This is a genomic window from Nonomuraea sp. NPDC050663 (assembly GCF_044456985.1).
Classification (GTDB): domain Bacteria; phylum Actinomycetota; class Actinomycetes; order Streptosporangiales; family Streptosporangiaceae; genus Nonomuraea.
Map to the genome: position 1 here is coordinate 112912 of NZ_JBITGL010000017.1, position 42187 is coordinate 155098.

Sequence of the window (42187 nt, forward strand, 5' to 3'; positions counted from 1 at the left end):
AGGTAGGCGACGCCGGCCCAGCGCAGGATGGCGAAGGCGGTCGGCGAGGCGGCCAGGAGGGCCGAGAGCCCCGCTGTCGCGGCGGCGGCGTGGACGGTCAGGCCGATCAGTCCGCCGAGCATCGTGCGGAGTCCCGCGGCGCGGCCGTGGCTGATGGAGGTGCGCATGATGAGCGCGGCGTCCGGTCCCGGAATCATGATCATGATCAGTCCGGTCACCGTGAAGGTGAGCAGCATGGCGGGGATCTCCCGGAGAGCTGGGGGCGCGCTCCGAGGAACCCGCGGGTGTGCAGGCCGCACGGAACGCGGGCAAACAACAACAAAAGTGCCTTGTGGGCATCAAGATGCTATCGGAACAGTTAGCACGCTCTGACCCGTCACACCGGACATGATGATTCTGCTGCTGGCCCTGCCCCTGCTCCACGCCGACTGGACCGTGACCGAGGCCCCGCGCGAGACCCACTGGGTCAACCCCTGCGGCGACGCCCGGCTCGGCGCCGCGGGCCGCGTCGAGGTGCTCAACGCCCAGAAGCACGCCCCGGCCTCCTCACGGCTGGAGGAGATCGCCCGCTACCGCAACGTGAAGGCCGCCAAGCAGGCCATGGCCGACCTGCGCGGCGCCCTGGTGCGGTGCGCGCGCACCGACGACGGCAGCGGCCTGGGCCGCGACCAGGTGTGGACGAGCGCCTCGGTCAAGGCCGGCGACGAGGCGCTCAGGGTGGCCATGCAGAGCCACCACGGCTCACGGCCGACGCTGCACGGCCAGCGCGCCGTCGTGGCCAGGCAGGGCCGCTACGTGATGGTCTACGCCCACGCCGACGAGGGCTCGGCCCTGCCGCGCGCCTCCGACTTCCGCCGTCACCTCAAGGACGCTCAGGTGACCGCCAGACGGTTGCGGTAGACCGGGTCACGCCACAACTCCTTCTCCAGGACCTCGCCGATGATCGTCGCGGCGTCGAAGACGTCGACGAAGCGGGTGTAGAGCGGGGCGAACCCGAACCTCAGGATGTCGGGCGCGCGGAAGTCGCCGTGCACGCCGCGGTCGATCAGCGCCCGCATCACCGGGTAGCCGTCGTCGTGGAGGAAGCTCACCTGGCTGCCCCGCCGCTCGGCCTCGCGCGGCGAGGCCAGCTCCAGCCGGTCGCCCACCAGGTCGATGAAGAGGTCGGTGAGCCTCGTGCTCTTGGACCTCACATCGGCCAGGTCGACCTGGTCCCACAGGTCGAGCGAGGCCTCCAGGGCGGCGAACGACAACACGTGCGGGGTGCTCACGGCGAAGCGCCTGATGCCCTCGGCCGGGCGGTGGCGCGGCTCGAAGGCGAACGGCTCCGCATGGCTGTACCAGCCCGGCAGCACGTTCTGAGCGGCCTCGTGGTGGCGCGGATTGACGTAGAGGAAGGCAGGCGAGCCCGGGCCGCCGTTCAGGTACTTGTAGGTGCAGCCCACCGCGAAGTCCGCCTCGGAGACGTCGACCTCCAGCGCGCCGACGCTGTGGCAGACGTCCCAGATCATCAGCGCGCCCGCCTCGTGGACCCGGCGGGTGACCTCGGGCACGTCGTAGCGGGCGCCGGTGCGGTAGTCGACCTCCGCCAGCAGCACCACCGCGGCGCCCTCGAAGCCCTCCGAGACGTCCCGCGTCGGACCGAGCCGTTCGATGATGTAGTTGTCGGTCGGGAAGTTGGCACGGTCCACCACGATCGTGCCCGACCGCAATCCCAGGGCCGCGGAAACCGCCTGGTAGACGGCGATCGAGGTGGTGTTGCCGACCACGACCGTGCCGGGGGCGGCGCCGATCAGCGGAGCCAGCCGGTCGCCGGTGGTCAGGGGCTGGGCGAACCAGCCCGCGCTGTTCCAGCCGCCGACCAGCTCGCGTCCCCACTCCTCGGTGACCGTGCGGGCCACCCGCTCCGCCGTACGGCGTGGCATGGCGCCCAGCGAGTTGCCCACGAGGTAGACGACCCCCTCGGGCAGCACGAACTCGTCCCTGAAGCCGCCCAGCGGATCGGCCTCGTCCAGCGCGGCGCAGGCCTCACGATCCAACACCCAGATACTCCTTCGCAGCAGCCGGGTCCCTGCGGAACTCGGCGGTCGTGGCCTGGTAGACGAAACTGCCCTTCACCATGCACCGCACCTCGTCGGCGACGGCCACGGCCAGATGCAGATTCTGCTCGACCAGAATGATCGACATGCCTTCCAGGCTCGAAAGGGCCCGGCCCAGCTCCTCGACGACGAGGGGCGCCAGACCTTCCGACGGCTCGTCGAGCAGCAGCAGCCGGGGGTTGCCCAGCAGGGCCCTGCCGATGGCGAGCATCTCCTGCTCGCCGCCGGACAGCTGGTCGCCCCGGTGGCCGCGGCGGGCGGCCAGTGAGGGGAAGAGCTCGTAGACCCGCTCGGCCGTCCACTCCCCCGGACCGGAGGAGATGGCGAGGGTCTCCTCGACGGTCAGCGAGCGGTAGACGCGCCGCCCCTGCGGCACGATCCGTACGCCGTGCCGGGCGATCTGCCGGGTGTCGAGCCCGGCCAGCTCGTCGTCGCCGAGCCTGATCGAGCCGCTCCACGGCTTCACCAGGCCCATGAGGGTGTGCACGAACGTCGTCTTGCCGACGCCGTTGCGCCCGAGGACGGCCACGGCCTTGCCGGGCGCGAGCTCCATGGCGGCTTCGTGCAGCACCTGGGCCTGGCCGTACCCGGAGGCGAGCGCTTCGACGGTCAGCACCAGATCTCCTTGGCCGTGCCCAGGTAGACCCGCTCGACCTCGGCGCTGGCCTTGATCTCGGCGGGTGAACCGTCGGCGATGACCTTGCCGGAGGCCAGCACGGTCACGTGGGAGGCGACGGCGAACACGACGTCGAGGTCGTGCTCCACGATCAGCAGCGTGGTGTCCAGGTTCTGGATGAGCTCGGCGAAGCGGGCGCTCTCGGCCGACGACATGCCCGCCGCGGGCTCGTCGAGCAGCAGCAGCCTGGGCTGCTGGGCCAGGGCCATGGCCACCTCCAGCCTTCGTGCCTCGCCGTGGGACAGGGCGCCGGCCGGTCTCTCGTCGCTGAGCTCCATGAGCTCCAGGTAGCCGGTCACCTCCCGTTTTATATCCATATTTCGCCCCCTACCCAGCCACGCCCGCATCCCGAGCCCCCGCCGGCCCCGCACGGCGAGCGCCACGTTCTCCGCGCAGCTCAGCCCCGCGAACAGGCTGCTGTGCTGGAAGGTCCTGGCGATGCCGCGCCGCGCGCGCCGGTGCTCGGGCAGCCCGGTCACGTCCTGGCCGTCGAACTCGATCGTGCCGCCCGACGGTTTCAGCGCACCCGCGATCATGGCGAACAGCGTGGACTTGCCCGCGCCGTTCGGCCCGATCAGCGCCCGCCGCTCCCCCTCGCCCACCGACAGGCTCACCCCGTCGACGGCGTTGAGCGCGCCGAAGCGCATGGTCAGCTCATGCAGCCTGAGCACGTCGCCTCCCCAGCAGTCCGTTGGGCAGGAGGTAGACGCAGATCACGAACAGCGCGCCCTCCACCAGCAGCCACAGCTCGCCGAGCGCGGTCGAGGTGACCGAGCGCAGCACGATCAGCCCCACACCCGCGATCAGCGGCCCGACGAGCGTCTGGCGCCCGCCGAGCAACACCATGATCAGCAGCAGCACCGAGACGCCGATCTCCAGGTGGGTGGGGGCGACGAAGGTGTCCTTCTGCTCCACCAGCGCTCCGCCGGCCGCGCACACCGCCCCGGCGATCACCACGGCCGCCAGCCGTACGCCGGTCACGTGGTAGCCGAGCGCGGCCATGCGCGCCTCGTTCTCGCGCGTGCCCGCGATGGAGCGGCCCAGCGGGCCGTCGCGCAGCAGGACCAGCACGCCGAAGCCGACCGCGACGACCGCCAGCGCCCACCAGTAGAACGTCACCACGTCCAGGCCCGTCGGCGGGATGTCGGCCAGGCCGTTGTCGCCGCCGGTCACGCGCGTGGAGCGGGTCGCCGCCTGCACCGCGATCTCGCCGATGGCCAGGGTGAACATCAGGAAGAAGAAACCCCTGGTGCGCACCGCGAACCACCCGGTCAGCAGGGCGAACAGCACGCCCGCCGCGATCGCGACCAGCAGCTGGAGCGCCACGTTGGGCGTGACGTGCTTGGCGGTCAGCCCGGCGGCGTAGGCGCCGACGCCCAGGAAGGCCGCGTGTCCTAGCGAGGGCAGCCCGCCGTGTCCCACCAGGAAGGCCAGGCTCGCGGCCATCAGCCCGTAGGCCAGCCCACCGGCCAGCAGGTCGAGGCGATAGGCGTCGAGCATGTACGGCATGGCAGCCAGCAGGACCATGACCGCCACGACGGCGATCTTCCTCGTCAGGTCCTTCCTCATCACGTCGCCCTCCCGAACAGCCCGGCCGGGCGCCACAACAACACGGCGGCCATCACCGCGAACAGCAGGTAGGCGGCCAGCTCCGGCACCAGGGCCACGCCGAGCGTCTGCACCTGGCCGATGAGCAGGGCTCCCAGCGCCGCGCCGCGGATCGAGGCCAGCCCGCCGACCACGATGACGATCAGCGCCAGGACCAGCACCTCGGTGTCGAGCCCCGCGCGCAGGTTGAGCAGCGGGCCGCCGAGCACTCCCGCGAGCGTCGCCAGCGCGCAGCCCGCGAGCACCACCGACAGGCGGATACGCCTGACGTTGACGCCCGTGGCGGCCAGCATCTCGGGATCGTCGACGGCCGCGCGGACCAGAGCGCCCGCCCTGGTCCGCTCGAAGACCCAGAAAGTCGCCCCGGCGATCGCCAGGCCGGCCACGATGACCGCCACCCGGTAGGCCGGGTAGCTGCCCGCGATGCTGCCGTCGAGCCCGCGCGGCGCGGCCAGACTGTGGAAACCCCGGTCGGCCACCTGCAGCAGGAACTCCGACAGCAGGATGGCCAGGCCCATGGTCAGCAACGCCTGGTCCAGGTGGCCGCGCCTGGTCAGCGGCCTGATCGCCACCGACAGGCCGCCGCCGAGCACCAGACCGGCGACCACGGCCAGCAGGGCGACGCCGATGAAGACCGCCAGCGAGGTGGGCGCCTCGCCGATGACCAGGAACGCCAGGTAGCCGCCTGCCATGTAGAGCGCGCCGTGGGCCAGGTTGAGCACGTCCAGGAGGCCGAAGATCATGGTGAGTCCGACGGCCAGGACGAAGAGCAGGCATCCGAAGGCGATGCCGTCGAACGCGGTGACGAGCAAGGTCACGATGCGGGATCCGGGGCGATGGTGGCCACGACCTTGTTCACGCCGCCCTCGTAGGTGCGGGCGTACCAGTTCTGCACCGGGTTGTGCTTGTCGGCGTCGAGCGTGAAGGTGCCGCGGGGGCTCTTGATCTCGCCGACCTTGGCCAGCGCGTCGGACAGGCTGCCTTGAAGAGCCGCCGCCTTGTCGATGAGCTGCATGGCGTCCCAGCTCTGCAGCGCGACCGCCGACGGGTTCTTGCCGGTCTTGGCCTTCCACATGCTGACGAAGGCGGCGTTCTCGGGGTTGTCGAGCGCCGGGGAGTACAGGCCGACGCTGGTGATGCCCTCCGCGTCGGCGCCGATGGCCTGCAGCACGTCCTCGTCGGTGATGTTCTGGCAGGTCAGCAGCTTGATCTTGGAGTCGTAGCCGAACTGCTTGAAGTTCTTGGCGAAGGTGATCGCCTCGCCGCCGGCGTAGAAGGTGTAGAGGAACTTGGCCTCGGAGGGGATCTGGCTCAGGTACGGCTGGAAGTTCTGCGTCTTGCCGAAGGGGGTGAGGATCTGCTTGATCGGCTTGGCGCCGCCCGCCTTGGTGTAGCCGTCCTCGAAGCCCTTGAGCGTCTCGGTGCCCGCGGAGTAGTCGGCGCCCATGAGCACCGCGCCCTCCTTGCCGTAGGCCTCGACCGCGTACTTGCCCGCCGCGTAGCCGTGCATGTAGTTGGTGTAGGAGACGCGGAAGACGCCGGGGCCGCCCAGCGCGTCGGCGCCGGCGTTGGCGATCACCACGGGCGTCTTCTGGGCGCCCGCCTCCTTGGCCACCGCGACCGCGACGGGCGAGGCGATCAGGCCGGTGATCACGTCGACCTTGTTCTCGAGCGTGAGCTGCTTGGCCTTCTGCTGGCCAGCCTCCGGGTTGCCCGCGTCGTCGGCGACGATGAGCTCGGCCTGCTTGCCGCCCAGCTTGTTGCCGTGCCCTTCGAGGTAGAGCTTCATGGCGGTTTCCATGTCGTCGCCGAGGGCGGAGTAGACGCCCGTCTGCGAGACGATCGCGCCGACCTTGATCGTCGAGTCGTCGGCCGCGCTCTGGGTCGCCGCGCCACCACAGGCGCTGACCGACAGCACCAGCAGGGCCAGCACCGCATATCTCATGAGAACTCCCCGAGGAAGGTTCTAGCGTTGTTGCCGAGGATCTTTGCGCGTGCGGTGCCGGAAAGGAACCCCGCGTTGCGGACAAGTTGACCGACCGGCGACTCGCCCAGCGGGTAGGGGAAGTCGGAGCCGAGCATCACGCCGTCCTCGGTGAAGACGTCGACCAGCAGCCGCAGGGCACGCTCGTCGAAGACGACCGAGTCGACGCTGAAGCGGTCGACGTAGTGGCTCGGCGGGTGCTCGGAGGTGCCGATCACGTCGTGACGGCGGTGCCAGGCGTTCTCCAGGCGGCCCAGCCAGAAGGCGAACGAGCCGCCCCCGTGGGCGAAGCAGATGCGCAGGTCGCGCGAGACACGGTCGAAGACGCCGCCGAGGATCATGGCGATGATCGACAGGTGGGTCTCGGCGGGCATGCCGACGATCCACTGGGCCATCCACCGCTCGATGCGCGGCCCGCCCGGCAGGTCCCACGGGTGCACGAAGACCGGCATGCCGATGTCGGCGCAGTGCTGGAGGAAGTCCACGAAGTGGTCGAGGTCGAGGTCGCCCACGTGGTTGCCGATCTCGACGCCCCTGTGGCCCTGGCGTTTGCAGCGGTCGAGCTCCTCCACGGCCAGCTCGACGTCCTGCAGCGGCACCTGGCAGAAGGGGATCAGCCGCTCGTCGGAGCAGATGTCGAGCGCCAGGTCGTTGAAGATCTTCGAGATCCGTACGGCATCCGCGGGCGGTCTGTCGTAGCCGAAGAAGACGGGTGTGGGCGAGACGACCTGCTTGTCGACGCCGTCTTCCCGCATGGCTTCGAGACGCTTCTCGGCGTCCCAGCACTCATGACCGACCTTGCGGAAGTCCTGGTCGTTGACCAGGATCATGGCCTCGCGCTCGGAGTCGACGCGCAGCCGGGGCGCCCCCGGCCAGCCCAGATCGGGCCAGCCCTGGGGCACGTAGTGTGTATGGACGTCGATGATCATTTGCCGGGGTGAACCGTTCCGCAGTTGTCGCAGGTGCGCGCCTTCTCGTCGGCGTAGAAGGCGTTGAAGACCGGCGGCAGGTCCTGGACGATGTCGCGCACCTGCAGCTCCACCTCGTGCACCGGCTGGTCGCAGCTCGGGCAGAACCACAGGAACTTCTCCAGTGTGCCCTCCTCGCGGATGCGCTCGATCACCAGGCCGACCGAGTCCGCCTCACGCTGCGGCGAGTGCGGCAGGTTGCCGGGCAGCAGCCACATCTGGCCCTCACGGATGTCGATCCGCTGCGGCCCCTCAGGGGTCATCACGTTCAGGTGCATGTTCCCCTTGATCTGGTAGAACAGCTCCTCGTACGGGTCGATGTGGAAGTCGCTGCGCTGGTTGGGGCCGCCGACCACCATCACGATGAAGTCGTCGGCCTGATCGAAGACGACCTTGTTGGCCACCGGCGGCTTGAGCAGGTGCGCGTTGTCTTCGATCCACCTGGTGAAGTCGATGGGGGGAATCATCGGCGCTCCTTGTAAGCGATGGCCTGGATCTCGATCAGCAGATGCGGGTGCGGCAGCTGGTGCACCGCCACGGTGGTGCGCGCGGGGCCGGTCTCGTCGAAGTACTCCGCCCAGACCTCGTTGTAGCCCTTGAAGTCGTTCATGCTGACCAGGTACGTGGTGACCTGGACCAGGTCCTCCAGCGACGCGTCCTCGGTCTTGAGTATCCGGCCGATGTTCTCGATCACCGCCCTGGTCTGCTCCCTGATGTCCAGGTCGGTGGTGCCGAACTCGTCCGTCGTGGCTCCGGCGATGCTGTTGTCGGGGCGGCGCGAGCTCGTGCCCGAGACGAACAGGTGGTCGCCCGCCCGCCTGACGTGCGGGAACCTGCCGCGCGGTGTCGCCAGGGCCATCACGTGCTCCTCAGTGATACCGAGCCGAGATGCTGGATCTCGGCCCTGACGTGCATGCCGGGCCCCAGCGGCTCGGCCGCGGTGGCCGCGCCGGCCAGCACCACCCAGCCCTCCTCCAGCGGCCCGCCGGCCAGCCTCGCCGCCTCGGCCACCGCCCGGCGCGGGTCGCCGAGTATCGCCCCCGTCGAGCCGTACTGCAGGGCGCCGCCCGCCCGGAAGAGCACACCGAGGTTCCACCGGGCCGGGTCGTACGGTTGCCACGGGCCGAGCACGTAGGCGGCGCCCGAGGTGTTGTCGGCGATCACCGATTCGAGCGAGAAGCGGAAGTTCTCGTAGCGGGAGTCGATCACCTCGATGGCGGGGGCGACCGCGGCGACCGTGCCGCCCTCGCCGACCAGGTAGGCGACCTCCGGCTCGACCCTGGGGTGGATGAAGCGGGCGGTGTCGAGCGTGCCGCCCTCCTGGACGGCCATGGCGTCGGTCAGGCGGCCCAGGATGAGGTCGTGCACGCCCATCTGGACCCGCTTGGCCTCGCTGGTGAAGCCGAGCTTCACACCGGTGAGGCGCTCGCCTCGCTTGAGCCTGAGGTCGATGAGCTCGCGCTGCACCTCGTAGGGGTCGAAGCTCTCGGCGGGCTGGGCGATCGCCTTGGCCGTACGGCAGGCCTCGTCGAGCCGCTCCGCCAGGCTCATCGCCCGGCTCCCGGGCTCATCGGCCGGCCGGCCGTGGTCGCTGGGGCTCATCGGCCGGCTCCCAGGTCGAGGGCGATGTCGACGATCATGTCCTCCTGGCCGCCGACCATGTTGCGGCGTCCGGCCTCGGCCAGGATCGCCCGGGTGTCGACGCCGTAGCGTGCCGAGGCCGCCTCCGCGTGACGCAGGAAGCTGGAGTACACCCCCGCGTAGCCGAGCGTCAGCGTCTCCCTGTCGACCCGGACCGGCCGGTCCTGCAGCGGCCTGATCAGGTCGTCGGCGGCGTCCATCAGCGCGTAGAGGTCGCAGCCGTGCTCCCACCCCATCAGGTCGGCCACGGCCACGAAGGCCTCGATCGGGCAGTTGCCCGCCCCCGCGCCCATGCCCGCCAGCGAGGCGTCGACCCGCGTGCAGCCGTTCTCGACCGCCACCACGGAGTTGGCCACGCCGAGCGCGAGGTTGTGGTGGGCGTGGATGCCGATCTCGGTCTCCGGGCGCAGCCTGTCGCGATATCTCAGGATGCGTTCCTTGACCCCGTCCATGGTCAGCCGCCCGCCGGAGTCGGTGACGTAGACGCAGTGCGCGCCGTACGACTCCATGAGCGCCGCCTGCGCGGCCAGCTCCCCGGCCGGGGCCATGTGCGACATCATCAGGAACCCGGCCACGTCCATGCCCAGGTCGCGGGCGGTGGCGATGTGCTGGGCGGAGATGTCGGCCTCGGTGCAGTGCGTGGCGATGCGCACCGACGTGACCCCCAGGCCGTGCGCCCGCTTGAGGTCCTCGATCGTGCCGATGCCCGGCAGCAGCAGCGTCGTGAGCCTGGCCGTGGTGATCGCTCCGGCGACCGCCTCGATCCACTCGTCGTCGGTCTGGGCGCCTGGCCCGTAGTTGAAGCTGCCGCCCGCCAGTCCGTCGCCGTGCGCGATCTCGATCGCCGCCACGCCCGCGCGGTCGAGCGCGCGGGCGATCTCGGCGGCCTGGTCGACCGTGTAGCGGTGGCGGATGGCGTGCATGCCGTCCCGCAGGGTCACGTCCTGCACGTAGACGCGGGTCATGGGGCCAGCCTCTCGGCGGTGCGGAGCGCGGCGGAGGTCATGATGTCGAGGTTGCCGGCGTAGGCCGGAAGGTAGTGGGCCGCGCCCTCCACCTCCAGGAAGACGCTGACCTTGACGCCGCCCTTCGCGCCGGGCACCAGCGTCCAGACCGGCTCGTCGTCGCCGACCGCGGAGAACTGCACCTCCTGCTTCAGCCGGTATCCGGGCACGTACTCCTGGACCCCGGCCACCATCGCCTCCACGGCGTCGGTCACGGCCCGCTCGTCACACTCCTCGACCAGGCAGTAGACCGTGTCGCGCATGATCAGCGGCGGCTCGGCCGGGTTGAGGACGATGATCGCCTTGCCGCGCTCCGCGCCGCCAATCTTCTCGATCGCCCGCGCGGTCGTCTCGGTGAACTCGTCGATGTTGGCCCGGGTGCCCGGCCCCGCCGACCTCGAGGCGATCGAGGCGACGATCTCGGCGTACCTGACCCTCGTGGTCGAGGCGACCGCGGCGACGATCGGGATCGTCGCCTGGCCGCCGCAGGTGACCATGTTCAGGTTCTGGGCGTCCAGGTGCTGGTCGAGGTTGACCGGCGGCACCACGTACGGTCCGATCGCGGCGGGCGTCAGGTCGATGACCCGCTTGCCGTACGGCTGGAGCACCGCGTAGTTACGGTGGTGCGCGGCGGCCGAGGTGGCGTCGAAGACCACGTCGACATCGGCGAACTCCTCCAGCCCGACGAGCCCTTCGACACCTTCCGCCGTGACCGCCAGCCCGCGCCGCCCGGCCCTGGCCAGGCCGTCGGAGCCGGGGTCGATGCCGGCCATCGCGACGCACTCCAGCTTGTCGGACAGCAGGCACTTCAGCATGAGGTCGGTGCCGATGTTGCCGGAGCCGATGATGGCGGCTCTCATGACGAGAACACCGCCCTGACCGAGCCCAGCCCCTCGATGTGGGCCTCGAAGACGTCGCCGGCCTCGACGGGGATCACCGGGCCCAGCGCGCCGGTGAGCACGATGTCGCCCTTCCTCAGCGGCCGGTCGGTACGGCTCAGCGTGTCGGCGAGCCACACGGCGGCGTTGAGCGGGTGGTCCAGGCAGGCCGCGCCCACGCCGGTGGAGACCTCCTGGCCGCCCTTCGTCATGGTCATCCCGGCCAGCCGCAGGTCGACGCTCCGCAGGTCCACGGGCGTGGCTCCGAGCACGAACGCGCCGCTGGAGGCGTTGTCGGCGATCGTGTCGGCCAGGGTGATGTCCCAGCCGTCGATGCGCGAGTCGACGATCTCGATCGCGGGCAGCACGAAGTCGACCGCCCTGATCACGTCGACCACGGTGAACGGCCCGCCCTCCAGGTCGTCCTTCATGACCAGCGCGATCTCGGCCTCCGCCTTCGGCTGCAGGAACCTGCCGGCCGGGATCGGGCGGCCGTCGAGGTAGGCCATGTCCGCGAAGAGCATGCCGAAGTCGGGCTCGCTGACGCCGAGCTGCTCCTGCACCTTGAGGTTGGTCAGGCCGATCTTCCTGCCGACCAGGCGGCGGCCCTCCGCCAGGGCCCGCCTGGTGTTGATCGCCTGCACCGCGTAGCCGTCGGCGGCCGTGCCGACGATGTCACGCACCGGGGGGCACGGCTTGCCGGATCGCTGCGCCTCCAGCAGACGGTCTGCGGCCACCTGGTAGGTGTCGACGGCTTCTGACCACGTGTCGCTCATCGCATCTCCCTCGTCTTTCCGGCGTTCTTCCGGAACATCAGCGGATCTCCATCGTGATCGTCGTCGGCTCGGAGTAGAAGTCGAGCGAGTGGGTTCCGCCCTCGCGGCCGATGCCGGAGAGCTTCACGCCGCCGAACGGGGTGCGCAGATCGCGCAGGTACCAGGTGTTCACCCACACCAGTCCCGCCTCCAGGCGCCTGGCGACCCGGTGGGCCCGGTCCAGGTCGCTCGTCCACACGGTCGCGGCCAGGCCGTACTCGCTGTCGTTGGCCCTTTCGACCGCCTCGTCCTCGGTGTCGAAGGGGGCGACGTGGCAGACCGGGCCGAAGATCTCCTCGGTGTTGAACCTGGAGCGCTCGCTCAGCCCGGTCACGATCGTGGGCTCCACGAAGTATCCGGACTTCGACAACACGGAACCGCCGCCGGCGTGGAACTTGCCGCCCTCCTCGCGGGCGAGGTCGTAGTACGACTGCACCTTCTCCCGGTGCTCCTTGGAGATCATCGGCTGGCGGTGGATCTCGTCGAGACCGCTGACCAGGGCGGCGACGAAGTCGTCGAAGATCGGGCGCTCGACGTACAGCCGCTCCGTGCACAGGCACACCTGGCCGCCGTTGAGGAACACCGAGCGCAGCGTGCCCGCCACCGCCCTGTCGAAGTCGCAGTCGGCGAACACGACGCCGGCGTTCTTGCCGCCCAGCTCGAACGAGATCGGCTTGACCCGGTCGGCCACCGACCGCATGATGCTCCGGCCCGTCTGCGTCGATCCGGTGAAGGTCACCCCGTCGACGCCCTGGTGCTCCACCAGGAGCCGTCCGGTCTCGCCGTACCCGTGGACGACGTTGACCACGCCGGGCGGCAGGCCCGCCTGCTCGCAGATCTCGGCGAACAGCGCCGCGCTCGCCGGGGTGTTCTCCGACGGCTTGACCACCACCGTGTTGCCCGCGACCAGGGCGGGAGCCAGCTTCCACGTCATCAGCAGGAACGGCAGGTTCCACGGGACGATCACCGCCACGACGCCCAGCGGCCTGCGCACCGTGTAGCTCAGGACCCCGTCGAGGTGGAAGGCCTCCTCGGGCCGCTGCGCGGCGATCTCGGCGAAGGCCCTGAAGTTGGCCGCGCCACGCGGGATGTCCAGGCTCCTGGTCTGCTCGACCGGCTTGCCGGTGTCCGCGATCTCCACCGCGACCAGGTCGTCGAACCTGCGCTCGATGCCGTCGGCGAGCTTGCGCATCCACCCGGCCCGCTCGGCCACCGGCAACGCGGCCCACGCCGGCGCCGCCCGCCTGGCCGCCGCGACCGCCCTGTCGACGATCGTCGGGTCCGCCTCGTGGACCTCGCGGATCCGCTGACCGGACACCGGGTCGTAGGCCGGGAACGTGCTTCCCTCAGGCAGGAACTCGCCCCCGACAAAGTGCGCTATCTGCTCAAACACCACAACTCCTCACATCATCGGGTATAGAGCTTCGCCCCTCCCTGGACAACAATGAGTTCCATGTCACGGAACCTGTCGATGCTCGAGAAGTCGTGGCTCATCCTCGACGCGTTCCGCCCCACCGGCGGCCCCCTCCGCCTCCTGGACGTCGCCGACAGATGCCACCTTCCCAAGACCACCACCTTCAGACTGCTCACCGAACTGACCGAGATCGGCGCCATCGCCCGCCGACCCGACGGCTACTACCTCGGCCGGCGACTGTTCGAACTCGGCAGCATCGTCCCTCTCGAACGAGACCTGCGCCACGCCGCGCTGCCCTTCATGCACGACCTCTACGAAGCCACCCACGAAACCATCCACCTCGGGGTGAGAGACGGGCTCGACGTCGTCTACGTGGAGAAGATCCGCGGACGGGAGTCGTTCTCCCTCCCGTCACGGGTCGGGGGCAGGCTGCCGCTGACCTGCACGGGGATCGGCAAGGCGCTGCTGGCGTACTCGGGGCCGGCGCTGATCGAGGAGGTGCTCGCCCGGCCCCTCCGTGCCATGACCGCGCACTCGATCGTGGACGCACAACGGCTGGAGGAGGCGCTGGGCCAGATCCAGGCGGCCGGGGTGGCATTCGAGCGGGAGGAGGCCCAGGTGGGCGGCGCCTGCATCGCCGCGCCGGTGTTCAGCGAGGGGGAGGTGGTGGCGGCGCTGTCGGTGTCGGTACCGCTGGGGCGCTTCCACCCGACCCGCCTCGCACCGGCGGTAAAGACGGCGGCCCTGGGGGTGTCCAGGGCACTGGGGAGACGGTCGCTCTAGGGGGTCGGGCCTCAGGCGGCGGAGTCAGCCATCTCGCTCGGCCAGCCCCAGACCAGCCACCGGCCGGCCGCCACGCCCATCGGCCCAAGCCGCCTGGCCACCTTCCCCGGCCCGACCCGGCCGCTGGCTGTGCTCGCTCCCCGCAGCCACCTCACCCCGATGCCACCTCCCGCCAACCACGCCTCCCCGGCGTCGGCAGGCAGCGGGACGGCGAAGTCCGGCGCCCAGCCACCACACCCCACGACTGATGGCAACTGCCGGAAGCCCCCGGCCCGAGCAGGACCGGGGGCGGGCGGGTGGGTGGGGGGTGGGCGAACGGGGGCGAGGTGAGTAAGGGAGGAGGGCGAGACAGAAGGCAGGATCAGACGCCTCAGACGAGGAAGAGCAGTGCCGAGCTGATCAGCACCGTCACCGCCGTAGCGAAGTGCACCCCGAACGCCACCGCCCTGCTCCCCCCGTTCCGCAGAACGATCACCGTGTCGGCCAGCGGGTTGAGTGCCACCACGAGCATCATCCAGGCCCCCGCCTGTGCCCCCGCGAAGGCGAGCAGCGCCAGCCCGAGGATCCCGTAGCTCAGGTCGCGGATCCCCTTGATGTGCAGGTAGGCGACGTCGGTCGTGGCCGCCACGCCGTACCCCGCGGCGGAGGGGATGGGCTGCAGCAGGAACCTGGCCCCGATGAAGACCACGAAGAGGTTGAGCACGATCGCCAGGCCGTACGCGACAACAGTGAACATGAGTCACTCCCAAAGAAGATCTAGCACCGCTAGGAACAAGGTCGACGCTAACATATCTCTGACAGATGCGCTAGCGGTGCTAGCATTGCGGTCATGAGCATCCAGGCGCGCAAGGAACGAGAGCGGGCGGAACGGGAGCGGCGCATCATCACGACGGCGCGCGACCTGGCCGAGGCCGAGGGCTGGGACGCGGTGACGACGCGAAGGCTCGCCGCCGAGATCGAGTACAGCCAGCCCGTCCTCTACAGCCACTTCAAGGGCATGGACGCGATCATGGCCGTCGTCGCCGTCGAAGGGTTCGCGGAGCTCGCGCAGTTGCTCCGCGAGGCCAGGGTCAGCTCGACGACCTCCCAGCAGGCCGTCGAGCGGGTGGGCAGGGCGTACGCCGACTTCGCCGACGCGCATCCCGCGCTCTACGAGGCGATGTTCGTCCGGGCCGTCGACCTGCCCTTCGCCACGCCCCGGGCCCCCGAGGCCCTGCAGGCGGGGTACGGCGAGCTGCGCGAGGTGATGCGCCCGCTCGCCGGCGACGACGACGTGGAGGTGCTCACGGAGACCTTCTGGGGTGGTCTGCATGGAATGGTCACCCTCCAGCGCAGCCGCAGGCTGCACCCCTCCACCTACCGCGCCTGCATCGAGCTGCTGATCAAGCGATTCGTCGGCTGACCTGGGCGGCGGCCGGGCGTACATTCGGGGTCATGCTGTTCGAGAAACGCCTGCGCGAGGGGGTGCGCGACGGCTCGATCACCCTGGCCTTCCGCCGATGGCGCCGCAGCCAGGTCAGGCCGGGAGGCCGCTACCGCATGGGCGAGGGCCTGATCGCCGAGGTCACCGCCGTCGGCGTGGCCGGCGAGGTCGATGACGACGACGCGAGAAGGGCCGGGTACGGCACGCGCGACGAACTCCTGGCCGACCTGCGCAACGGTGAGGGTGCGCGGGCCAGGCGAGGCGGGCGTCGCCCGACGCAGGACGAGGGCGATCTGTATCGCATCGAGCTGCGCCTGGCCGCCGAGCGCGACCCGAGGGACGACCTGGCCGCCGACACCGCGATCGACCTGCCCGCCCTCGCCGCGCGCCTGGAACGTATGGGCCCGTGGACGGTGCCCGCGCTGGAGCTGATCGCCGCCAACCCCGGGGTGCGCGCGGCCGACCTGGCTCCGCGGCTCGGCCAGGACACCGCGGTGTTCAAGCTCAACGTCCGCAAGCTCAAGAACCTCGGTCTGACCATCAGCCTGGAGACGGGTTACCGCATCTCGCCGCGGGGTTCCGCATTCCTGGCCGCGAGGAGGACATAGGGGAACCCATGGAAACGCGCACAGACCGGATCGAGACCAGCGACGGCAGCTTCGACGTGCACCTGTGGATCCCCGACGCGGGCCACGGGCCGGGCGTCGTCCTGCCCCACGAGATCTTCGGAGTCGGCCAGTACATCAGGGACGTCGCGGCCGACCTGGCGGGGCGCGGTTACGTGGTCGCCGCGCCTGACCTGTTCTGGCGGCTGCACCCGAACTGGGAGGCGCTGCCGGGCGAGGAGAGCCTCAGGGCGTCGCTCGACCTGGCCTCGCGGCTGGACTTCCCGCAGGCGGTGGCCGACTGCGCGCTGACCGCCGATCATCTGGCCAAGCTGCCCGAGGTCACGGAGGGTGTGGGCACGGTGGGTTTCTGCCTGGGCGGGTCGATCGCCTACACGCTGGCCGCCAGCGTGCCGCTGCGGGTGGTGTTGTCGTTTTACGGCTCAGCCGTACCGGATCATCTGGGTCTGCTCGACCGGATCGACTGCCCGGTGTTCTTCGTGTTCGGCGGCAGTGATCAGTACATCTCGCGCGACCGGGTCGCCGCCGTCGAGAAGGCCGCCGAGGGCCGGGAGAACGTCACGGTCTACGTGGACGAGTCGGCCGGGCACGCCTTCCACAACCACCAGGATCCGGCCTTCCACCATCCGGAGGCGGCCGCGCGGGTCTGGCCGGCCGCGGTCGAGTTCCTCGCCCGCGCTCTGCCCGTACGGTGAACGGCGCGTAAACGGCTGCACGGAAGCTGCACACAGCCCCCACAGACCCTGTCTGTCGGGCTACCTTCCCGTACCTCAGGATGAACGGGTGACGCGCGCTTGGGACCTGTGGGGAAATGTCATCATTGCTGCCCTTTTGGGGCTTCCGGTGGCCCTCCTCGCAGCCCTGATCCTCACCCGGCTCCGTAAGCGCGCCAACCACCCCGCACCCCTGCGCACCGCCCTCGCTGACGTGGGCATAGTCGCCGGAACGGCCCCCTGGGTGTGGATGATCCTCACCCCGCTGCATCGCGGCGTGCGCGTCACGCTCGTGCCCTTCCATGAGCTCGGCTGGTTCTTCACCCAGCCGTTCGGGACCGTGTTCGTGCAGGTCGTGGGCAACTTACTGGTCTTCGCGGCGCTTGGTGCGCTGCTGCCTGTCCGCTCCAGGCGCTTCGCCTCGCTCCCCCGCGTCGCGCTCGTGGCGGCCCTCGCGTCCACGACCGTGGAGGTCCTCCAGTACGGCTTCCGCCTCGGACGGCATTCCACCGTGGACGACGTGTTGATCAACACCGCGGGCGCCGTACTGTTCGCCCTGGTTACACGCCGCTGGTGGGCTGATCGAATAGCGGCCAGGACCGTTCCAAGGTAACGGACCGCAAAAACGACCTCTGATCGCCACACGGGCACGATCCACTCAAAAGAAGCACGCGACCAACCTGCGTATCTGTGCGATCGTGGACAAGACGGGGCAAGTTCTCTGGAGACGCCAAACCCGGTTGGTGACAGAGGGTGATCGAACGTGTCTGAATCCCCGGTACCTCACGAGCCCCCCATCTATCGCCGCATCGCCGACCAGCTCCGTGCCCGGATCGCGGCCGGCGAGCTGCGCGATGGGGACAAGTTGCCGGGGGAGAACGCGCTCATGTCCGAGTACGGGATTGCGCGCGCTACTGCCCGGCAAGCGCTATCCGTCCTAATCAACGAAGGGCTGGCAGTACCGAAACGAGGCTCGGGGGTCTATGTGCGACTGTTCAAACCCATCCGAAGACACGGCTCCCGCCGTCTGTCCCGCGAGCAGTGGGGACAGGGCAGGTCCATCTGGGACGCGGACACCAGAGGACGCCCGTTCACCGTGGACGAGGTGGAGATCGTTCGTGAACCCGCTTCCTTCGAGGCGGGGAGCGTGCTCGACACACGCGACGTGTGGGTCAGGCGGCGGCGCTACTCCGTGGATGCGCGCCCTGTCCAACTGGCCACTTCTTACTTCCCTGCCGATCTGGTCGAGGGAAGCGCGATCACCCTGAACGACACCGGCCCCGGCGGTGTCTACGCTCGCCTCGGCGATCTGGGAGTCGGCCCCGCGCACTTCACCGAGGAAGTGCGCGCCCGCATGCCCACCCCGCGCGAGGCACATCTGCTGGATCTACCTGGCGGCACGCCGGTCATCGTCGTCCTGCGCACCGCGTACACCGCTCGAGGCATCCCGGTCGAGTTGAACGAGATGGTGCTGGATGCGGCCGCATATGTACTTCAGTATGACTTCGACGCATAGATCAAGTTGGTCTGTCAAGCGGTAGGTTGACCTAGCCTTGGCGGATCTTGTCCTCTCTAGAGATGTGAAGTCTCCTGGGAGGAGCACGGAAAGTCGCAAAGCGGGCCCGGGAAGGGTTGAGCGATGTCCTTTGATCGGCATCTTGCCGAGATCGCCCGGGAGTACCCGCATTGGACCATCTGGCGGAGCGACGCGGGCCGCTGGTGGGCCACCAGGCACCACCCGCTCAGCGCAGCGCAGCGCGAGGCGGGATGCGCCATGACCATCGATGCCGATGATCCTGACGGGCTGCGCGAGCAGCTGCGAGACCAAGAGAGGCGGGCGCGTCTGCCCGGAGCGACGGATGCGCCCGATCCCTGATCCTGGACCGGTCCACTAGGTCCAGGCCATAGTCGCCCGGTGCCGGGTCCAGCGTCTCGGCGGCTCCGGCACCGGGCTCCCACGCGGAAGTCCTTGACCCTATCGGGGGCGGGGGCTTCCGCTCATTTCTGCCATGATCGCACCTGGTGGGGATGAGATCCATGGGGTGTCCGATGCTTGCCACCGACCAGATACCGACTATTTACGGATAAATCCGGCACAGCCCCGAACCAATCCTTCTTCGGTGTCGTCCAAAAAAGATCACCGCGCATCTGAAGGGGTCCACGTGATCAGCTGGTCGAACACCGTGAGCGCGCCGCGAGCATGAAGTTTCGCAAACGCACCCCGAGCTCCGCGGAACGCCTCGACGTCACCCGCCTCCCCGACGATGTCGTGGCCCTCATCGACGCCCTCGGACCCGACGAGCACGTGATCGTCACCCGTGACGGCGCGTCGATCGCGAAGATCTCCAGCACCGTCGCCGTGGTCCAGGGAGCCGTCGTCGGCCGTGACGCGCCGAATGAGGTGAAGCAGGAGGCGCCGAAGGACTACGACAGCGTGACGGTCGTGGCCACCGCGATGAAACTGTCCGCCAAGGCCCGCGTGGCGCTGGCGAAGCAGCTCGGGCCCGACTACGTGGTGCTCGACATGCTCGCGGCCCCCAAGACGACCGACGTGCTGCTGGTGCCGGCGGGGAGCCCGCAGCTGATCGGGGCGCTCAAGAACTCCTTCCCCAAGGCCAGAATCGTGATCACCGAGATCGAGGACGACGAGCTCGGGGTGCAGTATCACGGGCCGGTGCGGCGGCTGCTCGACGCGGGGGCGGACGCGTACCTGCCGCCGGCGAACCTTCCCGGGCTCGCCAGGCAACTGGAGTTCACGCTGTACCACGGGCGCGAGCTCAGCGGAGGGACCGCGGCGCCGTTGCAGCTCGAATCAGGGGGCCCGGACGACGCGTGATGCCCGGGACGGCACCGTAGTGTCGCCGCCCCGGCCTCGCCCGCCTGCAAGACGGCCCTCCCCCAGCACTACTGCGGCGAAGGCAGCCTGTTCAACGTGATCTCGTCGTCCACTTCCTCCTCCGGAGCGGGCTCCGGGCCGATCTCCTCCACCACGACCAGCTCGCCGCGCGGCGACTCGCTGGGCAGGGGGGCGGGCGGGGCGGTCGGGATGAGCTCGCCCGCCATCGCCTCCTTGTCCATGAGGTCGGCCAGCACGACGCTGATCTCGCTCAGGCGGCGCACGACCTCGCCGTGGGTGTCGGTCAGGTAGGAGACACGGCGGCCCGTGTGCTCGTCGAGGGAGTTGGCGCGCTGCTGGGCCGAGGTGAGGGTCGTCTCGGCCTCGCCGCGTGCCGTACGCAACGTGGCGTCGGCTTCCGCACGGGCGCTTCCGAGGGTCGACTCGGCCTCCGCGCGGGCGCTCTCGACCAGCTGCTCGGACTCCACACGCGCGGCCGTCAGCATGCGGTCGGCCTCGCCACGCGCCTCGCGCAGGCCCTCTTCCGCCTCGGCGCGGGCGGTGGTGAGGGTCTCCTCGGCGTCGGCGCCGGCCTGGGCGAGCATGCGCTCGGCTGCCTCGGTGGCCTCGGCGACGCGCCGTTCGGCCTCGGCCTGCGCCGAGGTGAGGATCTTGTCGGACGTCTCCCGCGCGGACGTCACGAGCCGGTCGGCCTCGGCCTGCGCGCCCTCCACCCGACGGACGGCGTCCGCCTCGGCGTCGGAACGCTTGGAGGCGGCTTCCTCCTCACCGAGCTTGAGGATCTGGGCCAGTCGCGGGCTCAGGTCGTCGTAGCTCTGCGGCGCCTCCACCATGCGGCGGCGGGCCTCGGCCAGCTCGATGCGGGACTGCTCGGCTTGGTCTATGGCCCTGGCCAGGCGTTCTTCCAGGTCTCTGATCTGGTTGCGGGTGCGCAGCATGTGGTCGTGCACCTGACGCCGGTTGTAGCCGCGGATGGCGACTTCGAAGACGTCTTCTTGCATGAGTTCGGGAAGGATGTCGTGCTGGTTCGTCATGGGGGTTACCTGTTTGCGTGAGGCGGGAGAATCACTGCGAGTTGTGGCTGCGTGACTTCAGGAAACGACTTTGCTTCCTTCTGACCCAAGTCGCAACCGGAACGGCATAGGTGGGGCAGGAAATACGATGTGGCGGGTGTACATAGCAGCATTGGACGGCGGGGCGGTGCCCGACATTCACCCGGAGGCGTATATAGCGCCCGGAGCGACGGTAGTCGGGAATGTCAGGATCGGGGCCCGGGCGAGCATCTGGTACGGCTCCGTTCTTCGGGGAGACGACGAGCGGATCGAGATCGGTGAGGAGTGCAACGTCCAGGACCTGTGCTGCCTGCACGCCGACGCCGGCGAGCCGGCCGTCCTCGAGCCCCGGGTCAGCCTGGGCCACAAGGCCATGGTGCACGGAGCGCATGTGGAAACCGGTGCCCTGATCGGGATCGGTGCAATCGTGCTCGGTGGCGCGCGCATCGGCGCAGGCACTCTCGTCGCAGCTGGAGCCCTGGTCGGGCCGGGAAAGAAAATCCCCGCGGGCGTGCTCGTCGCGGGCACGCCCGGCAAGATCGTGCGCGAGCTCACCGACTCCGACCGTGCGACCTTCGCTCGCACACCGGACAACTATCACGCCAAGGCACTCAGGCACCGGCGGGCGTCAGCAATCTGATCAGCACCTCGTCGCTCACCGAGGCCGGGTTCATGGGGTCGACGCCGTCGGGCATGTGAGGGCGCAGGAAGCGGACGAAGTCGACGCTGAGCTTCAGGTCCGGCTTGCCCTTGATGTCGGTGAGGTTCGCCTTGGCCGGGTCCTGCTTGAGGGTGCCGAAGCTGTTCCAGTCGGTGTAGCCGGTCATGCCCCACTGGAGCACCTGCGTCTCGGCCAGGTCGGGACGGGCCCAGCGTCTGCCGACCTTCCAGGCGCCGCCCTCCTCCTTGTAGAAGGCGACCACCAGGCTGCCCGTCCTGGCCAGGACCAGCTCCACCCAGCCGGCCTTCACCGGGTGCTCCTCCGGCTTGGAGCTGCCGTCGAGGGTCTCCTTGACCTCGACGCGGTTGGCGACGTCGCCGGTGCCGGTCGTCACGGAGAGCCAGTTGGGCTTGGTGTCGGAGTCGGGGACCCTGACCATCGCGCCGCCGAGCGAGAAGATCTGCTTGGGCGAGCCGCCCTTGAGGCCCTCCGACTTGACCCGCATGTGCATCACGATGTCGCCCGCGAGCTCCTGGTAGACGAACGGGCCGCGGAAGCCGTCGAACCAGGCCGAGGGCTTGGGTTCCAGGGTGAGGTGGCCGCCGGCGATCTCCAGCCTGGTGAGGCGGTTGAGGTCGCCTTCGGTGTCGCTGAGCTTCAGCCATACGGGCAGCTCCGCCGTACTGGTGAATTCGCTCGACGCCGAGCCGACCTCGCCGCCGGGGACGGGCGGGTCGGCTTCTCCCAGTGGGAGGGCGGCGCCGCCGGACTGAGCCACTGGTGGAGGGGTTGGTGGCCCGCCCGTCGTGCAGCCGCTTACCCCGCAAACGACCACAAGAGCCGCAATTACCCTCGCCCGCATATCGGACATTCTGCCGTCTTTAATGGCCGGGGCGGCACCTGACTGGCATGTTCATGATCCCGCCGCAGCGCTGGAGTGCTGTCTGCGGTACCTCCCGGGCGACATCCCGAACTCCCGCTTGAACGCCTTGGCGAAGGCGAACTCCGAGGAGTAGCCGCCTCCTTCGGCGACCACGCGCAGCGGAACGTCGCTGGTGGCCAGCAGCCGCCCGGCCACGGTCATGCGCCACCACGTCAGGTAGGTGAGGGGCGGCTGGCCCACCACCGCGGTGAAGCGGCGCGCGAAGGCCGCCCGCGACAGGCCCGCCCGCGCGCCCAGTTCCTCCACGGTCCACGGGTGGGCGGGGTCGTGGTGGAGGGCGTGCAGGGCGTCGGCCATCGCCGGATCGGCCAGCGCCGCGGCCCAGCCGGTGGCGGCCTGGTCGGCGTGCCCGTGCAGCCAGGCGCGCAGGATGTAGAGCAGCAGCGAGTCGAGCAGCGCGGGCACCAGCGCGTCGGAACCGGGTCCCGGCTGCTCCAGCTCGGCCCCCAGCAGATCGACGGCGGCGCGGAGCGCGGGGTGCACGCCCATCCTGGCGGGCAGGTGGACGACGTCGGGAAGCCCGGTGAGCAGCGGGTGCGCCCGCGTCCGGCTGAGCCGGTAGGCGCCGCACAACATCAGCGTGGCCGGTCCCGTGGCGGCAGGCGGCTCCTCGGTCATCACCCAGTTCCCGTCGTGGTCCTGGACGACGTCGACCAGCGGCGTAGCGGGATCGTCGGCGATGGCGTGCCCGCGTCCGTGGGCGAGGAAGACCACGTCGCCTGGCGCGAGCGGCACGGGTTCACGGCCGGGCGGGAGCAGCCAGCAGGAGCCGCGGAGGATGACGTGGCAGCCCGCGCCGTCGGAGGGGGCGAACCGCATGCCCCACGGCGCGGCCATGAGGGTGCGCGAGGAGTGCGGGACGCCGGTGCGCATCGCGGTGATCGCGTCGCTGAGCACATCCATGGCATCGATCATCCACGAGACGAGACGATCGGACAAGAACCAGAGACTCTGTGGCATGGAGAGTCTCCCCAGCGGATTTGTAGCGTCTTCCCCATGACGAACCACGCACGCACGGTGCTCTTCCACGAACTCGGCGGTCCCGACGTCCTGAAGGTCGAGGAGGTACGGCTCGGCGCGCCGGGCCGGGGTGAGGCGCGTGTCCGCATCGACGCCATCGGGGTCAACCGCGCCGAGGCGCTCTTCCGCGCCGGCACCTACTACTACCAGCCCACCCTTCCCGCCTCCCGCCTGGGCTTCGAGGCCGCGGGCACGGTCGAGGAGGTCGGTGCCGACGTCACGGACTTCGTGCCGGGCGACCTGGTCAGCGTCGTCGGCGATCAGGAGATGTCACGCCACGGCGTCTACGCGGACCGCGTCAACGTCCCGGCCCGCGCCCTGCTGCCCAGGCCCGCCACGATGGACGCCATCACCGGCGCCGCGTTGTGGACCACCTACCTGACCGCTTACGGCGCCCTGGTGGAGGTGGGCCGTACGGATCCCGGCGATGCCGTCGTCATCACCGCGGCCTCCAGCGCCGTCGGGCTCGCGGCCATCCAGATCGCCAACCATCTCGGCGCCGTGCCCGTCGCCGTCACCCGGACCGCCGCCAAGGCCGCGCGGCTGCTCCAGGCGGGAGCCGCCCACGTCGTCGCGGCCGACGAGGGCGACGTCGCCGGCCGGGTGCGTGCCCTCACCGGCGGCAAGGGCGCCAGGACCGTCTTCGACGCCGTCGGCGGGTCCGGCCTGGCCGAGCTCGCCCAGACCGTGGCGGACGGCGGGCTGCTGATCGTGTACGGCTGGCTCGACGCCCGGCCCGCGCCCCTGCCCATGAACTGGCCGCTCAACATCCACGGCTTCGCCGTCGACAGCGTCACCGCGGATCCCGCCCGCATGGCCCGCGCCCGCGCCTTCGTCGAGGCCGGCCTGCGGGCAGGCACGCTGAATCCCGCCATCGACCGGACCTTCGACCTGGCCGACATCGCCGAGGCGCATCGCCACATGGAGTCGAACGACCAGCTGGGCAAGATCGTCGTCACCGTCCGGCACTGAGCCGGCCGCCGGGATCACAGCAGGAGCCTGCAGCAACCGCTCTCGCAGTCCCGCAGGGTCTCCAGGGCCGCCCTCCTGGCCCTTCCCAACTCGGCGATCCTGGCGTCGATCCGGGTCACCACCGCCTCCAGCCGCCACCGCTCGCTCTCGCACGTAGCCTCTCCCTGATCGTGGGCGGCCAGGGCATCGACGACCTCGTCGAGGGTGAACCCCAGCTCCTGCAGGCTCTTGGCCATCCGGATGCGCTCCACGGCGGCAGGGGTGAAGGCGCGGTAGCCCGACGGCCTGCGTTCGGCGGCGGGCAGGACGCCCCGGCGCTCGTAGAAGCGGACCGTGTCGACGCTGACCCCGGCTTCCCGCGCCACCTGACCGATCTTCACCTGGCTCACCTCTTGACTCTGGACTTAGGTCCAGAGTCTACGGTTCGAGAAACAGCGTCAGAAGGAGATGCGCGATGAACATCCCTCCAGCGTCCACCCCGGTCGCGTGCGACATGAGCACCGCCCAGGACACCGTCGAGGAGCGGCTGCGGGAGTATCGGCGGTTGTTCGACCGGCATCTGGCGGGCCGGGAGCGGACCGGCCAGGGCATCCGGTTCCTGCTGCGCGCCGAGGCCGGCGTCGAGGAATGGGTGCGGGATCTGGCCGTCAGAGAGAAGGCCTGCTGCGCGTTCTTCGCCTTCGAGGTGTCGGTCGAGGGCGAGCACGTGGTGTGGGAGTGCGCCGTCAGCGACGACGACAACGCTCGTGCCGTCCTGGAGGAGTTCTACCGGCTTCCGGAGGATGCGATCTACTAGCGGCATGACGATCGCGCGTTCCCTGCTGTTGTTCGCCCTGGCCGCGGTTGCCGAGATCGGCGGCGCCTGGCTGGTGTGGCAGGGGGTGCGCGAGCAGCGGGGGCTGGTGTGGATCGGTGCCGGGGTCGTCGCGCTGGGCGTGTACGGGTTCGTCGCGACATTGCAGCCGGATGCGAACTTCGGGCGGATCCTGGCCGCTTACGGCGGGGTGTTCGTGGCCGGGTCGCTGGCGTGGGGGATGGTCGTGGACGGGTTCCGGCCTGACAGATGGGACGTGGTGGGGGCTTCCATCTGCTTGGTCGGGGTTTTGGTGATCATGTACGCTCCGCGCGGTTGAGCCCGTCGCGGCGCGTACTATTGCCGCCATGCCCGACCGCTGGGACGCGTTCGACGAAGCCGAGGCGGAGGCGAGGGCCATGATCCTCGACCCCCGCTGGTCAGGCCTGGCCGTACCCGTCAGAGCTCAGGCCATCGCCGCCCGCATCCTCGTCACCTCCGACGGCAGCAGATGGCTGTTCGGCGCCCACGGCCGGTGGCACGTGCAGGATCCGGTCGACGGACGCTGGCATCTGGCCGCCCCGCCCGCCCGCTGCCCGGCGACGAGGGTGTCCCACCCGGCCGCCGTGGTGCTCACGCACCTGATTCCGACCGGCCCCGACTGCGCGCCCGACTCGGGATCCGTGCAGGGGTTCATCGGGCCCGACGTGCCGAAGGAGCTCACGGAGCGCATCCGGGTGCTGCTGCGGCCCGCGGGCCGGCGGCCGGTCGCCGAATACCCGCTCACCGCCTTCACCGAGATCTTCGCCGCCGACGTGCCGAGCACCGTCGCCGCGATCTGGGGCACGATCATGTGGTGCGCCTACGCTCCGGCCTTCGACGGCAACGAGCGGCTGATCACGGTCTTCGGCGAGTATCTGGGCAGGCCGCTACCCGGCGACGAGTGGGTGCGGTGGATCCCGTCACCCGGGCTCATCGACCTGGCCACGCTGTTCGCCGAGCGGGTGCGGGGCGGGGAGCATCGCGCGGCGCTGCGGCTCGTGGCGCTGATGGCGGACACCGCGCACGCCCTGGCCGACGACGCCCGGTTCCGGCCGCGGGCGACGGCGCTGCTGGCGATGGTGGAGCCGCTGTTGCGCCAGCCGGATCTTGACGACCGCGCCGCCGCTCACGGCGACGAGGCCGTACGGCACGCGTGGCTGGCTCGCTGCCCCCGCGACCTCGACCGGGCGCTGCTGGCCGAGCGCTCCCCCGGCGAGGCGTTCAGGCATGCCGTGTACGACCTGGTGGGCAGCCTGGCCTTCGCGACCGAGCCCCTGGTGTGGGCGGGTGCCTTTCTTTCCGAGCTGCCCGATCCCGAAGGACGCATGGAGGCGTGGCTGGATCATCGGCTGCGCGCCGCGGTGCGACGTCAGGACCCGCCGGAGGCCACGCCCTTCCGGCGGGAGGCGGCGACGGGCTCCAGGGAGGGCGGCACCGCGTCCACCGGCTCCTGGGAGCTGCCCACGGGCGAGTGGGCGCCCGACGTCAGCGACTGGTCCGCCTCCGCCTCCAGGCCCAGGCCGGAGCCGCCGATGCCCACGCTGCCCAGCCCCGCCGTACAGAAGCTGATCGACCGTGAGCCGCCTGACCGGTCGACGGCCGCCGCGGTCCTGGGCGCGGCCTACGCGGCGGCGCACGCCTGGTCGAGGCTGACGGGCGTCGAGCTCACGCAGCATCCGGGTCCCAAGGCCGTCGCGGAGCGGATCGCGCACGAGCGGGACGACCCTCATGTAAACCACTAATCCCGCTATTTCACCCTTACTCCGCCTATATCGTTCTAACACTCAACCCATCCTGCAATTTCCCGAATTGTGATCTTAGAAACCGGGAAATGATCCTGTTGGGGGTAGCGCGGCGCAGAAAGGAATGACTCCGATGGGCCATGTCGCCGCAAGGCCCCCCGCCGTAACCTCGAAGAGGGTGTGGGCTGCGGAAGGAAGGACGACGCGGTGGGGCACGAAGACTTGGACCTCCGGGTCCATGACCGTGTCGCGTTGGACGAGATTGCGCTCTACGCCGAGGTACTCTCCGCCGTGGCGATCAGCCCGCGGCGACTGACCTTGGACGAGCTCGACGACGCGCTCGGGTTGCGGACTTCGGCAAGTCACTGAGAGAAGTCACGAGAGCAAGTCAGCACAGGACCATCACAAAGACCTAGTCCCGGACTCCCATGGGGTCCGGGACGGTGGTTTACGGGCCCGGGAAGGGGCCCCAGGGTGACTAGTCCCCCGAAAGCTACGAACGCACCAGCCGGGCGATGGCCGCCGAGGCCTCCTTCACCTTCGCGTCCGCCTCAGGGCCCCCGCTGTTGATCGCGTCGGCGACGCAGTGGGAGATGTGATCCTCGAGCAGCCCGAGCGCTACGGCCTGCAGCGCCCGCGTGGCGGCGGAGATCTGGGTGAGCACGTCGATGCAGTAGGAGTCGTCCTCCACCATGCGCTGCAGACCCCGGATCTGACCCTCGATACGCCTGAGGCGGGTCAGATACGCCTGCTTGTCTCCGCTGTACCCATGCATGACTACAAGGTACCGGCTCCGTCAGCGCAGATCGCTGACCAGTTTCTCCCATTGTTCGCACACCTCTCCGGCGGAGTGGCGCACGACGGTCTCCATCGCCCCCGCGGCCAGGGAACGCCGGCGCCGCTCGTCGTCGATCACCGCGAGCAGGGCCAAGGCGAACCGCTCCGACTCGTTGTCGCCCTCGGGCACGAGCACCCCGTTGTATCCGGTGGCGATGAACTCGGAGGGCCCCCGCGCGCCGTCGAAGGCGACGACGGGCACGCCGCAGCCCATCGCCTCCAGCACCGTCATGCCCAGGTCCTCCGAGCGCGAGGTGGTGGCCACGATCGAGGCCTTGGCGAACTCCCCGGCCAGATCGGAGGTGGTGCCCATGAAGTAGACGTGGTTGTGCAGGTTGAGCTCGCCCACGAGTTGCCTCAGGCGCGACTCCTCCGGGCCGGAGCCGTACAGCCTGAGCCGCCAGTCGGGCCGCTTGTCGGCGACGACGGCGAAGGCCCGCACGAGCCTGTCGTAGGCCTTGACCGGCACCCACCTGCCGCCGGCGGCGACGATGCGGTTGTCCATGCGCGAGCGCGGGAACGGCCCGGGCGGCAGCGCGTCGGGCACGACGTGCACGCCGGGGCCCTGCTCCAGGAGGCGGTCCCACTCGTCCTTGGCCGACTCGGTGCCGGTGACGACCGCGTCGAGCCGCGGGTAGTACTTCTTCACGGGCCCTGGTACGGCGGGGCGGCCCCATTCGCGGGCCACCCGGAAGATCTCGCGCGGCGCGTATCTAGCCGCCTGGACAGACAGCCCGGGTCGGGTGGTCAGCAAAATGTCACTCTTGAGACCGCGCAACATGCGCCACAGCGCCACCTCCGTGCGCACCTGTCCCCGTGGCAGCAGATGGCGCACGCCGGGCCTGGCGTCGATGAGCGACCGCATCCGCACGTTCGGGCCGGCCGGGAAGAAGGGTTTCTCCTTGTGTCTCCTGATGCTCACGACCTCGACGTCGTGGCGCAGCGACAGGGCGTCGGCGAGGTTCAGGGTGGCCCGCACGTCCCCGCGCATGCCGTACGCGGAGGGCAGCACCAGCGTGATCCTCACCCGCCCACCTCGATCCGCAACTCGTCGTCGGCGGTGTAGCTGGGCCGTACGGGCACGCCGTCGACGCGGGCGGCGGGATAGTGCACGCGGCGGCGTTTGCCGTCGACGTCGTCGAGGCGGGAGCTGAGACGAAGCGGCGTCGGCACGCCCTCGACCTCCAGCGCGGGCTCCCAGCTGCCGGGATCGTCGGTGATCACGTCGACCAGGGAGACCGCCGCGTGGAAGCGGATGCCCTGCACGGTGGCCGGGGTGCGGATGGTGGCCTGGGGCCGGTGGAGGGTCAGCCTGGCCTCGTGACGTGCGTCGTCGTCGTCGAGGCCGGTGTAGGCGAGCACGCCCGTGACCTCGAAGCGGCCCTCGCGGAACCACACCGCCTTGACCTCGGCCGCGGGCGCCGCGTCTGCGACCTTCAGCGCCAGGAAGCCGTTGCGGGTGCGGTAGGAGCGGTAGGCCAGGGTGCGCTTGCACAGCGCGTAGGTGTCGAGGTGGTCGAGGGAGAAGCCGGGATCGATGGACTTGAGCCGGGTCTTCTTGCCGTCGTGGCGCAGGTAGGCGTCCCAGCGCCCGGCGCTCAGGTCGAGCGGGGCCAGGGAGACCGCCAGCGAGGCGGTCTCCAGCGGACCCAGCGGAATCTCCCGCTGCACCCCGCTCACCCGATGTTTCAGCACCAGGTCGGTGCCGTCGGGGAGGGGGTGCTCCAAGGCGAGGCGGAGGGAGAGCACATCAGCCAAGGTGACCTCGGCGTCCGTGACGACCACGCGTATCACCGGCCCCCTCCCCGTCGATTGAAGCCATGCGACGTTGAGGTTACCGTGATTTTCCCGTTATGTGGATGCCGGGTTTCGTACCTGACATCCGGATGTTTCAGGATTTGACGGATCGGATCAGAAGCTGTGCGACGTCCACGACTTCCAGCGACTCCTTGGCCTGGCCGCCGTTCTTCTTCTCGTTGATGGCGTCACCGAGCATCACGAGACAGAAGGGGCAGGCGGTGGAGACGGTGTCGGGATCGGTCGTCAGCGCCTCGTCGACCCGCTCGGTGTTGATGCGCTTGCCGATCCGCTCCTCCATCCACATGCGCGCACCTCCGGCGCCGCAGCAGAAGCCGCGGTCCTTGTGGCGGTGCATCTCCTGGGTCTGCACGCCGGGCACCTTCGACATGATGTCGCGGGGCTGGCTGTAGACCTTGTTGTGGCGGCCGAGGAAGCACGGGTCGTGGTAGGTGATCTTCTCTTCGATCGGGTTGATCGGGACCAGCTTGCCCTCGTCGACCAGCTTGGCCAGCAGCTGCGTGTGGTGCACGACCTCGAACCGGCCGCCCAGCTGGGGGTATTCGTTGGCCAGGGTGTTGAAGCAGTGCGGGCAGGTCGCGACGATCTTCTTCGCGCCGACCTCGTTCAGCGTCTCGATGTTCTGCTTGGCCAGCATGTTGAAGATGAACTCCATGCCCAGGCGGCGGGCCGGGTCACCGGTGCAGGCCTCCATCGGGCCGAGCACGGCGAACTTGACGCCCGCGATGTGCAGCAGCTCGGCGACGGCCTTGGTCGTCTTCTTGGCCCGGTCCTCCAGGGCTCCGGCGCAGCCGACCCAGAAGAGGTACTCCGTGTCCTCGGAGAGCTTCTCGTCGACGACCTCGACCTCGAAGTCGAGCTCCTCGATCCAGTCCGCCCGCTTCATCTCGGACATGCCCCACGGGTTGGCCTTGTTCTCCAGGTTCTTGATCATCACGCCCGCCTCGGACGGGAACGACGATTCGACCATGACCTGGTAGCGGCGCATGTCGAGGATGTGGTCGATGTGCTCGATGTCGACGGGGCACTGCTCGACGCAGGCGCCGCAGTTGGTGCACGACCACAGCACGTCGGGGTGGATGACGCCGTCCTCGCCGACGAGCGGCTTTTCGAGCAGCGCCAGCACGTCCTGGCCGGCGTGCGAGGTGTCGGCGCCGGGCAGGAGGTACGGCGCGACCTTGAAGGCGTGGTCACGCTGGTCGAGGATGAGCATCTTCGGTGACAGCGGCTTGTCGGTGTTCCACGCCGGGCACTGCGACTGGCAACGCCCGCACTCGGTGCAGGAGTAGAAGTCGAGGAAGCCCTTCCAGGTGGTGTCGGCGATCTTGCCGCGGCCCAGCTTCTCGGGGTCGAGGTCCTCGTCCTCGAAGTCGACGGGCTTGCCGTCGATGCGCATCTCGGGCGCCTCGCCCAGCCCGTCGGGCCGGCGCGAGAACAGCACGTTGAGCGGCGCGGTGAAGATGTGCAGGTGCTTGGAGTTCACCACGATGACCAGGAACACCAGCATGAAGCCGATGTGCAGCAGCAGGGCGATCTCTTCGAGCAGGTCGCTGGCGGGCAGGATGTCGCCCAGCCAGATGCTGACGAACGCTCCGCTGGAGTAGGGCAGGTTGCCGTTGGCGCTGGCCGCGCCGCGGGCGAGGAACAACGTCCAGATGATGTTGAAGATCATGAACAGGACGAGCCAGGCGCCGCCCAGGTGGGAGCCGAAGAAGCGCGACTTGCGGCCCTCGGTCTTGGGGGAGTTCTTGATCCGGATGACCGCGAAGGCGACGAGGCCGAGCAGACAGGCCACCGCGATGAAGTCCTGCAGGAAGCCGAGCACCGCCCACTGCCCGATGATCGGGATGTGGAAGTCGGGCTCACCGGTGATCGCGCCCTGGATGATCGCGCCGTAGGCCTCGATGTAGACCGTCAGCAGGATGAAGAAGGCCCACATGACGAAGAAGTGCGCGACGCCAGAAGGGGTCCACTTGAGCAGCTTCTTCTGGCCGAAGACCTCGACGATCTGCGCCTTCAGCTCCTCGGGCACATGGGTCTTGGCATATTCGATCCGCTCGGGAGCGGGCGGGCCTGAGGTGGCCAGCTTGAAGAGGAACAACGCCCGCCGTCCGGCCACGGCCACCGCCGCGACGGTCATGACGAGCGCGAGGATCGCTACCCAGAGCACCGGGTCCCTCCCACAGAGTTGCGTTGCCAATCAGCCTACGTCGGCTGGTCAGCCACGTTCTCCCCAGCCTTGCTACTGGCGAGTAACGTTACCATCTAGAACAATGCTCTATGGGTCAAGGTAGCGCTGGAGCGTCGGCCCCACCAGTTCGACGATCTCTTCCAGGTCAGCGGAGGCGATCGGTTCCAGCCGGAGGACATACCTCGCCATGATGATCCCAAACATCTGCGCGAATGCCGCCTCGATGCGGATGTGGGGCACCTCCAGCGCGTCGGCCACGCGGAACAACATCGCGCTCGACATGAACTCGCGCAGCGTCTCCCTCGCCTGGTCGTTGGTCATCGCCGAGCGCATCAGCGCGATGACCGGCTCCCTGGCCTGCGGGTCCGAGGTGACGGTGAGCAGCAGCCTGACCAGCCGCTCGCCCAGCTCCTGCCGCGGCGCGCCGAGGAGCTCGGGCAGGATCACGTCGGGCGTGACGGGAAGCTGCAACGCCTCGGCGAAGACACCCTCCTTGTTGGCGAAGTAGTGGTGCACCAGGGCCGGGTCGACGCCCGCCTCCCTGGCGATGCCGCGCATGGTGGCCTTGTCGTAACCCTTCTCGGAGAAGACCTTCCGTGCGGCGACGAGGATCTCTCCCCTGGTGTCCGCCGTGCCCGGGCGGCGTCCAGGCCTGCGAGCCGTACTCAACGGCCCACCGCCAGGTAGACGCGCATCGGCACGGTCAGCACGCCTTCCCGGGCGTCGCCGTCGAGCCGCCTGCGCAGCCCGCCCACCAGCTGGTCGGCCTGCCCCGGGTCGAGGGCGGCCATGTAGGAGTGCGACCTGAGGTCGAGCAGGAAGTCGTCGACCGTCACCAGCCGGGTCCAGTGGACCCAGCGTTCCTCGACGTCGAGCACGGCCGCGATCGACGGCACGCGCCACTGGGGATGCGCCGGGCCCCAGTATTCGGGGACGAGCTCGGCCAGCTCGGCCTCGTAACCGGCCAGCCAGTCGGCGTTGGCCGTGTCATGCGTGTTCCACCACGCCGCGATCGTGCCCGTACGGCGGAGCACGCGCCGGGCCTCGCTCACCGAGACGACCGGGTCGAGCCAGTGCCACGACTGGGCGTAGCACACCAGGTCGGCCACCCCGTCGTGGAGCGGCAGCTGGTTGCCGTCGGCCCGCACCGCCGTACACGCGCTTCGCGACACCAGCCGCGACAACATCTCGGCACCCGGATCGACGGCCACCACGCGCGCGCCCCTGGCCTGCAGGGCCCTGGTCGAGATGCCCGTGCCGGCGCCGACGTCGACCACCAGGGCGCCGTCGAGCGAGGCCCCGGTCAGCTCGGCCAGCGCCGCGAACAGGCCGTCGGGATACCCGGGCCGGGCCGCGTCGTAGGCGTCGGCCACCCGGTCGAAGACCCTGCCGAGCGTGCGTCTGATCATGGAGACGTCGCGAGGTGGAGCCGGGCGAAGGCCAGCGCCTCCGCGAGATCGTCGATGCGTTCCGTACGGCTGACGGCCTTGCGGGTGTTGATCTCGAGCACGACGTTGCCGGTGAACCCCGTCGTGGCCAGCCGCTCGAGTATCGCCGCGCACGGCTGGGTGCCGCGGCCGGGCACCAGGTGCTCGTCGAGGTTGGTCACCCCGGTGCCGTCGGCGAGATGCAGGTGCGCCAGCCGGTCGCCCAGCTTGACCGCCATCTCCATCGCGTCGGAACGTGACACCGCCGTGTGCGACAGGTCGAGAGTGACGTCGGGGAAGTCGTAGTCGATCGGGTTCCAGTCGGGTGAGTAGGGCACCACCGCCTTGCCCCTGGCCTTGAGGGGGAACATGTTCTCGACGGCGAAGACCACGTCGGTCTCGTCGCGGATGCGGGCCAGCCCGATCTCGAAGTCACGGGCGTAGTCGCGCTGCCAGCGGAAGGGCGGATGCACCACCACCGTGGTGGCGCCCAGCCGCTCGGCCGCCTGCTGCGCCTTGACCAGCTTGGCCCAGGGGTCACGCCCCCACACCCGCTGGGTGACCAGCAGGCAGGGCGCGTGGATGGCCAGCACCGGCACCTCGTAGTGGTCGGACAGCCGCTCGATGACGTCGATGTCCTGGCTCACCGGGTCTGCGCCCACCATGATCTCGACACCGTCGTAACCGAGGCGCCCGGCGAGTTCGAACGCGTCGGGAGTGCGTTCCGGATATACCGAAGCCGTGGACAATGCGATCTTCGCATTGGGCACGCGGATGACGTCTGTCACCCTGCCAGCCTAAAGCGCGAGCTCTCCTATCGTTGACCCATGCCACGCATCCACACCGGCGCGATCCCCAGCCCCAACATCTGGAACACCCCCGCGGTCTACGAAACCGAGAACCGCGCGGTGGATCCCGAGGGCCTGGCCGACGCCCGCCTGCGTGAGCTGCGCCCCTGGACCGGCGCCACGATCCTCGACATCGGCTGCGGCACCGGCTACCACCTGCCCTCCTACGCCCGCGAGGCACGCGCGGTCATCGGCGTCGAACCCCACGGCGACCTGGTGAGCGTGGCCAGGCGCCGCTGCGCCGCGGTGACCAACGTCACCGTCCACACGGCCACCGCGCAGGCGCTCCCTCTACCAGACGCGTCGGTCGACGTCGCGATCGCGCGCTGGGCCTACTTCTTCGGCCCCGGCTGCGAGCCGGGCCTGCGGGAGCTGTCCCGAGTCGTACGGCGGGGCGGCGCGGCCTTCGTGATCGACCTCGACGGCTCGCGCGGCTCGTTCGGGCGGTGGTTCCGCGAGACCGTGCCGCAGTACTCCCCCGCCAAGGTGGAGGCGTTCTGGACCCAGCAGGGCTGGGAGCGCGAGGAACTCGATCTGCGGATGGCCTTCGAGACCAGGGCGGACCTGGAGGCGGTGCTGCGCATCGAGTTCACGCCCAAGGTGGCGCGCGCCGCCGCGTCGGAGGTCGCCGGGCTCGAACTCCCCTACCCGAACGTGCTGCGCTGGCGCCGCTTCTAGGCCTTGACCCTGACACAGGTGTCAACGTTTACCTTGGCGGTATGCGAATAGGCGAGCTGGCCACGAAGACCGGCGCGAGCACCCGCTCCCTGCGCTACTACGAGCAGCACGGCCTGATCTCCGCCAGGCGCGAGAGCAACGGCTACCGGGAGTACGACGAGGCCGACGTGCGCCTGGTGAGCGAGATCCGGGAGCTGCTCGCGATCGGCTTCACCCTGGAGGACGCCAGGCCCTTCGTCGACTGCCTGCGCAGCGGGCAGCCCACGGGCGGCTCCTGCTCGGGGTCGGTCGAGGTCTACCGCCGCAAGATCGCCGAGATCGACGAGGAGATCCGCGTCCTGCTCGCCCGTCGCGCCGAAGTGGCCGCCCAGCTCAAGGGAGCGTTGCAATGATCGAGTTGACCGCCGACACCTTCGAGGAGCAGGTGCTCAGGAGCGACAAGCCGGTGCTCGTCGACTTCTGGGCCGAGTGGTGCGGGCCGTGCCGCATGGTCGCGCCGGTGCTGGCCGAGATCGAGGCGGAGCACGGGCTGACGATCGGGAAGCTGAACTTCGACGAGCACCCGCAGATCGGCGCCCGGTACGGGGTGATGGGGTTGCCGACGATGGTGCTGTTCGAGAACGGGGAGCCGGTGAAGCAGATCGTGGGGGCCAAGCCGAAGCGGATGATCGTCAGGGAGTTGGGCCTGTCCGAGGTGGAGTGACCTCATCAGGAAAGGCATATATCGTGATACGCCACTATGCCCCGCATGCTCCCCCTGCTCGTGGCCGCTTTCCTGATCACCGGGTGCTCCCTGCTCCCGGTGCCCTCGGCGTCCACTCCGCCCGCGCCCACGAAGCAGGCGGCGCGTCCCAAGCCCACCGTGACCGCCAAGCCCAAACCCTCGGCCACTCCCGCCCCGCGCAGAGTGCTGAGCGACCCCCCGGTGGGCGACGCCGCCCGTGACCGCAACCCGCTGAACAAGCTGGCCAAGGCCCGGCCGCGTGCCTGCAAGACGCCCGCCGTGCCGTACAACAGCTGGAGGGGCATGCGGAACTACCTGGCGGCCTTCGCCTCGTGCCTGGACCGGCACTGGAAGACGGAGTTCACCAGGGCGGGGCTGAAGTTCCAGGTGCCGCGGCGTTCCTTCCTGGCCAAGCCGGCCAAGAAGGCGTGCGGCGGGTGGATCAAGGGCGCCACCGGGCTGTACTGCGGCGACTCCCGCTCCAAGGACTACCGGCGGCTGTGGGTGCTGATCACGAAGGACGACCTGTACCCCGAGGCACGGATCTACATGGTCGACCTGCTCGCGCACGAGTACGGCCACCACGTGCAGGAGATGTCCGGCTTCGGCGACGTCACCAACCGCGCCTACTGGCGCGCCGACGGCGAGGGCAAGAAGGCCGAGGACGCGGTGACGCGCAGGTCGGAACTGCAGGCGCAGTGTTTCTCCGGCATCGGGCTCGGCGTGTTCTACGACGCGTTGTTCCCCACGGGCACGACGCTCGACCAGTATCGCGAGTCGATCGTCACCTGGGACCAGGACAACGAGTGGGACCGCACCCATGGCCTGCCGCGCACCCAGTTCACGTGGTTCGACCGCGGGTTCGACCAGCTGCGGCCCGCCGCCTGCGACACCTGGCACGCCCGGGCCGCGCGCGTGAAATGAGATTTGTCGGCGGGCCCCGCTAGCCTGCTCGGCATGGCGAAGACAGCTGCAGTTGGATACCGCTGCACCGAGTGCGGCTGGCGCACGCTCAAGTGGGTCGGCAGGTGCGCGGAGTGCCAGGCGTGGGGCACTGTCGACGAGGAGGGCGCCGCCAAGGGCGTGCACGTCGTGCAGGCGGGCGCCACCAGCGCGCCGGCCATCCCCATCGGCCAGGTCAAGGCCGATGTGGCCATCGCCCGCACCACCGGCATCGGCGAGCTCGACCGCGTGCTCGGCGGTGGCCTGGTGCCCGGCGCGGTGGTCCTGCTGGCCGGCGAGCCCGGCATCGGCAAGTCGACCCTGCTGCTCGAGGCCGCGGCCAAGCTCGCCGACCGCGAGACGGTCCTCTACGTCACGGGCGAGGAGTCCGCCTCCCAGGTGCGCCTGCGCGCCGACCGCATCGGCGCCCTGCGCGACCGCCTCTACCTCGCGGCCGAGACCGAGCTCGCGGCGCTGGTCACCCACGTCGAGAAGGTCCAGCCCAGGCTGCTCGTCGTCGACTCCGTGCAGACGATCGGCTCGGCCCAGGCCACCGGCGTCCCCGGCGGCGTCACCCAGGTCCGCGAGGTCGCCGCCAATCTCGTACGGCTGGCCAAGGAGCGCGACATGTCGACCGTTCTGGTCGGCCACGTGACCAAGGAGGGCTCGATCGCGGGCCCGCGCACCCTCGAGCACCTGGTCGACGTGGTGCTCAACTTCGAGGGCGACCGCCACTCCCGGCTGCGCCTGGTGCGCGCGGTGAAGAACCGCTTCGGCCCCACCGACGAGGTCGGCTGCTTCGACCTGCACGAGCGCGGCATCGAAGGCATCAGCGACCCGACCGGCCTGTTCGTCTCCCACCGCACCAAGCCGGTCCCCGGCACCTGCGTCACCGTGACCGTCGAGGGCACCAGGCCGCTGCCCGCCGAGGTGCAGGCGCTGGTCGCCCGCACCGAGGCCCAGCAGCCGCGCCGCACCAGCTCCGGGCTCGACACCTACCGCGTGCAGCTGATCCTGGCGGTGCTGGAGCGCAGGCTCAACGCCAAGCTGGGCGGCTGCGACGTCTTCACCGCCACCGTCGGCGGCATCAAGCTGGCCGACCCCGCGGTCGACCTGGCCGTCATGCTCGCGGTGGCCAGCGCGGCCGGTGACCGCGCCCTGCCCGCCGGGATGATCGCCCTGGGCGAGGTCGGCCTGGCCGGGGAGCTGCGCCCGGTGCGTGACGTGCGCCGGCGCCTGACCGAGGCCGCCCGGCTGGGCTTCACCCGCGCCCTGGTGCCCAAGGGTTCGCTCGACGAGGGCACCCGCCGGCCCGGCGGCCGCCAGCAGCAACGTTCGCTCGTGCCCGTCGGCCCCACCCAGTTCGCGCCGGGCTTCGAGGTGGTCGAGGCGGAGAATGTGTGGGATGCCCTGACTCACGTCACTTGATCCTTCTGACCGTATGACGTGATCCTTTGGAAACCCCAGGCAGGCTTCCCCCAAGAGAACGCTAAGCTGGATTTGGTATACAGCGACACCGGGGGCCACGTGGGAAACGACAGGAGCGTCGACGACCGCCGTCGCGAGGCCCTTGCCGCACTGGCTCCGGGCACTCAACTACGCGACGGTCTTGAGCGCATCCTGCGCGGACACACCGGCGGGCTGATCGTGCTCGGCTACGACGCCGACGTCGAGGCCATCTGCAGCGGCGGGTTCCAGCTCGACGTCGAGTTCTCCGCCACGGGCCTGCGCGAGCTGGCCAAGATGGACGGCGCCATCGTGCTGCGCTCCGGCGACTACCAGATCGTGCGCGCGGGGGTCCACCTCGTGCCCGATCCCTCGATCCCGACCGACGAGTCCGGCACCCGCCACCGCACCGCCCAGCGGGTCGCCCGGCAGACCGGCTTCCCGATCATCGCGATCAGCAAGTCGATGCGGATCATCGCCCTCTACCTCGACGGCATCCGCTACGTGCTCGAAGAGTCGGCGGCCATCCTGTCCAAGGCCAACCAGGCCCTGGCCACGCTGGAGCGCTACAAGCACCGCCTCGACGAGGTGTCCGGCACGCTGTCGGCGCTCGAGATCGAAGACCTGGTCACCGTCCGCGACGTGGCGGCCGTCGTGCAGCGCCTCGAGATGGTCAGGCGCATCGCCGACGAGATCGAGGGCTACGTGGTCGAGCTCGGCACCGACGGCCGGCTGCTGTCGCTGCAGCTCGAAGAGCTGGTCGCGGGCGTCGATTCCGAGCGCGAGCTCATCGTGCGCGACTACCTGCCCTCCGACTCCTCGCGCGCCTTCCCGCAGGCCCTGCGCGACCTCAACAAGCTGTCGTCGAGCGAGCTGCTCGACCTTGGGGCCGTGGCCGACGTGCTCGATTACTCCGGCGGCGAGGCGCTCGACGGGCCGGCCAGCCCGCGCGGCTTCCGGCTCCTGGCCAAGGTGCCGCGGTTGCCGGGATCGGTCGTCAACCGCCTGGTCGGCCACTTCGGCGGCCTGCAGAAGCTCCTGGCCGCCAGCATCGACGACCTGCAGGCCGTGGGCGGAGTCGGCGAGTCCAGGGCGCGCAGCGTGCGTGAGGGCCTGTCGAGGCTGGCCGAGTCGTCGATCCTGGAGCGTTACGTCTGACGCTTGACGAATCTATACACGCGTTTAGATTCGTGGGTATGGCCCTCGTCGTCGTTTCCCTGATCCTGGCCGCGCTGCTCGTGTATTCAGCGGTCAGGAAGCTGAGCCATCGCGAGGAGGTCGTGCGGACCTACGCCAGGGCAGGGGTCGCGGAGCCGAGGCTCAACCTGCTGGCCGCGCTCCTGCTGGCGGGCGCGGCGGGCCTGGTCGGAGGGCTCGCGTGGGCGCCCCTCGGCCTGGCCGCCGCGATCGCGCTGGCGTGCTACTTCCTCGCCGCGGTCTTCTTCCACGTGCGCGCCCACGACCTGCGCAACCTGCCGACGCCACTGGTCTACCTGGCACTGGCGATCATCGTCATCGTGCTCAACCGGACCGCCGGGGGCATGGTGGTAAGCACGCTCCCCTGAGCGACGTCACCGCAGGTGGATGGCGGTCAGCACGCTCCCCTGAGCAACGTCACCGCAGGTGGTTGGTTGGTCAGCACGCTCGCCTCAGCAACCTCACCGCAGGTGGAAGACCGCCTTGCGGCTGCGCAGGGAGCCGCCGTCGACCACCGCCACGTAGGTGCCCGGCAGCGCCGCCTGCCCTTCCTTGCCGCACGCGGCCGCGGACCGGCGACGGTCCCACTGCACCGTGCGCACGAGCGGGATCCCGCGCTCCAGCTTGTGAATCTGGCCGTCCTGCCCGCTCACGCAGTCGGCCGTCGACCAGATCCGATCGTCACCCGAGGTGATCAGCAGTTCCAGCGCACGCGGCCCGACATCGGCGGTGCACATGACCGGCCCGGTGTTGACCAGCGTGTAGACGAACCCCGGCTGGGCCGAGCCCGCGTAGATCTCCTCGCGCCCCTGCAGGCTGAGCACCAGCTCACTGCGCTCGCACGGCATACCGGGCTTGCGCGGCTTGGGCTTGGCGGCGACCGCCTTGACCGAAGCCGACGGCTTGGCGGACGGCGACGCCGACGGGGAAGGGCTCGCGGTGGGCGACGGGCTGATCGTCGGCAGCCCGGAGAGCACCGGGTCGGCCGGGGGGCTCTCGAGCGACTGGGCACTCGACTTGCCGGCGGGCCCGTCGGATCCGCTGGAGCACGCCCAGGCCACGACGGCCACCACGACCAGCGCCCCGACCAGGACGCTCATGCGCCGCCGCCAGTAGACATCACCAGCGTCGCCACGGAAAGTGTCCGGTTCCATACGCACAGCATGAACGAAAACCCGTGCTTGCAGCGTGACGACCCGCCGTAGTCTTGACTGGTGGCCGAGCTGCACTCCCCCATCCTGAGCTGGTACGCAGAGAATGCCCGAGATCTTCCGTGGCGCCGTCCCGACGCCACGCCATGGGGCATCCTCGTAAGCGAGATCATGCTGCAGCAGACCCCGGTGGTCCGGGTGCTGCCGATCTGGCTGGAGTGGATGGAGCGCTGGCCGACACCGAAGGACCTGGCCGCGCAACCCTCCGGCGAGGCCGTACGCCACTGGGGCCGGCTCGGCTACCCGCGCCGCGCCCTGCGCCTGCACGCGTGCGCCACCGCGATCACCGAGGAGCACGGCGGCGAGGTGCCCTCCGACCACGCGACGCTGCTCGCCCTCCCCGGCATCGGCGAATACACCGCCGCGGCCGTGGCCAGCTTCGCCTTCGCCGGCCGCCATGCCGTGCTCGACACCAACGTGCGCCGCGTGTTCGCCAGGGCCGTGCGGGCCGAGGAGTATCCACCCACGGCCACCTCCGCCGTCGAGCGGCGCCTGGCCGAGTCGCTGCTGCCCGAGGTCGGCGCGCCGACGTGGGGGGTGGCCGTGATGGAGCTGGGGGCACTCGTCTGTACGGCACGCGCACCACGATGCGCCGACTGCCCGATCGCCGACCGTTGCGCGTGGCGCCTGGCGGGCAAACCCCCGCACTCCGGGCCGGCGCGCAAGGGGCAGACGTACGAAGGCACCGACCGGCAGTGCCGGGGCAGGCTGCTGGCCGTTCTGCGCAAGGCGCACGGACCGGTGCCCAAGGAGGCGCTGGACGTGGTGTGGGACGACGCGGTGCAGCGCGAGCGCGCCCTCGACGGCCTCGTCGCCGACGGCCTCACCGAGGTCCTCGACGACGGCACCTACCGCCTACCCGGCTAGGCGGCCGACCAGCCGTCGGTGACCGGCTGATGGTGACCGGCCGATGGTGACCGACCGACGGCGATCAGCCGACGGCGACCAGCCGACGGCGACCAGCCGACGGCGACCGACCGACGGCGACCGACCGACCGACGGCGACCGACCGATGGCCGATGGCCGATGGCCGCGCCGGGCTGACGACCGCTGACGACCGCTGACGACCGCTGACGACCGCTGACGACCGCAGACGACGCGCCAAGCCGAGCGCCGCCGGGGAGGCGGCAGTCAGGCGATCCAGGCCGGGATGCCGAAGTCCTTGCCGTCCACCGCTGCCCTGGCCTCGGCGGGAGCCGTGCAGATGGCCACGAATCCATCCTCACCCGCCGTCACCTGCCGCACAGCCCCGGCCGGCATCACCACGGTGTCGCCGGCGACCGCCGCGAGGTCCTCCTCCCCCAGGCGTACGCTCACCGCGCCCTCCAGGAAGGTCCAGACCTGGTCGGCGCTGATGGTGTGCACGGGCCCGGCGATACCCGCCTTGCCTTCCACCCGCCAGATCGACAGGCCCGCCGCCCCCTGGGTCGGGGAGGCGAGGGTGGTCATGATTCCGCCGGGGGTCTCGGTACGACGCGCGTCGGCCTCGCGAATCAACATGGGATCTCCTAAGATAGACAATGCCGTTGTCTAAATAGTGAACCAGGTTGTCTATCGTGTCAAGTGAACTCCCTCTCCGCTTCCTGCTGGCCTTCCGCACCATGATCGATGAGCTGCATGCCGAACTGGCCCAGCAGGGTCACCCCGACATGCGGCCCATGCACGGCTTCGTGCTCCAGGCCATCGGCCCCCAGGGCACCACCGCCGTCGAGCTGGGGCGCACGCTGGGCGTCTCCAAACAGGCGGCGGGCAAGACCGTGGAGGCGCTGGAGCAGATCGGGTACGTGGAACGGGCAGTGGACCCGGCCGACACCCGGCGGAAGATCGTCAAGGTGACCGACCGGGGGTACGACGCGCTGATCCGCTCGGGCGAGATCCTCCGGCGCCAGCACCGGCGCTGGGCCGAAACCCTGGGCGCCGACCGCCTGGCCGCCCTGGAGAGCGATCTGCGGAAGATGACCCCGGAGAACGTATGGAAACTGGACGCCCCAGGCTGGTTCAACTGAGGCGCAGAACCGCTCGGACGGAAGCTGCACAGGCGAAGGCCGCTCGGACACCAGGCCGCTCGGACACCAGGCCGCTCGGACACCAGGCCGCTCGGACACCAGGCCGCTCGGACACCAGGCCGCTCGGACACCAGGCCGCTCGGACACC

The 42187-nt window shown here is 69.9% G+C and carries 52 protein-coding genes (1 of these 52 cut by a window edge); 23 read left to right on the forward strand and 29 right to left on the reverse strand.

The features are described 5' to 3' along the window. Positions 1-236, reverse strand: partial view of a LysE family translocator gene (locus ACIBH1_RS38320; protein WP_397318954.1) — the 5' portion only. Its footprint begins 337 nt before the window's first position; the window shows 236 of its 573 coding nt (coding positions 1-236); the start codon lies at positions 234-236; its stop codon lies off the left edge, out of view. 151 nt (positions 237-387) lie between these two features. Here ACIBH1_RS38320 and ACIBH1_RS38325 point away from each other — a divergent pair, with 151 nt between their 5' ends. Next, positions 388-900, forward strand: coding sequence for a hypothetical protein (locus ACIBH1_RS38325; protein ID WP_397318955.1), 513 nt, complete (start codon positions 388-390; stop codon positions 898-900). Here ACIBH1_RS38325 and ACIBH1_RS38330 read toward each other — a convergent pair. From ACIBH1_RS38330 to ACIBH1_RS38395, 14 genes are read right to left on the reverse strand one after another with little or no spacing between them, the layout of a single operon-like run. Beyond that, on the reverse strand, positions 873-2048 hold the full coding sequence (locus ACIBH1_RS38330; RefSeq protein WP_397319058.1) for a kynureninase: 1176 nt from the start codon (positions 2046-2048) through the stop codon (positions 873-875). The two genes, ACIBH1_RS38325 and ACIBH1_RS38330, sit on opposite strands and share 28 nt — an antisense overlap. Continuing rightward, positions 2029-2715 (reverse strand): ABC transporter ATP-binding protein, encoded by a 687-nt coding sequence (locus tag ACIBH1_RS38335; RefSeq protein ID WP_397318956.1) that lies wholly within the window; start codon positions 2713-2715, stop codon positions 2029-2031. Before ACIBH1_RS38335 ends, ACIBH1_RS38330 begins: the two co-directional genes overlap by 20 nt. Continuing rightward, positions 2709-3446 carry an ABC transporter ATP-binding protein gene (locus tag ACIBH1_RS38340; protein WP_397318957.1) on the reverse strand — a complete coding sequence of 246 codons (738 nt, stop codon included), beginning with the start codon at positions 3444-3446 and terminating at the stop codon, positions 2709-2711. Before ACIBH1_RS38340 ends, ACIBH1_RS38335 begins: the two co-directional genes overlap by 7 nt. Then, positions 3430-4344, reverse strand: a complete 915-nt coding sequence (locus ACIBH1_RS38345) for a branched-chain amino acid ABC transporter permease (RefSeq protein ID WP_397318958.1) — start codon at positions 4342-4344, stop codon at positions 3430-3432. The genes ACIBH1_RS38340 and ACIBH1_RS38345 overlap by 17 nt, the downstream gene beginning before the upstream one ends. Continuing rightward, positions 4344-5201 (reverse strand): branched-chain amino acid ABC transporter permease, encoded by an 858-nt coding sequence (locus ACIBH1_RS38350; RefSeq protein WP_397318959.1) that lies wholly within the window; start codon positions 5199-5201, stop codon positions 4344-4346. Before ACIBH1_RS38350 ends, ACIBH1_RS38345 begins: the two co-directional genes overlap by 1 nt. Continuing rightward, positions 5198-6328 carry an ABC transporter substrate-binding protein gene (locus tag ACIBH1_RS38355; RefSeq protein WP_397318960.1) on the reverse strand — a complete coding sequence of 377 codons (1131 nt, stop codon included), beginning with the start codon at positions 6326-6328 and terminating at the stop codon, positions 5198-5200. Before ACIBH1_RS38355 ends, ACIBH1_RS38350 begins: the two co-directional genes overlap by 4 nt. Continuing rightward, entirely contained in the window at positions 6325-7296 is a 972-nt protein-coding gene (locus ACIBH1_RS38360; RefSeq protein ID WP_397318961.1) for an amidohydrolase family protein, read from the reverse strand. Before ACIBH1_RS38360 ends, ACIBH1_RS38355 begins: the two co-directional genes overlap by 4 nt. Next, entirely contained in the window at positions 7293-7802 is a 510-nt protein-coding gene (locus ACIBH1_RS38365; RefSeq protein ID WP_397318963.1) for a 3-hydroxyanthranilate 3,4-dioxygenase, read from the reverse strand. The genes ACIBH1_RS38360 and ACIBH1_RS38365 overlap by 4 nt, the downstream gene beginning before the upstream one ends. Beyond that, positions 7799-8194 carry a RidA family protein gene (locus ACIBH1_RS38370; RefSeq protein WP_397318965.1) on the reverse strand — a complete coding sequence of 132 codons (396 nt, stop codon included), beginning with the start codon at positions 8192-8194 and terminating at the stop codon, positions 7799-7801. The genes ACIBH1_RS38365 and ACIBH1_RS38370 overlap by 4 nt, the downstream gene beginning before the upstream one ends. Further along, positions 8194-8937, reverse strand: a complete 744-nt coding sequence (locus ACIBH1_RS38375) for a 2-keto-4-pentenoate hydratase (protein ID WP_397318966.1) — start codon at positions 8935-8937, stop codon at positions 8194-8196. Before ACIBH1_RS38375 ends, ACIBH1_RS38370 begins: the two co-directional genes overlap by 1 nt. Then, positions 8934-9941, reverse strand: coding sequence for a 4-hydroxy-2-oxovalerate aldolase (dmpG, locus tag ACIBH1_RS38380; protein WP_397318967.1), 1008 nt, complete (start codon positions 9939-9941; stop codon positions 8934-8936). The genes ACIBH1_RS38375 and dmpG overlap by 4 nt, the downstream gene beginning before the upstream one ends. Further along, the gene (locus tag ACIBH1_RS38385; RefSeq protein WP_397318968.1) at positions 9938-10840 is read right to left on the reverse strand and encodes an acetaldehyde dehydrogenase (acetylating); all 903 of its coding nucleotides are present in this window, start codon (positions 10838-10840) and stop codon (positions 9938-9940) included. Before ACIBH1_RS38385 ends, dmpG begins: the two co-directional genes overlap by 4 nt. Beyond that, entirely contained in the window at positions 10837-11634 is a 798-nt protein-coding gene (locus ACIBH1_RS38390; RefSeq protein WP_397318969.1) for a 2-keto-4-pentenoate hydratase, read from the reverse strand. The genes ACIBH1_RS38385 and ACIBH1_RS38390 overlap by 4 nt, the downstream gene beginning before the upstream one ends. Before the next feature lie 37 nt (positions 11635-11671). Beyond that, positions 11672-13066, reverse strand: a complete 1395-nt coding sequence (locus ACIBH1_RS38395) for an aldehyde dehydrogenase family protein (RefSeq protein WP_397318970.1) — start codon at positions 13064-13066, stop codon at positions 11672-11674. Between the two features lie 60 nt (positions 13067-13126). Between ACIBH1_RS38395 and ACIBH1_RS38400 the strand changes: the two genes are divergently transcribed. Continuing rightward, complete coding sequence (locus ACIBH1_RS38400; protein ID WP_397318971.1) at positions 13127-13870, forward strand: IclR family transcriptional regulator; 744 nt, start codon at positions 13127-13129, stop codon at positions 13868-13870. Between the two features lie 370 nt (positions 13871-14240). Here ACIBH1_RS38400 and ACIBH1_RS38405 read toward each other — a convergent pair whose 3' ends face one another. After that, complete coding sequence (locus ACIBH1_RS38405) at positions 14241-14606, reverse strand: DUF4267 domain-containing protein (RefSeq protein ID WP_397318972.1); 366 nt, start codon at positions 14604-14606, stop codon at positions 14241-14243. Between the two features lie 93 nt (positions 14607-14699). On the opposite strand from ACIBH1_RS38405, the gene ACIBH1_RS38410 reads away from it, so the two are divergent. The 7 genes from ACIBH1_RS38410 to ACIBH1_RS38440 all read left to right on the forward strand — a co-directional run bounded on the left by ACIBH1_RS38410 (position 14700) and on the right by ACIBH1_RS38440 (position 19468). After that, complete coding sequence (locus ACIBH1_RS38410) at positions 14700-15272, forward strand: TetR/AcrR family transcriptional regulator (RefSeq protein WP_397318973.1); 573 nt, start codon at positions 14700-14702, stop codon at positions 15270-15272. A 32-nt stretch (positions 15273-15304) separates the two neighbouring features. Next, the gene (locus ACIBH1_RS38415) at positions 15305-15901 is read left to right on the forward strand and encodes a hypothetical protein (protein WP_397318974.1); all 597 of its coding nucleotides are present in this window, start codon (positions 15305-15307) and stop codon (positions 15899-15901) included. Positions 15902-15909: 8 nt separating this feature from the next. Further along, the gene (locus ACIBH1_RS38420; RefSeq protein ID WP_397318975.1) at positions 15910-16614 is read left to right on the forward strand and encodes a dienelactone hydrolase family protein; all 705 of its coding nucleotides are present in this window, start codon (positions 15910-15912) and stop codon (positions 16612-16614) included. Between the two features lie 148 nt (positions 16615-16762). Further along, on the forward strand, positions 16763-17245 hold the full coding sequence (locus ACIBH1_RS38425) for a VanZ family protein (protein WP_397318976.1): 483 nt from the start codon (positions 16763-16765) through the stop codon (positions 17243-17245). Positions 17246-17395: 150 nt separating this feature from the next. After that, positions 17396-18148, forward strand: coding sequence for a GntR family transcriptional regulator (locus ACIBH1_RS38430; protein WP_397318977.1), 753 nt, complete (start codon positions 17396-17398; stop codon positions 18146-18148). A gap of 123 nt (positions 18149-18271) precedes the next feature. Next, entirely contained in the window at positions 18272-18508 is a 237-nt protein-coding gene (locus ACIBH1_RS38435; protein WP_397318978.1) for a hypothetical protein, read from the forward strand. 324 nt (positions 18509-18832) lie between these two features. Then, positions 18833-19468 (forward strand): hypothetical protein, encoded by a 636-nt coding sequence (locus ACIBH1_RS38440; RefSeq protein WP_397318979.1) that lies wholly within the window; start codon positions 18833-18835, stop codon positions 19466-19468. A gap of 68 nt (positions 19469-19536) precedes the next feature. On the opposite strand, the gene ACIBH1_RS38445 is transcribed toward ACIBH1_RS38440, so the two are convergent. After that, positions 19537-20523, reverse strand: a complete 987-nt coding sequence (locus tag ACIBH1_RS38445; RefSeq protein ID WP_397318980.1) for a hypothetical protein — start codon at positions 20521-20523, stop codon at positions 19537-19539. 136 nt (positions 20524-20659) lie between these two features. Here ACIBH1_RS38445 and ACIBH1_RS38450 point away from each other — a divergent pair, with 136 nt between their 5' ends. Next, the gene (locus tag ACIBH1_RS38450) at positions 20660-21181 is read left to right on the forward strand and encodes a gamma carbonic anhydrase family protein (protein WP_397318981.1); all 522 of its coding nucleotides are present in this window, start codon (positions 20660-20662) and stop codon (positions 21179-21181) included. Here the strand turns inward: ACIBH1_RS38450 and ACIBH1_RS38455 are convergent. Both ACIBH1_RS38455 and ACIBH1_RS38460 read right to left on the reverse strand, forming a co-directional pair. Beyond that, complete coding sequence (locus ACIBH1_RS38455; RefSeq protein WP_397318982.1) at positions 21153-21980, reverse strand: hypothetical protein; 828 nt, start codon at positions 21978-21980, stop codon at positions 21153-21155. The genes ACIBH1_RS38450 and ACIBH1_RS38455 overlap by 29 nt on opposite strands. Before the next feature lie 135 nt (positions 21981-22115). After that, the gene (locus ACIBH1_RS38460; protein ID WP_397318983.1) at positions 22116-23048 is read right to left on the reverse strand and encodes an AraC family transcriptional regulator; all 933 of its coding nucleotides are present in this window, start codon (positions 23046-23048) and stop codon (positions 22116-22118) included. A gap of 93 nt (positions 23049-23141) precedes the next feature. Here ACIBH1_RS38460 and ACIBH1_RS38465 point away from each other — a divergent pair, with 93 nt between their 5' ends. Beyond that, positions 23142-24137 carry a zinc-dependent alcohol dehydrogenase family protein gene (locus tag ACIBH1_RS38465; RefSeq protein ID WP_397318984.1) on the forward strand — a complete coding sequence of 332 codons (996 nt, stop codon included), beginning with the start codon at positions 23142-23144 and terminating at the stop codon, positions 24135-24137. Positions 24138-24151: 14 nt separating this feature from the next. Here ACIBH1_RS38465 and ACIBH1_RS38470 read toward each other — a convergent pair whose 3' ends face one another. Then, complete coding sequence (locus ACIBH1_RS38470; RefSeq protein ID WP_397318985.1) at positions 24152-24517, reverse strand: MerR family transcriptional regulator; 366 nt, start codon at positions 24515-24517, stop codon at positions 24152-24154. A gap of 74 nt (positions 24518-24591) precedes the next feature. Between ACIBH1_RS38470 and ACIBH1_RS38475 the strand changes: the two genes are divergently transcribed. From ACIBH1_RS38475 to ACIBH1_RS38485, 3 genes are read left to right on the forward strand one after another with little or no spacing between them, the layout of a single operon-like run. Continuing rightward, positions 24592-24933: a hypothetical protein gene (locus tag ACIBH1_RS38475; protein WP_397318986.1), complete on the forward strand. Its 342-nt coding sequence runs from the start codon at positions 24592-24594 to the stop codon at positions 24931-24933. Between the two features lie 4 nt (positions 24934-24937). Further along, the gene (locus ACIBH1_RS38480) at positions 24938-25270 is read left to right on the forward strand and encodes a YnfA family protein (protein ID WP_397318987.1); all 333 of its coding nucleotides are present in this window, start codon (positions 24938-24940) and stop codon (positions 25268-25270) included. Between the two features lie 28 nt (positions 25271-25298). After that, on the forward strand, positions 25299-26714 hold the full coding sequence (locus ACIBH1_RS38485; protein WP_397318989.1) for a hypothetical protein: 1416 nt from the start codon (positions 25299-25301) through the stop codon (positions 26712-26714). Between the two features lie 493 nt (positions 26715-27207). Here ACIBH1_RS38485 and ACIBH1_RS38490 read toward each other — a convergent pair whose 3' ends face one another. The 7 genes from ACIBH1_RS38490 to ACIBH1_RS38520 form a co-directional block, all read right to left on the reverse strand. After that, the gene (locus tag ACIBH1_RS38490; RefSeq protein WP_181610929.1) at positions 27208-27489 is read right to left on the reverse strand and encodes a metal-sensitive transcriptional regulator; all 282 of its coding nucleotides are present in this window, start codon (positions 27487-27489) and stop codon (positions 27208-27210) included. Positions 27490-27510: 21 nt separating this feature from the next. Then, positions 27511-28578: a glycosyltransferase gene (locus ACIBH1_RS38495; protein ID WP_397318990.1), complete on the reverse strand. Its 1068-nt coding sequence runs from the start codon at positions 28576-28578 to the stop codon at positions 27511-27513. Continuing rightward, complete coding sequence (locus ACIBH1_RS38500; RefSeq protein ID WP_397318991.1) at positions 28575-29345, reverse strand: hypothetical protein; 771 nt, start codon at positions 29343-29345, stop codon at positions 28575-28577. Before ACIBH1_RS38500 ends, ACIBH1_RS38495 begins: the two co-directional genes overlap by 4 nt. Before the next feature lie 97 nt (positions 29346-29442). Then, positions 29443-31539 carry a (Fe-S)-binding protein gene (locus ACIBH1_RS38505; RefSeq protein WP_397318992.1) on the reverse strand — a complete coding sequence of 699 codons (2097 nt, stop codon included), beginning with the start codon at positions 31537-31539 and terminating at the stop codon, positions 29443-29445. A gap of 108 nt (positions 31540-31647) precedes the next feature. Further along, the gene (locus tag ACIBH1_RS38510) at positions 31648-32229 is read right to left on the reverse strand and encodes a TetR family transcriptional regulator (RefSeq protein ID WP_397318994.1); all 582 of its coding nucleotides are present in this window, start codon (positions 32227-32229) and stop codon (positions 31648-31650) included. Continuing rightward, positions 32226-32969 carry a class I SAM-dependent methyltransferase gene (locus tag ACIBH1_RS38515; protein WP_397318995.1) on the reverse strand — a complete coding sequence of 248 codons (744 nt, stop codon included), beginning with the start codon at positions 32967-32969 and terminating at the stop codon, positions 32226-32228. The genes ACIBH1_RS38510 and ACIBH1_RS38515 overlap by 4 nt, the downstream gene beginning before the upstream one ends. Continuing rightward, positions 32966-33775 (reverse strand): sugar phosphate isomerase/epimerase family protein, encoded by an 810-nt coding sequence (locus ACIBH1_RS38520; protein ID WP_397318996.1) that lies wholly within the window; start codon positions 33773-33775, stop codon positions 32966-32968. Before ACIBH1_RS38520 ends, ACIBH1_RS38515 begins: the two co-directional genes overlap by 4 nt. A gap of 39 nt (positions 33776-33814) precedes the next feature. Here ACIBH1_RS38520 and ACIBH1_RS38525 point away from each other — a divergent pair, with 39 nt between their 5' ends. From ACIBH1_RS38525 to ACIBH1_RS38555, 7 genes are all read left to right on the forward strand, one after another. Then, the gene (locus ACIBH1_RS38525) at positions 33815-34513 is read left to right on the forward strand and encodes a class I SAM-dependent methyltransferase (protein ID WP_397318997.1); all 699 of its coding nucleotides are present in this window, start codon (positions 33815-33817) and stop codon (positions 34511-34513) included. 41 nt (positions 34514-34554) lie between these two features. Beyond that, on the forward strand, positions 34555-34905 hold the full coding sequence (locus ACIBH1_RS38530) for a MerR family transcriptional regulator (RefSeq protein WP_397318998.1): 351 nt from the start codon (positions 34555-34557) through the stop codon (positions 34903-34905). Continuing rightward, on the forward strand, positions 34902-35216 hold the full coding sequence (gene trxA / locus ACIBH1_RS38535) for a thioredoxin (protein ID WP_397318999.1): 315 nt from the start codon (positions 34902-34904) through the stop codon (positions 35214-35216). The genes ACIBH1_RS38530 and trxA overlap by 4 nt, the downstream gene beginning before the upstream one ends. Positions 35217-35261: 45 nt before the next feature. After that, positions 35262-36161 carry a neutral zinc metallopeptidase gene (locus tag ACIBH1_RS38540; RefSeq protein ID WP_397319000.1) on the forward strand — a complete coding sequence of 300 codons (900 nt, stop codon included), beginning with the start codon at positions 35262-35264 and terminating at the stop codon, positions 36159-36161. A 33-nt stretch (positions 36162-36194) separates the two neighbouring features. Beyond that, a complete protein-coding gene (gene radA / locus ACIBH1_RS38545) occupies positions 36195-37607 on the forward strand; it encodes a DNA repair protein RadA (RefSeq protein WP_397319001.1) in 1413 nt (470 codons plus the stop codon). Between the two features lie 99 nt (positions 37608-37706). After that, on the forward strand, positions 37707-38783 hold the full coding sequence (gene disA, locus ACIBH1_RS38550) for a DNA integrity scanning diadenylate cyclase DisA (protein WP_397319002.1): 1077 nt from the start codon (positions 37707-37709) through the stop codon (positions 38781-38783). Between the two features lie 38 nt (positions 38784-38821). Further along, positions 38822-39190, forward strand: a complete 369-nt coding sequence (locus ACIBH1_RS38555; protein WP_397319003.1) for a DoxX family protein — start codon at positions 38822-38824, stop codon at positions 39188-39190. A gap of 93 nt (positions 39191-39283) precedes the next feature. On the opposite strand, the gene ACIBH1_RS38560 is transcribed toward ACIBH1_RS38555, so the two are convergent. After that, a complete protein-coding gene (locus tag ACIBH1_RS38560) occupies positions 39284-39976 on the reverse strand; it encodes a hypothetical protein (RefSeq protein WP_397319004.1) in 693 nt (230 codons plus the stop codon). 168 nt (positions 39977-40144) lie between these two features. Between ACIBH1_RS38560 and ACIBH1_RS38565 the strand changes: the two genes are divergently transcribed. Next, positions 40145-40900, forward strand: a complete 756-nt coding sequence (locus tag ACIBH1_RS38565) for an A/G-specific adenine glycosylase (protein WP_397319059.1) — start codon at positions 40145-40147, stop codon at positions 40898-40900. A gap of 264 nt (positions 40901-41164) precedes the next feature. Here ACIBH1_RS38565 and ACIBH1_RS38570 read toward each other — a convergent pair whose 3' ends face one another. Continuing rightward, a complete protein-coding gene (locus ACIBH1_RS38570; protein ID WP_397319005.1) occupies positions 41165-41533 on the reverse strand; it encodes a cupin domain-containing protein in 369 nt (122 codons plus the stop codon). Between the two features lie 56 nt (positions 41534-41589). Between ACIBH1_RS38570 and ACIBH1_RS38575 the strand changes: the two genes are divergently transcribed. Continuing rightward, positions 41590-42039, forward strand: coding sequence for a MarR family winged helix-turn-helix transcriptional regulator (locus ACIBH1_RS38575; RefSeq protein ID WP_397319006.1), 450 nt, complete (start codon positions 41590-41592; stop codon positions 42037-42039). Positions 42040-42187 lie beyond the last annotated feature (148 nt).

Bases quoted from the DNA above. Each gene is read 5' to 3' on its own strand.
- ACIBH1_RS38465 (WP_397318984.1), top strand. From the start codon at position 23,142: ATGACGAACCACGCACGCACGGTGCTCTTCCACGAACTCGGCGGTCCC.
- trxA (WP_397318999.1), top strand. From the start codon at position 34,902: ATGATCGAGTTGACCGCCGACACCTTCGAGGAGCAGGTGCTCAGGAGC.
- ACIBH1_RS38370 (WP_397318965.1), bottom strand. From the start codon at position 8,194: ATGGCCCTGGCGACACCGCGCGGCAGGTTCCCGCACGTCAGGCGGGCG.
- ACIBH1_RS38525 (WP_397318997.1), top strand. From the start codon at position 33,815: ATGCCACGCATCCACACCGGCGCGATCCCCAGCCCCAACATCTGGAAC.
- ACIBH1_RS38415 (WP_397318974.1), top strand. From the start codon at position 15,305: ATGCTGTTCGAGAAACGCCTGCGCGAGGGGGTGCGCGACGGCTCGATC.
- ACIBH1_RS38410 (WP_397318973.1), top strand. From the start codon at position 14,700: ATGAGCATCCAGGCGCGCAAGGAACGAGAGCGGGCGGAACGGGAGCGG.
- ACIBH1_RS38565 (WP_397319059.1), top strand. From the start codon at position 40,145: ATGCTGCAGCAGACCCCGGTGGTCCGGGTGCTGCCGATCTGGCTGGAG.
- ACIBH1_RS38375 (WP_397318966.1), bottom strand. From the start codon at position 8,937: ATGAGCCCCAGCGACCACGGCCGGCCGGCCGATGAGCCCGGGAGCCGG.
- ACIBH1_RS38365 (WP_397318963.1), bottom strand. From the start codon at position 7,802: ATGATTCCCCCCATCGACTTCACCAGGTGGATCGAAGACAACGCGCAC.
- ACIBH1_RS38480 (WP_397318987.1), top strand. From the start codon at position 24,938: ATGACGATCGCGCGTTCCCTGCTGTTGTTCGCCCTGGCCGCGGTTGCC.
- ACIBH1_RS38570 (WP_397319005.1), bottom strand. From the start codon at position 41,533: ATGTTGATTCGCGAGGCCGACGCGCGTCGTACCGAGACCCCCGGCGGA.
- radA (WP_397319001.1), top strand. From the start codon at position 36,195: ATGGCGAAGACAGCTGCAGTTGGATACCGCTGCACCGAGTGCGGCTGG.
- ACIBH1_RS38445 (WP_397318980.1), bottom strand. From the start codon at position 20,523: ATGACGAACCAGCACGACATCCTTCCCGAACTCATGCAAGAAGACGTC.
- ACIBH1_RS38390 (WP_397318969.1), bottom strand. From the start codon at position 11,634: ATGAGCGACACGTGGTCAGAAGCCGTCGACACCTACCAGGTGGCCGCA.
- ACIBH1_RS38385 (WP_397318968.1), bottom strand. From the start codon at position 10,840: ATGAGAGCCGCCATCATCGGCTCCGGCAACATCGGCACCGACCTCATG.
- ACIBH1_RS38485 (WP_397318989.1), top strand. From the start codon at position 25,299: ATGCCCGACCGCTGGGACGCGTTCGACGAAGCCGAGGCGGAGGCGAGG.
- ACIBH1_RS38345 (WP_397318958.1), bottom strand. From the start codon at position 4,344: ATGAGGAAGGACCTGACGAGGAAGATCGCCGTCGTGGCGGTCATGGTC.
- ACIBH1_RS38515 (WP_397318995.1), bottom strand. From the start codon at position 32,969: ATGATCAGACGCACGCTCGGCAGGGTCTTCGACCGGGTGGCCGACGCC.
- ACIBH1_RS38490 (WP_181610929.1), bottom strand. From the start codon at position 27,489: ATGCATGGGTACAGCGGAGACAAGCAGGCGTATCTGACCCGCCTCAGG.
- ACIBH1_RS38440 (WP_397318979.1), top strand. From the start codon at position 18,833: ATGAAGTTTCGCAAACGCACCCCGAGCTCCGCGGAACGCCTCGACGTC.
- ACIBH1_RS38355 (WP_397318960.1), bottom strand. From the start codon at position 6,328: ATGAGATATGCGGTGCTGGCCCTGCTGGTGCTGTCGGTCAGCGCCTGT.
- ACIBH1_RS38460 (WP_397318983.1), bottom strand. From the start codon at position 23,048: ATGGATGTGCTCAGCGACGCGATCACCGCGATGCGCACCGGCGTCCCG.
- ACIBH1_RS38360 (WP_397318961.1), bottom strand. From the start codon at position 7,296: ATGATCATCGACGTCCATACACACTACGTGCCCCAGGGCTGGCCCGAT.
- ACIBH1_RS38405 (WP_397318972.1), bottom strand. From the start codon at position 14,606: ATGTTCACTGTTGTCGCGTACGGCCTGGCGATCGTGCTCAACCTCTTC.
- ACIBH1_RS38435 (WP_397318978.1), top strand. From the start codon at position 18,272: ATGTCCTTTGATCGGCATCTTGCCGAGATCGCCCGGGAGTACCCGCAT.
- ACIBH1_RS38475 (WP_397318986.1), top strand. From the start codon at position 24,592: ATGAACATCCCTCCAGCGTCCACCCCGGTCGCGTGCGACATGAGCACC.
- ACIBH1_RS38420 (WP_397318975.1), top strand. From the start codon at position 15,910: ATGGAAACGCGCACAGACCGGATCGAGACCAGCGACGGCAGCTTCGAC.
- ACIBH1_RS38325 (WP_397318955.1), top strand. From the start codon at position 388: ATGATGATTCTGCTGCTGGCCCTGCCCCTGCTCCACGCCGACTGGACC.
- ACIBH1_RS38400 (WP_397318971.1), top strand. From the start codon at position 13,127: ATGTCACGGAACCTGTCGATGCTCGAGAAGTCGTGGCTCATCCTCGAC.
- dmpG (WP_397318967.1), bottom strand. From the start codon at position 9,941: ATGACCCGCGTCTACGTGCAGGACGTGACCCTGCGGGACGGCATGCAC.
- ACIBH1_RS38560 (WP_397319004.1), bottom strand. From the start codon at position 39,976: ATGGAACCGGACACTTTCCGTGGCGACGCTGGTGATGTCTACTGGCGG.
- ACIBH1_RS38555 (WP_397319003.1), top strand. From the start codon at position 38,822: ATGGCCCTCGTCGTCGTTTCCCTGATCCTGGCCGCGCTGCTCGTGTAT.
- ACIBH1_RS38530 (WP_397318998.1), top strand. From the start codon at position 34,555: ATGCGAATAGGCGAGCTGGCCACGAAGACCGGCGCGAGCACCCGCTCC.
- ACIBH1_RS38540 (WP_397319000.1), top strand. From the start codon at position 35,262: ATGCTCCCCCTGCTCGTGGCCGCTTTCCTGATCACCGGGTGCTCCCTG.